This window comes from Calothrix sp. CBUCES-K 9914, from assembly GCF_059640475.1.
In genome coordinates this window covers 1-56,713 of sequence record NZ_JBXXZH010000030.1, presented here as the reverse complement: position 1 = coordinate 56,713, position 56,713 = coordinate 1, and the positions used below count along the sequence as shown (strand labels likewise).

General features: G+C 39.1%; 50 protein-coding genes. 16 read left to right on the top strand and 34 right to left on the bottom strand.

All coding sequences use genetic code 11. The features are described 5' to 3' along the window. Positions 1-98 precede the first annotated feature (98 nt). The 3 genes from AC2JBO_RS09665 to folP all read left to right on the top strand — a co-directional run bounded on the left by AC2JBO_RS09665 (position 99) and on the right by folP (position 2,126). Positions 99-437, top strand: a complete 339-nt coding sequence (locus AC2JBO_RS09665; RefSeq protein WP_496953426.1) for a hypothetical protein — start codon at positions 99-101, stop codon at positions 435-437. 99 nt (positions 438-536) lie between these two features. Then, positions 537-1,262: a triose-phosphate isomerase gene (tpiA, locus tag AC2JBO_RS09660; protein ID WP_496953425.1), complete on the top strand. Its 726-nt coding sequence runs from the start codon at positions 537-539 to the stop codon at positions 1,260-1,262. Positions 1,263-1,283: 21 nt separating this feature from the next. Beyond that, entirely contained in the window at positions 1,284-2,126 is an 843-nt protein-coding gene (gene folP / locus AC2JBO_RS09655; RefSeq protein ID WP_496953424.1) for a dihydropteroate synthase, read from the top strand. A gap of 128 nt (positions 2,127-2,254) precedes the next feature. Here folP and AC2JBO_RS09650 read toward each other — a convergent pair whose 3' ends face one another. From AC2JBO_RS09650 to AC2JBO_RS09625, 6 genes are all read right to left on the bottom strand, one after another. Beyond that, positions 2,255-3,109, bottom strand: a complete 855-nt coding sequence (locus tag AC2JBO_RS09650; RefSeq protein ID WP_496953423.1) for an SPFH domain-containing protein — start codon at positions 3,107-3,109, stop codon at positions 2,255-2,257. Positions 3,110-3,280: 171 nt separating this feature from the next. Then, positions 3,281-3,658 (bottom strand): hypothetical protein, encoded by a 378-nt coding sequence (locus AC2JBO_RS09645; RefSeq protein ID WP_496953422.1) that lies wholly within the window; start codon positions 3,656-3,658, stop codon positions 3,281-3,283. A 24-nt stretch (positions 3,659-3,682) separates the two neighbouring features. Continuing rightward, the gene (locus AC2JBO_RS09640) at positions 3,683-4,924 is read right to left on the bottom strand and encodes an alpha/beta hydrolase (protein ID WP_496953421.1); all 1,242 of its coding nucleotides are present in this window, start codon (positions 4,922-4,924) and stop codon (positions 3,683-3,685) included. A 236-nt stretch (positions 4,925-5,160) separates the two neighbouring features. Continuing rightward, entirely contained in the window at positions 5,161-6,636 is a 1,476-nt protein-coding gene (locus AC2JBO_RS09635; protein WP_496953420.1) for a polysaccharide biosynthesis/export family protein, read from the bottom strand. Between the two features lie 496 nt (positions 6,637-7,132). Next, complete coding sequence (locus tag AC2JBO_RS09630) at positions 7,133-8,098, bottom strand: ABC transporter ATP-binding protein (RefSeq protein ID WP_496953429.1); 966 nt, start codon at positions 8,096-8,098, stop codon at positions 7,133-7,135. A 147-nt stretch (positions 8,099-8,245) separates the two neighbouring features. Continuing rightward, entirely contained in the window at positions 8,246-8,743 is a 498-nt protein-coding gene (locus tag AC2JBO_RS09625; protein WP_496953419.1) for a pentapeptide repeat-containing protein, read from the bottom strand. A gap of 175 nt (positions 8,744-8,918) precedes the next feature. On the opposite strand from AC2JBO_RS09625, the gene AC2JBO_RS09620 reads away from it, so the two are divergent. Beyond that, the gene (locus AC2JBO_RS09620; protein ID WP_496953418.1) at positions 8,919-9,200 is read left to right on the top strand and encodes a lipase family protein; all 282 of its coding nucleotides are present in this window, start codon (positions 8,919-8,921) and stop codon (positions 9,198-9,200) included. Positions 9,201-9,594: 394 nt separating this feature from the next. Here AC2JBO_RS09620 and AC2JBO_RS09615 read toward each other — a convergent pair whose 3' ends face one another. After that, entirely contained in the window at positions 9,595-10,131 is a 537-nt protein-coding gene (locus AC2JBO_RS09615) for a universal stress protein (RefSeq protein ID WP_496953417.1), read from the bottom strand. A 187-nt stretch (positions 10,132-10,318) separates the two neighbouring features. Next, a complete protein-coding gene (locus tag AC2JBO_RS09610) occupies positions 10,319-10,693 on the bottom strand; it encodes an alr0857 family protein (RefSeq protein WP_496953416.1) in 375 nt (124 codons plus the stop codon). Between the two features lie 216 nt (positions 10,694-10,909). Here AC2JBO_RS09610 and AC2JBO_RS09605 point away from each other — a divergent pair, with 216 nt between their 5' ends. Further along, entirely contained in the window at positions 10,910-13,843 is a 2,934-nt protein-coding gene (locus tag AC2JBO_RS09605) for an NACHT domain-containing protein (protein ID WP_496953428.1), read from the top strand. A 446-nt stretch (positions 13,844-14,289) separates the two neighbouring features. Here AC2JBO_RS09605 and AC2JBO_RS09600 read toward each other — a convergent pair whose 3' ends face one another. Next, positions 14,290-14,748, bottom strand: a complete 459-nt coding sequence (locus AC2JBO_RS09600; RefSeq protein WP_496953415.1) for a peroxiredoxin — start codon at positions 14,746-14,748, stop codon at positions 14,290-14,292. A gap of 171 nt (positions 14,749-14,919) precedes the next feature. On the opposite strand from AC2JBO_RS09600, the gene AC2JBO_RS09595 reads away from it, so the two are divergent. Both AC2JBO_RS09595 and AC2JBO_RS09590 read left to right on the top strand, forming a co-directional pair. Next, positions 14,920-16,143, top strand: a complete 1,224-nt coding sequence (locus AC2JBO_RS09595; RefSeq protein ID WP_496953414.1) for an acyltransferase family protein — start codon at positions 14,920-14,922, stop codon at positions 16,141-16,143. A 53-nt stretch (positions 16,144-16,196) separates the two neighbouring features. Then, positions 16,197-16,550 carry a DOPA 4,5-dioxygenase family protein gene (locus AC2JBO_RS09590; RefSeq protein ID WP_496953413.1) on the top strand — a complete coding sequence of 118 codons (354 nt, stop codon included), beginning with the start codon at positions 16,197-16,199 and terminating at the stop codon, positions 16,548-16,550. On the opposite strand, the gene AC2JBO_RS09585 is transcribed toward AC2JBO_RS09590, so the two are convergent. Continuing rightward, positions 16,540-17,373: a dienelactone hydrolase family protein gene (locus AC2JBO_RS09585; protein ID WP_496953412.1), complete on the bottom strand. Its 834-nt coding sequence runs from the start codon at positions 17,371-17,373 to the stop codon at positions 16,540-16,542. The two genes, AC2JBO_RS09590 and AC2JBO_RS09585, sit on opposite strands and share 11 nt — an antisense overlap. Before the next feature lie 98 nt (positions 17,374-17,471). Here AC2JBO_RS09585 and AC2JBO_RS09580 point away from each other — a divergent pair, with 98 nt between their 5' ends. Both AC2JBO_RS09580 and pnuC read left to right on the top strand, forming a co-directional pair. Continuing rightward, on the top strand, positions 17,472-18,482 hold the full coding sequence (locus AC2JBO_RS09580; RefSeq protein WP_496953411.1) for an AAA family ATPase: 1,011 nt from the start codon (positions 17,472-17,474) through the stop codon (positions 18,480-18,482). Between the two features lie 7 nt (positions 18,483-18,489). Beyond that, on the top strand, positions 18,490-19,143 hold the full coding sequence (gene pnuC / locus AC2JBO_RS09575; protein WP_496953410.1) for a nicotinamide riboside transporter PnuC: 654 nt from the start codon (positions 18,490-18,492) through the stop codon (positions 19,141-19,143). Between the two features lie 23 nt (positions 19,144-19,166). Here the strand turns inward: pnuC and AC2JBO_RS09570 are convergent, their stop codons facing one another. The 6 genes from AC2JBO_RS09570 to AC2JBO_RS09545 form a co-directional block, all read right to left on the bottom strand. Next, complete coding sequence (locus AC2JBO_RS09570; protein WP_496953409.1) at positions 19,167-19,718, bottom strand: GNAT family N-acetyltransferase; 552 nt, start codon at positions 19,716-19,718, stop codon at positions 19,167-19,169. Between the two features lie 271 nt (positions 19,719-19,989). Beyond that, complete coding sequence (locus tag AC2JBO_RS09565) at positions 19,990-20,766, bottom strand: SDR family oxidoreductase (RefSeq protein WP_496953408.1); 777 nt, start codon at positions 20,764-20,766, stop codon at positions 19,990-19,992. 129 nt (positions 20,767-20,895) lie between these two features. After that, entirely contained in the window at positions 20,896-22,377 is a 1,482-nt protein-coding gene (locus tag AC2JBO_RS09560; RefSeq protein WP_496953407.1) for an alpha-amylase, read from the bottom strand. Positions 22,378-22,634: 257 nt separating this feature from the next. Next, positions 22,635-24,449, bottom strand: a complete 1,815-nt coding sequence (locus AC2JBO_RS09555) for an ABC transporter ATP-binding protein (protein WP_496953406.1) — start codon at positions 24,447-24,449, stop codon at positions 22,635-22,637. Positions 24,450-24,829: 380 nt separating this feature from the next. Then, complete coding sequence (locus AC2JBO_RS09550; protein WP_496953405.1) at positions 24,830-25,204, bottom strand: hypothetical protein; 375 nt, start codon at positions 25,202-25,204, stop codon at positions 24,830-24,832. A gap of 292 nt (positions 25,205-25,496) precedes the next feature. Continuing rightward, on the bottom strand, positions 25,497-27,215 hold the full coding sequence (locus tag AC2JBO_RS09545) for an ABC1 kinase family protein (RefSeq protein ID WP_496953404.1): 1,719 nt from the start codon (positions 27,213-27,215) through the stop codon (positions 25,497-25,499). A gap of 444 nt (positions 27,216-27,659) precedes the next feature. Here AC2JBO_RS09545 and AC2JBO_RS09540 point away from each other — a divergent pair, with 444 nt between their 5' ends. After that, entirely contained in the window at positions 27,660-28,277 is a 618-nt protein-coding gene (locus tag AC2JBO_RS09540; RefSeq protein ID WP_496953403.1) for an alpha-ketoglutarate-dependent dioxygenase AlkB family protein, read from the top strand. 1 nt (position 28,278) lies between these two features. Here AC2JBO_RS09540 and AC2JBO_RS09535 read toward each other — a convergent pair whose 3' ends face one another. The 5 genes from AC2JBO_RS09535 to AC2JBO_RS09515 form a co-directional block, all read right to left on the bottom strand. After that, a complete protein-coding gene (locus AC2JBO_RS09535; RefSeq protein WP_496953402.1) occupies positions 28,279-28,563 on the bottom strand; it encodes a hypothetical protein in 285 nt (94 codons plus the stop codon). A 37-nt stretch (positions 28,564-28,600) separates the two neighbouring features. Next, positions 28,601-29,758: a class I SAM-dependent methyltransferase gene (locus AC2JBO_RS09530; RefSeq protein WP_496953401.1), complete on the bottom strand. Its 1,158-nt coding sequence runs from the start codon at positions 29,756-29,758 to the stop codon at positions 28,601-28,603. Positions 29,759-29,858: 100 nt separating this feature from the next. Continuing rightward, positions 29,859-30,824 (bottom strand): ABC transporter permease, encoded by a 966-nt coding sequence (locus AC2JBO_RS09525; protein WP_496953400.1) that lies wholly within the window; start codon positions 30,822-30,824, stop codon positions 29,859-29,861. An 11-nt stretch (positions 30,825-30,835) separates the two neighbouring features. Beyond that, complete coding sequence (locus AC2JBO_RS09520; RefSeq protein WP_496953399.1) at positions 30,836-31,921, bottom strand: polyamine ABC transporter substrate-binding protein; 1,086 nt, start codon at positions 31,919-31,921, stop codon at positions 30,836-30,838. A gap of 98 nt (positions 31,922-32,019) precedes the next feature. Continuing rightward, positions 32,020-33,150, bottom strand: coding sequence for an ABC transporter ATP-binding protein (locus AC2JBO_RS09515; protein WP_496953398.1), 1,131 nt, complete (start codon positions 33,148-33,150; stop codon positions 32,020-32,022). A 205-nt stretch (positions 33,151-33,355) separates the two neighbouring features. Here AC2JBO_RS09515 and mrdA (AC2JBO_RS09510) point away from each other — a divergent pair, with 205 nt between their 5' ends. Further along, a complete protein-coding gene (gene mrdA / locus AC2JBO_RS09510; RefSeq protein WP_496953397.1) occupies positions 33,356-35,209 on the top strand; it encodes a penicillin-binding protein 2 in 1,854 nt (617 codons plus the stop codon). Between the two features lie 11 nt (positions 35,210-35,220). Here mrdA (AC2JBO_RS09510) and AC2JBO_RS09505 read toward each other — a convergent pair whose 3' ends face one another. From AC2JBO_RS09505 to AC2JBO_RS09485, 5 genes are all read right to left on the bottom strand, one after another. Further along, entirely contained in the window at positions 35,221-35,421 is a 201-nt protein-coding gene (locus AC2JBO_RS09505; RefSeq protein WP_496953396.1) for a hypothetical protein, read from the bottom strand. A 78-nt stretch (positions 35,422-35,499) separates the two neighbouring features. Then, the gene (locus tag AC2JBO_RS09500; protein ID WP_496953395.1) at positions 35,500-36,663 is read right to left on the bottom strand and encodes an MbnH family di-heme enzyme; all 1,164 of its coding nucleotides are present in this window, start codon (positions 36,661-36,663) and stop codon (positions 35,500-35,502) included. Between the two features lie 5 nt (positions 36,664-36,668). Next, positions 36,669-37,565, bottom strand: coding sequence for an MbnP family copper-binding protein (locus tag AC2JBO_RS09495; protein WP_496953394.1), 897 nt, complete (start codon positions 37,563-37,565; stop codon positions 36,669-36,671). A gap of 298 nt (positions 37,566-37,863) precedes the next feature. Further along, positions 37,864-38,199, bottom strand: coding sequence for a XisI protein (locus tag AC2JBO_RS09490; protein ID WP_496953393.1), 336 nt, complete (start codon positions 38,197-38,199; stop codon positions 37,864-37,866). Beyond that, the gene (locus AC2JBO_RS09485; protein WP_496953392.1) at positions 38,184-38,606 is read right to left on the bottom strand and encodes an element excision factor XisH family protein; all 423 of its coding nucleotides are present in this window, start codon (positions 38,604-38,606) and stop codon (positions 38,184-38,186) included. Before AC2JBO_RS09485 ends, AC2JBO_RS09490 begins: the two co-directional genes overlap by 16 nt. Positions 38,607-38,761: 155 nt before the next feature. Here AC2JBO_RS09485 and AC2JBO_RS09480 point away from each other — a divergent pair, with 155 nt between their 5' ends. Next, positions 38,762-39,073 carry a hypothetical protein gene (locus AC2JBO_RS09480; RefSeq protein WP_496953391.1) on the top strand — a complete coding sequence of 104 codons (312 nt, stop codon included), beginning with the start codon at positions 38,762-38,764 and terminating at the stop codon, positions 39,071-39,073. Positions 39,074-39,138: 65 nt separating this feature from the next. Here the strand turns inward: AC2JBO_RS09480 and feoB are convergent, their stop codons facing one another. The 4 genes from feoB to AC2JBO_RS09460 form a co-directional block, all read right to left on the bottom strand. Then, positions 39,139-41,001, bottom strand: a complete 1,863-nt coding sequence (gene feoB, locus AC2JBO_RS09475; RefSeq protein WP_496953390.1) for a ferrous iron transport protein B — start codon at positions 40,999-41,001, stop codon at positions 39,139-39,141. Continuing rightward, positions 40,998-41,246 carry a FeoA family protein gene (locus AC2JBO_RS09470; protein ID WP_496953389.1) on the bottom strand — a complete coding sequence of 83 codons (249 nt, stop codon included), beginning with the start codon at positions 41,244-41,246 and terminating at the stop codon, positions 40,998-41,000. Before AC2JBO_RS09470 ends, feoB begins: the two co-directional genes overlap by 4 nt. Positions 41,247-41,400: 154 nt before the next feature. Then, the gene (locus tag AC2JBO_RS09465) at positions 41,401-41,961 is read right to left on the bottom strand and encodes an SIMPL domain-containing protein (RefSeq protein ID WP_496953427.1); all 561 of its coding nucleotides are present in this window, start codon (positions 41,959-41,961) and stop codon (positions 41,401-41,403) included. Positions 41,962-42,479: 518 nt separating this feature from the next. Then, on the bottom strand, positions 42,480-43,385 hold the full coding sequence (locus tag AC2JBO_RS09460; RefSeq protein WP_496953388.1) for a hypothetical protein: 906 nt from the start codon (positions 43,383-43,385) through the stop codon (positions 42,480-42,482). Between the two features lie 247 nt (positions 43,386-43,632). Between AC2JBO_RS09460 and AC2JBO_RS09455 the strand changes: the two genes are divergently transcribed. The 3 genes from AC2JBO_RS09455 to AC2JBO_RS09445 all read left to right on the top strand — a co-directional run bounded on the left by AC2JBO_RS09455 (position 43,633) and on the right by AC2JBO_RS09445 (position 46,565). Further along, a complete protein-coding gene (locus AC2JBO_RS09455) occupies positions 43,633-43,926 on the top strand; it encodes a hypothetical protein (RefSeq protein ID WP_496953387.1) in 294 nt (97 codons plus the stop codon). Positions 43,927-44,550: 624 nt separating this feature from the next. Beyond that, positions 44,551-46,371, top strand: a complete 1,821-nt coding sequence (gene mrdA / locus AC2JBO_RS09450; protein ID WP_496953386.1) for a penicillin-binding protein 2 — start codon at positions 44,551-44,553, stop codon at positions 46,369-46,371. Between the two features lie 5 nt (positions 46,372-46,376). Then, entirely contained in the window at positions 46,377-46,565 is a 189-nt protein-coding gene (locus AC2JBO_RS09445) for a hypothetical protein (RefSeq protein WP_496953385.1), read from the top strand. A gap of 54 nt (positions 46,566-46,619) precedes the next feature. Here the strand turns inward: AC2JBO_RS09445 and AC2JBO_RS09440 are convergent, their stop codons facing one another. After that, positions 46,620-47,171, bottom strand: a complete 552-nt coding sequence (locus AC2JBO_RS09440) for a peroxiredoxin family protein (protein ID WP_496953384.1) — start codon at positions 47,169-47,171, stop codon at positions 46,620-46,622. Between the two features lie 214 nt (positions 47,172-47,385). Continuing rightward, positions 47,386-47,979: a peroxiredoxin gene (locus AC2JBO_RS09435; protein WP_496953383.1), complete on the bottom strand. Its 594-nt coding sequence runs from the start codon at positions 47,977-47,979 to the stop codon at positions 47,386-47,388. A 153-nt stretch (positions 47,980-48,132) separates the two neighbouring features. On the opposite strand from AC2JBO_RS09435, the gene AC2JBO_RS09430 reads away from it, so the two are divergent. Further along, the gene (locus tag AC2JBO_RS09430; RefSeq protein ID WP_496953382.1) at positions 48,133-50,148 is read left to right on the top strand and encodes an amylo-alpha-1,6-glucosidase; all 2,016 of its coding nucleotides are present in this window, start codon (positions 48,133-48,135) and stop codon (positions 50,146-50,148) included. Between the two features lie 5 nt (positions 50,149-50,153). Here the strand turns inward: AC2JBO_RS09430 and AC2JBO_RS09425 are convergent, their stop codons facing one another. Continuing rightward, positions 50,154-52,982 (bottom strand): CHAT domain-containing tetratricopeptide repeat protein, encoded by a 2,829-nt coding sequence (locus tag AC2JBO_RS09425; protein ID WP_496953381.1) that lies wholly within the window; start codon positions 52,980-52,982, stop codon positions 50,154-50,156. Between the two features lie 94 nt (positions 52,983-53,076). Continuing rightward, the gene (locus AC2JBO_RS09420; RefSeq protein WP_496953380.1) at positions 53,077-56,559 is read right to left on the bottom strand and encodes an OmpH/Skp family outer membrane protein; all 3,483 of its coding nucleotides are present in this window, start codon (positions 56,557-56,559) and stop codon (positions 53,077-53,079) included. Positions 56,560-56,713 lie beyond the last annotated feature (154 nt).

The following is a 56,713-nucleotide window of genomic DNA, read 5'->3' as shown; positions in this document are numbered from 1 at the left end:
GTTTGTAGCATAGGCGTCTCGCCTGTGCTTCGGTCAGGCAAGATGCCTAACCTACGGCTTATTTTATATACTACCAAAACTTTTGACACAGACCAAAAATGGCAGAATCGGAGTTTAAACCTTTACACGAAGCCTTAGCAGAAAAATCTGTTGCTATACATCACGGGAGTTTGACTACTGCGCTTGGTTGCTTACTTACAGGTATACCTCAATTATTATTGCCTAGGCACTTGGAAGAATATCTTAATTGCATTGCGCTTACAGGGTTAGGAGTCGCAAAGACAATAACTAAACCAACATGGGAAAGTTTAATATCAGCACAAGCTCAAGTCAGTGGGTTAGTTGTCAATGCGAAACAGCAAGCAGAAAGTCTTGCCCATTGGAACCAGAATTTTCTTGACAAAGTTATCCAAACCTGTGTCAGTTATGTAATCTGATTAAAAGCCTGTATCAAAAACGGGAGCTAGCGCGAGGTAACGTATTAGTTTACAGTAAGAGATGCATTTAATATTATTTTAATCTTGACGAAGGCGCCTGTGCGAAAGAAAGTTCTTGCTGGTAACTGGAAAATGTTCAAAACCCAGGCAGAATCCGAAGATTTTTTGAAAGGATTTCTGCCTGTGTTGGAGGAGACTCCCTCTGGACGCGAAGTAGTTCTATGCGTCCCCTTCACCGATTTGAACGTATTATCGAGAAATTTACATGGTAGTCGTGTTCAACTTGGTGCCCAAAATGTCCACTGGGCAGACAGTGGCGCCTATACAGGTGAGATTTCAGGTGAAATGCTTACAGAAGTTGGTGTACGCTATGTAATTATTGGTCATAGTGAGAGGCGCCAATTCTTTGGCGAAACCGACGAAACAGTTAATTTACGCTTGAGAGCAGCGCAAAAACACGGCTTAACCCCAATACTATGTGTGGGTGAAACAAAACAGCAGCGTGATGCTGGAGAAGCAGAAGCGTTAATTTCCAAACAACTGAAACTAGACCTTGTAGATATTGACCAAAGTAATTTGATTATTGCTTACGAACCAATTTGGGCAATTGGTACTGGAGACACTTGCGAAACAAAAGAAGCAAACCATGTTATCGGAATGATTCGTTCCCAATTAACTAATCCAAATGTTCCAATTCAGTATGGTGGTTCCGTCAAACCCAATAATATTGACGAAATTATGGCACAACCGGAAATTGATGGTGTTTTAGTTGGAGGTGCAAGTCTCGAAGCTCTTAGCTTTGCAAGAATTGTCAATTACAAATAACACCTTTTCTCTAAATATCCAATGTCCAGTCAACTACACATAGGTGACCAAATTTTTGATTGGGGAACTAAAACTTATATCATGGGCGTATTAAATATTACGCCCGATAGTTTTAGTGACGGCGGTCAATTTAACAGTGTTGATGCCGCTGTAACTCAAGCTACCGCAATGGTTCAAGCAGGTGCCGATATTCTTGATATTGGCGGACAGTCCACAAGACCTGGCGCCGAGCAAATTAGTCTTGATGAAGAACTTAGTCGGGTAATACCTGTACTGACAGCTATTCGCTCGGTTACAAATACTGTTATTTCCGTAGATACAACTAGAGCAGAAGTTGCAAAAGCAGCAATAGAAGTAGGTGGAGATATTATCAACGATATTTCAGGAGGAACATATGACCCTGAAATATTTAAAGTCGCAAGTTTTTCGCGCGTGCCAATTATAGTCATGCATATTCGCGGTACACCAGCAACGATGCAGCAGTTGACTGATTATGATAACGTAGTAGAAGACATTATTAGCTTTTTAGACAAGCAAATTCAAATTGCAGTAAACGCTGGCATCGAGCGTAATCAAATCATAATCGACCCAGGTATTGGTTTTGCCAAGAGCTACGAGCAAAACCTAGAAATATTTCATCGTTTAAGCGAACTACGTAAACTTGATTGTCCAATTTTAATAGGAGCATCGCGTAAAAGTTTCATTGGTCGTATTCTAAATCAACCCGACCCAAAAAGGCGCCTAATGGGAACAGCAGCAGCATGTTGCGCTGCTATTTTTCAAGGTGCTGATATTGTTAGAGTTCACGATGTCAAAGAAATACGCGATGTTTGTTTAGTCGCAGACGCTTTGATAAGAAGTTAAGAGTGCTGAGTGCTGAGTGCTGAGTGCTGAGTGCTGAGTGCTGAGTAACAATTCTAAACCCCTAACTTTTAACTCCTAACTCCTAACTCCAACTCAGCACTCAGCACTTTCTACTCAGCACTAAATAATTATGCTGTCGCAGAACCATTTTCAGGGCTGTTATTACTTTGTGCTACATTCTCACTACCGATGTCACCAACCATTTGGGCATAAGCGTCTGAATTAACACCAGGGTTAAGGAAAACAACTTTTGCGTTGCTGCTTGTACCCAACCTGTGACTTGCTTCTACCTGTTCTTGAGCAACTAAGTATTTCAAGATGTCTTTGCTTTCAGGGTTGGTACGCAGTGCTTCGGAAAGAATTTGAACCGAGGTTCTGGTTGCTTGCGCGCGTTTAATAGCTGCTTCTTGTTCACCCTCTGCTGCGGTTATTGCCGCGCGTTTTCTAATTACAGCAGCATTTTGATCTGCCATCGATTTTTGAACGCTTTCAGGAGGTGTAATACTTTGAATGTCTACCCGAATAATTTGTACTCCCCAGTCAGCAGCAGTTGCATTCACTGCTTTAAGTAAAGCTTGGTTAACTTCGGTACGCGATGCAATTACTTGTTCAAAAGTACGTTCGGCAAGGTTTGCTCGCAGTTCGACTTGAACTAAATTACCAAGAGCCACCTGAATATCATCAATTCGATAGAAACTCTTCTCCATATCATTTATGCGCCAAAATATCACACCGTCAACTTCGATGTAAACGTTATCAGCAGTAATGACGTTTTGAGGTTTGATATCGAGAATCTGCTCCCTCGTTGTATCTTCCATAACAATGGAATCAATAAGGGGAACGATAAAATTCATACCAGGTCTGAGCTTGCGGTGGTAGCGTCCGAGCCGTTCTACCAACGCTTCGTTTCCTTCATTAATAAGCTTGGCTGAACCTAGGGCATAGCCGATAAGCACTAACACTATAGCTACAAATGGTTCCATGTATACTCCTACTTGAGTGTTTGGGGGAATTATATCGTTTATGGGACAACACGTAGATTGTGCCCTACTTTAAGTCTAATAAGTTGACATTGTAAAGTTATTATCACAAGATGTGTATTTTGGCGAGAGGGGGAAGTAGAAAGAAAGATATTTACCCTTAAGAGTTGTTTTTTAGTTTGCTACAAACTCTGCCCATTTTTTCAAGTTACCTGGTAGTTCTGATACCAACCGTAGCGGTAATTGTGATGTGGAAAGTGATTGAGCATATGCTGGTGTTAGGAACGGCTGATAGATTTTCGCTTCGTCAGTTCGTTGTTTAATAAATGCTAAACTAACTCCAGATACTAGTGTACGCAGGTTTTTTGTTTCTGCTCCGCGTCTTTCTTTAACTATATTGGTAATGTTACTAGTTTGGTATGTGGGATCACTGACGCTTAAGTGTGTACCCCCAATTGCTGTAACTAAATATTTATTACCTCGTAGTTCTGTAAATGGTGCAAATTGATGTTTCAATGCTGGTGTCAAAGCATCTTCACTGCTGGCAAGCATTAATACTGGAGTACTGATATTTTCTCAGCCTTTTTTACCAAATAAGTTACCAACTAATGGGTTCAGAGCAATGGCACCTTTAATACGTTTGTCTTGTAGTTCAGTATTTTTAAGATTACTATTTTTTAATCCGACTGCTGCACATTGTAACCAATCTCCAGGCGCCTGACTGATGCCGAGGGAGTTTTTGCAGAATTTTTGTAAACCATCTAAGTCTAATTTACCTCCAGCCAAAGCTAACGCGGTATAACCTCCTAAAGAGTGGCCTATGATAGTAACATTTTCAGTATTGAGTTTGCCTTGAAGTTGACCTTGTTGTAAATTTAATTTTGCAAGTTCATTGAGTAAAAAGCTAACATCTTGAGGTCGGTCGATAAATTCTCTAGCACTAATAAGTTGTGATAAGTCTGAACTAGTGTTTGTAGAACGATTAACTGCGATGGCATTGCTACCAGGATGCTCTAATGCTGCTACAGTAAAACCATATGACGCTAAATGCTGCGCTAAATACTGCAAGTGGCGCCTGTTTGCTCCAAAACCATGAGATATTACAACCAGTGGCTTTTGAATTGCACCCGTAGGAGAATAAATATCAACTGGAATCGCACGATTTCTTTGACGGTCTTGGAATGTAAAACTAACTAATTGAACTTGTTGATTTCCAGGTTCACCAGGATTGATGTTTCTAGGTAATATTATAGCACTTTTAGACTCTTCGCGTTCGAGTAAAGCAGCGAACGCCTGACTTTGCAAATTATTAGCATTTAGTTCGAGTGACAAGCTAGCAGCTTTTGTTGCATCAACAGTGATATTGTCACCTGGATATGAACGAACAAACCCTAATATAGTCAAACCATTAAAGCGACGAGCAGTTAAATTGAGAGTATCCTTAAGACTTTGACTTGTGCTACCAGGAATAATTCCACCTAGAGAAGATATTAAGCGTTGACCTTGAGGAGTTTTAGCTAGTCCATCAACAAACTTATCAGCAAACTCTGGATTTAATTGTAGTCTTTGATTCAGTACATCCTTAACTTGGGGTGTTAAAAAAGACGAAAACAGATGTAACTCTTTAGGTAATTTCCCGTTCTTCGCAAAGTTTTCTAAATCATCAACATCGATTTTTTGCTCAAATGGCCCTAACTGTATAGTAATAGTCTCTGCTGCGATAGCAGGTGCCACCGCACTCCAACTGCAAACAATACTCAAGCTGCACAAAAACCCCTTGAAAAAAGATACCTTTTTCTGGCGAAGAATAGAATTCATAAATATATCCACTATAGATAACGCGCGCGTTGACACACCAGTTTTATCACTTTTTGCCAGACTCAATCGTTGGTAATTTTGTTCCAAACAGTTCCAAATAATTTATAGGCGAGTATTACTAACAAGGAAACTCAAATCAATTGTTTTTAAATTGAAAAGTTAAATTAAAAACGCGCTCTACAACTTATCATGTAAGACGCGCGTTTTATTGAGATTTGTAAGTGATTTAAATTAAATTAGAAACCGATGAGGGCGCGGAAAATACCGAGAAGACCTCCTAATGGGTTAAGAACTGTACCGAGAGTGTCTCCTGTCTTAGTTATACCGTTACGACTAACGATTACAACGTCGTTATTGGCGAGAATAGGATTAGTTTGTTCGTTTATACCTGCTGCCATGTCAACTTTAACTTCGCGCTTGGTTACAGAACCGTCGGGGTTAAGACGTACTAAGTCAACTGTTTGTCGCGAAGCACGCGCGTCATTAAACCCTCCTGCTGCGAGTAAAGCTTGGTTTAAGGAACTATTTGGTTGAATATCTACAGGGCCTGGGCGCTTAACTTCTCCAACTACACCAACTTGAATTTTCGTTGGTGATAAGGTTGTTGTTGCGAGTTGAGTTGCTTCAGAGCGGTTGACTTCGGTAGCTGTGGCAACAAAGATAGTATCACCATCTTGAAGTATTGCGTCTTGGTCGATATCGCCTTGAAGTAGTTGCCACAGGTTGATATTAATATCTTGTGGGGCGCCTGTTCTTGTTTGACGACGAATAATTACGTTACGTACATCTGCTCTTGCACCAATACCACCTGCAAGCTGTAGCGCGCGCATTACTGTTGGTTGACCAGTAACGCTGGGTAATAAAGTTTGTGTAGTACCTGCACCTGCATCAGTTGCACCAGGAGTAACTAAATAAGAACCTGGTCGCAATACCTCACCTATTACTGCGACTGTACGCGCACGTGTTGGGTCAGCAGCAAAGCTTGATGCTGCCAAATTACGCGAGGTTGCTAAGTCAAAGTTTGCAGCCCTCGGTATAAAGATAGTATCACCATCGCGTAAGGTAATATCTTGTGGAGAGCGACCTGTTTCAATTAACTGTTTTAAGTTGAGAGCAACTACTTGGTCACCGCTACGTCCTAAACGGCGCCGAACTTGAACCTGAGTAATATCAGCACTAAGTGTGTAACCTTGGGCTGTTTGAATCGCTGCTAAAATTGTTGGATATTGTACACCAGGGTTATTACCCGCACCACCCTGCAAACTCAAACTATAAGAACCAGGACGCGTAACCTCTCCCGAAACTAACACGTTAATTGGGCGTGGTGATAGTAAGTTAACGGAAACTATCGGACGCTTCAAATATCTTGCATATCGACGAGTTATTTCATCCGCTGCTTGTTCAGTTGTTAATCCTAATATCGGAACACTACCAATTAAAGGCAAGTTTATGGCGCCACCTGGTGGAACCTGGTAAGTATCTGTATATTCTGGCACTTCAAATACACTAACCTTAATTAAGTCGCCTCCACCTAATGTATAGTTGGTACTTAGAACGCCAGTTGCAACAGGAACCGAGCGTGTTGGGGCGCCGGATGGTCGTCGTCTTTGTTGTGCAAAACTAGGGTTGGGGAACGCCGCAGTAATTGCCGTTAGCACCATTAACCCTAAAATTGGCTTGGACAATAATTTCAACATTTTTGTATTAATCATATTTAGCAGCAGTTCAGATAAGTATTTTCTACTCCACACATTGTAATCTTGACTATACGTAAGTATGCAAGTTCCCTATCACTTTTGTATTCTTGAAAAATACTTCATAATCAGGAGGTTAGACCTTTACCAAGCTTGAAATTTTAATGAAGTTACATTCAAGTATGAGTGCAACATCGATTGCTTCACAGCGTAAAATCGTTAATTTGTCAATACAACAATTTACTATTTACTAATTTAACTTGCATTAATTGCTTACATATATTTAAAGCGTACATATAAATTTATGTTTTAGTTTATGTTTCAGCATTTATAACTCAGTTTGCTATCAATAGTCATCATTTCATTAAACATTTACACAATAATTTTGAAAAATTTATTTAACAATACCTGTTTAAGAACAAAAATTGGTGCCTAATTGGCAGAAAATGGCAACTCCTGAGAGCGGATGTAACGGATGAACCTTTACGTACATCCGTTACATCCGTTGCCAAAGTTATCCTTGAATTTTATGTATAAAAAAGTCTTCTAACGAAGGACGAGACAAATTCATTGAGATAACATTACCCCCCATCAAACGGAGACTAGCGAGAAAATCGTAATAATCTCCCTCTAACTCACCTTCCCAAAATGCTTCTCTTCCGAACTCAACATTTGGTATCCACTTTCTGAGAACTTCCCAGTCACCACCAGTACCTTTAACGCGGTAAGTATTTGTACTGCCAAGCAAATCATCGAGTACACCAGAACAAACTAACTTACCCTTAGCGAGAATAGCTACTCGGTTACAGATTTTTTCAACCTCACTGAGAATGTGACTATTGAAGAAAATAGTTTTACCCGCAGCTTTAAGAGTCAGGATAGTTTCACGCATTTGATAGCGTCCTAGTGGGTCAAGACCAGACATCGGTTCATCTAAAAATACCAATTCTGGGTCATTAACCAAAGCATGTGCCATTCCCACACGCTGTAACATCCCTTTAGAGTAGCGACGCATTTGTTTTTTACGCGCGTCTTTGAGGGGTAAACCAACTAACTCGAACAACTGAGGAATTCGTTCTCGCTGTACTTTCTTAGGAATTTGGAATATGGAAGCAGCAAACTCTAAGAACTCCCAACCTGTCAAAAACTCATATAAATAAGCATTTTCAGGCAGATAACCAATATGCTGCTTAACAGAACTGTCACCCAAAGGTTTACCGAGCAGCAAACCTCGTCCCGATGTTGGACGAATAATTCCGAGTAGCAACTTTAACAGCGTAGTCTTGCCGGCGCCGTTGGGTCCAAGCAGTCCAAAAGTCTCACCTTTGTAGACAGTGAGCGAGCAATTTTTGAGCGATTCAATTTTTTGATTGAGAAAAAAGCCTGTTGTATAGACTTTTCGCAACTCAGAAGTAAGGACTACTGGCGGATTCTCTTGAGCATCTAATTCAAACTGGGGGGAAGAAGCAACAGACTTCATCGTTCTTTTTGATTGTGCCTTTTGCCACACAACTATACCATTCCAATTACAAGTTACCCAGATATCCACCAATAATAACAGCCAGTGAGTAGAAAGTGCGCTCGTGCTGAGTAGAGTTACAAGTATTACTCAGCACGAGCGCACTCTTTATTTACATCCTAAAGACTCGCGCGTAGAGACTCCCGTTTTAGAGTTGGTGCCAGTTGCGTTTGCACAAAGCTTGATAATTTCAGGTTTATCGAGTACTGCGTTTGTAAAGTCAGCGTTGGTTACATCCGCACCGCTAAAGACTGAACGTAGCATCATCGCATTCGTAAATACTGCATCACTAAGATTGGCGCCTTTAAAATCAGACAAGTAGGCAATACCTTCGCTAAAATCTACACCATGCAAGTTAGCATCATGAAGCGATGCACCATTGAATACTCCACCCCGTAAATCAGCATTGTCAAAATTTGCCTTTTCTAAATTCACGCTGGTAAACTCCTCCGCGATTAAACTCTGTCCCGAAAAATCTTTACCTATAAAACTTCCTCCAACCTTTGTACTAGTTACACCCGATGAACTTGCAGCGTTTGCTTCCAGAGGGAACAGCAATACAAATACTAAAATGATAGAAGCTAAAACTCGCCAAAACTTAGTCATATCAACTTAACAAAACTCAATAATTCTTCATTAACCATTAAACATCATTTGGTAGGTGAATTCAGAAAGTCGGTAGATTTAAGCTGTTAATGAATAGTGTATGTATACTTGAATACTTTAACAATGACGTATATGATGGCGTTTGTGCTTTATTTAAAGGTTATCTCAAATATTTATGCAAAAGAATACAGTATTTTTGATACATGGTTACGCTGAGAAAGACGAGTCTTTTCAGACGTGGAAATCAAAGTTAGAAGCGCGCGGTTATAACGTCAAAGTTCTTGGATATACATCACTAAGTGACGAAGTAACGCTAAAAGATATTGCAGAAGGGTTTGAGCGCGCGTTACATCTTCCAGGTAGGACTTCCAAAAATTACATTCTCCATTTGTGCAATGGGCATCCTTGCCCGTTTCAGAAGCTAGGGCGGGCAAGGATGCCATTAGCGTCAAGTTAAGCTAAAACCTACTACGTCAATAAGGATTTATGCTTAAAATTTGCGTTTGAAAGGAACAAAAAATGAACTTGAAGAGCGGCTATTAGTACTTTTTTTATCTGCATCGCTTGCAGCTTAAGTATAAAATTTTGCAAAAAGTTCATGTTTATACCTCGTTCATCACAAAACCTATCGTTGACGTATGGGCGCCAACCTTAACTTGACACCAATGGCAAGGATGCCCACCCCACAAGAAAAACATTTTGAAGATTTTTTTATTTGGAAGTCCCTAATATAATTTTGTCATGCTGAACGTAGTGAAGCATCTAAGTATATAGTTCAAAATTTAGATTCTAGCCTGCGGCAAATGCTCCGCATTACGCTGCACTCAGAATGACAATTTATAATTCAACTATCAAACAGATACTTCTGCTTTTTGAGATGATTGTGCAAAGGTTTCTTCTTTCTTTTTTAACGTTCCTTGAACTGTTAAAACTGAGCAGTGAGCATGATGCAATACATAATTACTGACGCTACCTAGGAAAAATTCGCTTAGTCCGACACGTCCACGGCGCCCGACAATAATTAAATCAGCTTGCCAGTTTTGAGCCATATCGCAAATAACTCGTCCAGGGTCGCCGATATTTTGTGTAAATTCAACTGTAATACCATAGTCGGCAGCGCGTTTTGAGAGTCTCATTAAAAAGTCGGTGCATTCTTGTTTCAGAGTATCCCACTTTTTCAAAGTTTGTAGTATCGCTTCTGAATGCATCGCTGGATACAAGCTGTAGGGATCCATTGAAATGGGGTTTACATAATGCTCATCAAACGGTGACATTACGTGTAATAACATTAAATGGGCGCCATTAGTTTTTGCCATTGATAGCGCTTCGTTAAAAACGGCATCACCAATTTGATTATTTTCAACTGCAACCAATATTTTACTATACATACTAAGTCCCCCTAACGAGAAAAAGTATATTCTCTTGCTTTCAATCTAACTCTATTTACCTGGTGCCAAGCGATTATATTCATAAAAATATAGAATTCGTACAACATTCGTTACAAATAAAATTTTTACCATAGTAGAGACGTTACATGTAACGTCTCTACATTTTACATTTTTCATCATGTCAATGTTATATCGAATAACAAGAATGTTGGTTTTGTTTTATTGCAAGTAAGTGTAACTCGGTAAGGCTGTTCAGTGCGGTAATAAATACACCTTCTTCACTGTCAACATTCGAGCTTATCCACATACCTTTAAGGGTAATTTCAACAGAATCAATATCACAGCGATAGATATCAATTCTATTGTCATTTGTAGTCAATTTAGCTAATTCAGCAAATTCAAACGAATCTGACTGAACTGTAAAGGAAGCTGTAGTATTTTGTATATGAATGTTACAACCGCTTCTCAAAGCTAAAACGACTCTAGTATTGACCCAAGCTTCGCAAGGCTGGTCTATATATTCAAGGTTGAAGCTGTTTTCAGTGTAGGTAAGTTTTAACATAGTTATTACTCTCTAATATATATTGGTTATGTTTTGAGTGTAAGCGCACGCTTTTCCCCCTAGCCAACTTCTACATACAGCATTAAAACGTTGGTTTTATTCAAGGTTTTACACCTGGGGGAGTCAACAACCCAAGGGAATCCCCTAACTATATTGTTCCCAAAAAAGTTGTTAAACTTGGTTAAATCCCTTATTGGCGCCGACAAGTGTTGTGTAATGGCAAGAGTTAGCTTAGGACCAGAAGCGAAAAAACGCGCGTGTCGTTTGTTTGAAGTATTGTTAGCTTACGCAAACGATACGTTGGACTGCGATGAAATGGCACTTAATGCGCTGCAACCCAATATTCAAATTCGCTGGTTATCTGAGACTCGCTTAGTTATACGTACTAAAGTTAGGTATTTACAAGCGTTAACTGGGCTGCAAGAAAGTCAAAAACCATTTAATCCTGAGCAAATCAAAGAAAGTTTGAGACGTTTGGCTGATTTTGTTGAAATATTAGAAGATAACCGCTCAACTCGTGGTGGTTCTGAAAATTGGCATTTTACTTTAAATTTATGGCACCATCGTCACGATACCGAAGCTAATTTACAACGCTTTGAGCTTGAATGGGAACGGCGCCGCAATAGAAAAGTCTTGGAAAGTTCCGAAACTTCGAGCGTAATAGAGGAAAAAAATCCTTGGCATGATATATGTAAAGGAATGTTACAGAATCAGTTACGGTTAACTACTAACCCACTGACAAGTATAGATGGAATGAATTTTGAGTTAGATGCTGTTTATGTACCGTTAGGTTTGGTTGAACGTAAACAACGGGATAGGCGCCGGGAGGATATACTACCTACACAAGGTTCACGTTTGTATGAGTCTGAAGAAACAGAAGTCATGCATTTCACGCTTGACTCGTTTTTGCAACAATTAGCTTTAAGTAATAGTCAGGAGTTACATCGCATTGCGATAGTTGGAGAACCAGGTGCGGGTAAAACGACGCTTTTACAGAAAGTTGCTTGTTGGATACTGGAAAACAGTGAAGATTTACCTATATGGGTAACATTAGCAGATTTACAAGCGGAATGTTTAGAAGATTATTTGATACAAGATTGGTTACGCGCGGCTATTCGTAAGCGTCATGTTCCTGTAGAAATTGAAGAAGAGTTTTGCGAACAATTTTATCAAGGACGTGTGTGGTTATTACTGGATGCAGTTGATGAAATGGCGATGGAATCAAGCTATGCTTTGAGTAAGATAGCTAGTTTTTTAACAGGATGGGTAGGTACTGCGAATGTTATATTAACTTGTCGTTTGAATGTTTGGGACGCGGGAAAAAATGCGCTCTCATCTTTTCAAACTTATCGTAACCTGAATTTTACTTACAAATCTAATCAATCTCCAAATTTAGTAGGGCAATTTATTCAGCGCTGGTTTCAAGATAATCCTATATTAGGGGAAAGACTGCAAACCGAATTAGAACAACCTGGGCGCCAGCGTATCAAAGACGCAGTAAAAAATCCTTTGCGTTTAGCGTTAATGTGTCGAACCTGGGCACTGAGTCAAGGAGAGTTTCCTTCGACGAAAGCAACGTTATATAAACAGTTTGTAGAAGCAATTTATGAATGGAAGCAAGATAGGTTTCCCACAACATCCACGCAGCGACAGCAGTTAAACCAAGCTTTGGGAGAGTTGGCACTACAAGCAATATCTACTGCTGAAACAAAATTTCGTCTTAGCCATAGTTTTGTATGTCAAGTATTAGGGGCGCCGGATGAAGGATTATTTCAGCTAGCCTTATTATTAGGTTGGCTGAACCAAGTAGGTATTTCCGAAACTCAAGGAGAAAAAGTCTATGCCTTCTATCATCCAACATTCCAAGAATACTTCGCAGCCCTAGCGATTAATGACTGGCAATTTTTCTTTAACTGTGAATCACCCGTTTCATATAGAATACTTGAACCACAATGGCGTGAAGTCATACTACTATGGTTAGGAAGGGAAGATATATCTGGACAAACTAAAGACGAATTTATTAATGCTTTAATTAAATTTGACGATGGTGTTGGTAAATACTACAGCTATCAAGCATACTTCTTAGCTGCTGCGGGAGTTGCCGAGTTTCCCAGTACTTTATCATCAGAAATAATAAATTCTTTAATCAAATGGCGGTTTGGTTATCCAGCAGCACAAAATAAATGGTGTCGTTTTCCGGCGCCAGTACAAGAAGGTGCGAGAGTCGCATTACTAAAAACCGACCGAAAATCTGCCATTACACTATTATCCGAATTTATTCAAAACTGTTCAAACGAGTTTGAGACTTGGAGCGCAGCATATAGCCTAGGTAGAACGTTTGACCCAGGAAATACAATAGCTATTGCTGCCCTCGAAAAATTAGTAAAATTAATTCATCAGGAACCATTACGTTTACAAGCTGCTGACAGTTTAGGAAAAGTCGATCCGGGGAATAAAACAGCCATTAATGCGCTAACTGAAATTATCGAGTCCACCAAAACAGACTCAGTACGTCGTAAAGGTGCCTACTTACTCGCAAAAATAGACCCAGAAAACAAAACAGCATTTTCCACATTTGAAACACTTGCTAAAAGTCAAAATTTAGTAATGCGCGCATTCGTTGCCGAGAATATACGCGCACTAATTACAGAATGTCCCAATATATTATCTCATATTCAAGCTATTCCCACCTTAGCCAACTTATTAAATTCTGATGTAAACGAAGAAACAACAAATAAAAAACACTTACAAAAATCAAGACAAGCAAGAAAACCTCGTAAACAAATCGATACAACTCGATTAATTGCCGCACTAGAAAACGGAGTCAAATATGCTCAAAATGAAGACATTAAAGGGTACAGAGCATCGAGACTAGCACTTTTTGATTTGGACAATGAAGTAGCATTTAACACTCTAGTTGAACTAGTAAAGTATGGGAAAAGCGATAATATCCGCAAACATGCAGCAGATAACTTTAAAAAAGTCCTACGCGACGAGCAAATACCCAAATTAATTGTATCAATAAAAGATTGTTTTTATAACCTAGAGAGTGAGGAAAAAATAGAACAACATCGTCATTGCTATAAATTAATTTGGTATTGCGCGGAAAAAATGACCTACCTTGATTTTTATCAAACTTGGCATGGGTAAACTTGCAACGGATGTAACGGATGTAACGGATGATTAATTATTCCGTAGGGTGCGTGACGCAACGAAAATATTTCAATTTAATTACCATACTTGTAGCGTCACGCACCAACTTCTGGTTATAACTTTAAGAAATAGAAAAATTCCAAGCAACAAAACAACAAATGTTTCTCCAAAATTCTTTTTTTTATTCCCCCCTTATCAAGCTATGGTGTACACACAAGTCTTAATAAGGGTGCTTCGGGGGCTTTGGGGGCTTCGGGGGTAGGGCGAGGAGGATGATTATGAAGCAATATTGATTCATATCGGATGCAAATATTGATGAAAATAGTTCCTCAATTTCTCCACTCCTTCCGTTTCTAGCCTCCCCCTGCATCCAATACCTCCCTGCTCCCGATGCCAAAAAGTTATGTGTACACGGTAGCCTTATCAAGGGGGGTTAGGGGGGATTAAACTGTTTGAAGTGTTTGAATAGTTTTCAAAGCTTCTTCCACGTGTCCCTTAAAATTAAGCATCGAGTCAAACACAAGTTGAACCTTACCCGAAGCATCAATTATATAAGTAATGCGACCGGGAAACAGTCCAAACAAAGCTTTGGCGCCATATAAACTACGCACTTTGTCACCCTTATCACTCAGTAACTTAAAAGGCAACTGGTACTTAGCAGCAAACTTTTGGTGTGACTCATTAGAGTCTGCACTTACACCAATAACTTCGGCCCCTGCTGTTTTAAAGACTTCATACTGGTCGCGAAAAGCACATGATTCTGCGGTGCATCCGGGAGTATCGTCTTTGGGGTAAAAGTACAGAACAACGGGTTTACCGCGATAGCTGCTGAGAGAGAAAGAGGTGCCATTTTGGTCGGTCAGGGTAAAATCGGGAGCTGTATCTCCAACTTTGATAGCCATAGGTTATTTTAAACTCGTTAAGGAATGGATATATTTCTTTACAAAATTTTAACTTAGATTTGGCTCTGTAAGTAATGCGCGCGAGTCTAGGTAGATGGTTGTAGTATTTTACAGTTGAGTAATAAATTACTTCCTCATAAAATAACTTACTTAATTTGAACGCTGATTATTATGCGACTTACTTCACTTGATGTCTTTCGTGGCATCACGATAGCTGGGATGATTCTTGTTAATATGGCCAGTATTGCGGAACCGGATGTGTATTCTCCCTTGGTTCATGCTAGTTGGAATGGATGTACATTTGCTGACTTGGTGTTTCCGTTCTTTTTATTCATCGTCGGTGTAGCGATGGCTTTTTCGTTTGCTAAGTATACTGATGCGAAAATCCAAGTGGCAAGAGAACGTGATGCAAATGTAGCATATCAAGGTTCCGGCGCCAGTGTATTAATGTCATCAAAAGCGCAACTACAACAAAAGTCGCTGACTCCACCTTATGGAAAAATATTTCGCCGTGCGTTAATATTATTTGTCTTGGGATTATTTCTGAACGGGTTTTGGAACAAAGGACTGTGGACATTCAATTTTGATAGTCTTCGTTATATGGGAGTGTTGCAGCGCATAAGTTTATCGTACTTGTTTGCATCGCTTATTGTATTGACATTACCTCGTAAAGCAACATGGGTAGTTGCGGGTTTACTACTTGTTGGTTATTGGTTAGCGATGATATATATACCTGTTCCGGGTTTTGGAGCGGGTGTTTTAGATGAAAGTAACCCAGCAGCAAACCTTGCAGCATTTATCGACCGCTCTATTATTCCTACGGCGCATTTACATGGGAGCTTTAAAAATTTAGGCGACCCCGAAGGTTTATTTAGTACCATTCCTGCTATTGTTAGTGTTTTGCTTGGTTTTTTCACGGGTCAATGGATACGTACACAACCTGTTCAAACACGTACAAGTATTGGGCTAGCATTATTTGGAATAGGTTGTTTAATAATTGGTTTAGCCTGGAGTTTTGTGTTCCCAATAAACAAAAAACTCTGGACAAGCTCATACGTAGTATACACAACAGGAACAGCTTTATTATTACTCTCAGCTTGTTATGAACTAGTTGAAGTACAAGGTATAAAAAAATGGGGAGAGAGTTTTAAGATATTAGGGATGAATGCGATAGCCATTTTCGTTGCCTCAGTATTACTAATTAAAGTCCTAGTAAAAAGTATATTAGGTACAGGAGAAACGGCGCCTAACGCTTACAATTTTATCTACAAAAACTACTTCGCATCTTGGGCAGGAGCAGTAAACGGTTCATTTTTATTTGCTTTTGCTACATTATTACTATGGTTTGGCGTAGCTTGGATAATGTATCGTCAACGCTGGTTCATCAAAGTTTAACCAACGTAACGTGGGCACTGCCCACCTTACTATAAGTATACAAAGCAAAAATTATGAAAAAAGAAGTTTCAGAAATAACTAGTTTCCATGCCCATGTTTACTTTGATACAGAAACACATGAAGCAGCCGCGCGCGTCCGTGAAGGGTTAGGCGCCACTTTTAAGGTAACATTAGGTCGTTGGCATGAAAAACCTATTGGTCCACATCCAAAGTCAATGTATCAAGTTGCATTTGGATGTGAACAGTTTGCTCAAGTTGTTCCTTGGTTAATGTTGAACCGAGAAGAGTTAGATATACTCGTTCATCCCAACACAGGTGATGATGTGGCAGACCATACAAAACACGCTTCATGGTTGGGAAATAAGTTAGAGTTGAATATCGAGTTTCTTCGACGAATTAGTTTATAACCCCTGAATGTTTAAACCATTTTTGAAGTTGTTTCCAGCCATCTAAAGCTTCTTTCTCACGGTATGATGGACGATAATCAGCAAAAAAGGCGTGTGGTGCGTCAGGATAGACAATTATTTGGGATTTACTATTTTTATTCAATTGCGCGCGCATTTGCTCAACTGTATTTAAAGGAATACCTGTGTCTTTACCACCGTATAATCCTAAAACAGGAACGGTTAGTTTAGATGCAATATCAAGAGGATGCTGTGGTGTAATTTCTGTTTTGTCACCAACAAGGCGCCCATACCATGCGACTCCAGCTTTTACCTTGGGATTATGTGCAGCGTATAGCCATGTAATTCTACCACCCCAACAGAAACCTGTAATACCTACTTTTGAAGCATTTCCATTAGAAGATTTTACTGCCCAGTTCACAGTAGCATCCAGGTCAGATAATACTTGAGCATCTGGAACTTTAGCAACAATTGGACGAATTTCTTCAACACTGCTTAACTTGGATACGTCACCTTGACGCACGAATAATTCTGGAGCTATTGCTAAATACCCTAGTTTAGCAAAACGGCGAGTAACATCTTGAATATGTTCGTGAACACCAAAGATTTCTTGAATGACTAAAACTATGGGAAAATTTGTACCTTTACTGGGTTGCGCGCGGTAAGCTGGTATTTCTCCATCTGCAACAGGAATTTTCACGGCACCTGCTGTTAGTCCTTTTGTATTAGTAGTGATAACTTTGGCTGAAATAGGTTGTACTGCAAGCGCAAAACCTGTTGCGAGGGTAGCAGTTGCAATAAATTCCCGGCGCGTGATTTCTGGCATGATGTGTAGGGTGCGTGACGCTATAACTCGCTTTCAATGTAATTATAAGACCTGCAGCGTCACGCACCAGCTTTTAATTGTAACTTAATAATATGTCTATGAATAATCAATATGGATTAACCCTAGGTAAATATGCTCCTCTTCACAAGGGACATCAGTTTGTAATTGAGGCTGCCATTTCTGAAATGGATAAGGTAGTTGTAATGATTTATGATTCTCCAGAAGTTACTAATATTCCTCTTGCTGTTCGCGCGAATTGGTTGCGTTCAATTTATCCTAGTGTTGAGGTTATTGAAGCTTGGGATGGGCCAAGTGAAGTTGGACTCACACCTGAAATTAAGAAAATGCATGAGGATTATATTCTCAAGCAGTTAGCGGGTAGAAAAATTACACATTTTTATAGTAGCGAATTTTACGGTGAGCATGTTAGTGAAGCACTTGGCGCCATCAATAGACTTGTAGACTGTGACCGTAATTATGTGCCTATTTCAGCTACTCAAATCAGAAAGAATACTGATGCGTGTCGTTCGTATTTACATCCATTAGTATACCGTGACTTAATTACTAATGTAGTTTTTCTTGGCGCCCCTTCTACTGGTAAAACAACAATTGCATCACAGTTAGCGCAAGAATATAATACTGTGTGGATGCCAGAGTATGGACGCGAGTACTGGGAACAGCATCAAGTTGATAGAAGACTTTCGTTAATGCAATTAGTGGAAATTGCACAAGGACATTTAGAACGCGAAGAAGCTTTATTACACGAAGCTAATCAATACTTGTTTACAGATACTAATGCACTAACTACTTATCACTTTTCGTTATACTACCACAATGCAGCGGCGCCGGAGTTAGTTCAACTTGCTCATCAATCCGCATCACGTTATGATTTAGTGTTTGTGTGTTCGGATGATATTCCGTATGAAGATACTTATGACCGTTCGGGAGAGGTAAACCGCAGAATATTTACTAGACAAATTGAGGGTGAGTTAATTATCAGGAAAATTCCATTCTTTCGTTTGCAAGGGAGTCTTGACGCGCGCATCCAATATGTTAAAAAAGTTTTAGCTAAATATCATAAGTACAGTAACTTACTTGACTATATATAATAAATAAATGCTGGATTTTTGGAGTGTAAACAATATTGCTTTTAAAATAATTGGGTATCCGATGAGCTATATTGAGTTTATTGGAACAATTTTTTATTTATGGGCAACTTGGCTTGTTACTAAACAAAAAATGCTTAATTGGTTTGTTGGTATAGTCAGTTCCCTTTTATACATGGCTCTCTTCTATCAAATCCGTTTGTATTCGGATATGTTGGAGCAGTTGTATTTTATCATTGTTAGTATATATGGGTGGTGGCGATGGAGTACGCCGTTGAAAGATACGGGTAAAATTTTGACCATTCGGTACAGTTCACCACGTAGAATTATTTTAGTTGCTGCTGTAACAATGGCACTTGCGTTTGTGATGGGAGCTTTGATGAGTCGAATACATTTGCTAGTTCCTGCATTGTTTCCAGAAAAAGCTTCTTTTCCTTATTTGGATGCGCTAACTACTATTATGAGTTTTACCGCAATGTGGTTAATGGCACTCATGAAGCTGGAAAATTGGTATTACTGGATAATTGTAGATGCTATTGGTGTTTGTCTCTACTATGTTAAGGGTGTTAAGTTTATCGCTTTGCTCTATGTAATTTTACTGTTTATGGCTATATATGGGTTTATGAGCTGGCGAAACATTTCTAGACTTCAAGAGAAGCACTAAAGTGCTTACTACGAAAAAATTTTTCATCCTAACATCATTGGAATGATGGGCGCCCCTTGTGTAGTTCCTAAGACTAGTTGCAAACCATCTGGCAAAGCGTCAGGATGGATGACTACGAAACCAAAGCGGGTGTAAAAGGGGATTAGTTCTCTAAAACAAGATAGATAAATAGGTTCTCTTGCTTCATTAATTAGGTGTTCAATCATACATGAAGCTAGTTTTTGGCGCCGAAATTCCTTTTTAACGCAAAGATTAAATATTAATGAATACTTGGAAAAAACACGCAGTTCTGCACAACCGACGACGATACCATTATAATCGATAACCCAAAAATCTGAATAATTTTTTAATCTAACTTCATATAATAGATATAAAGCGATGATAATCGCAAAAAGGATAGCATTGAACAACAAGAATACAAAACACAGCAAAACCAGTGCCAGCGAATAAACATTGATGGGCAAGATGTTGCTGACCTCATTCCACGTCAGCAGTAACTGTTTAATTTTCCATTTATCCCTCGAACGCGCGCGTCGAATAAAAAAATCAGGTGGTAGGCGATAACGATTTTGCATCTTCACGCAAAAAGTGTGACAGTTCTCCCAATATAGCAGAAGGCTTCAGGATGTGGTGTGTATGAATAGCAGTTCATTTATGGCACGGAACCCTGAATGGAAACCAATATTGCCTGCACAAGTTAATGGTACGTTTACAATGGCTGATATGCTGAAGTTTGTAAATGATGTAAATCCTATTGGGTAGTTTTAATTAGGAGGGCGCTCCGGGATGCCCGCTCCACAAGAGGGTTTTTTACAAAAATATTAAAATAAAAATATTAAATATATATTAAGATAAAGAACCTCCACCATCAATCCAAACTTCAGTACCTGTAATATATCTAGATGCGTCTGATGCTAGGAATAATACGAGTTCTGCTACATCTTCACTACCTAGGGCTGTATTTTTTGTTAGAGGAATATTATCTTTAATAAAATCTCCTAATCCTGGAATCCAATCTAAGTGACGCTTGGTAACACTTTCTTCAATACCTGTTAGTACTCCACCTGGACAGATAACATTGACACGAATTTGATTTGCAGCTAGTTCGAGTGCTAACATTTTTGCTAAAGTTACTTGAGCAGATTTTGTACATGCATATGCGGTGGCACCGACTTTTCGGAAACTGCGTGTACCATTAATGGATGATGTAATTATAATTGAGCCACCTTGCTTTTTGAGATGAGGCACTGCGTATTTTAAAGTTAAAAATGTGCCGTTCAAATTAATATCGATTGTTTGTTGCCACTCATCGATTTCAATATCTTCTATTGGCGCCCATACTCCATTAATACCCGCATTAACAAATAGTATATCAATTCTTTCAAATTCATCAATAATTTTTTGAAATGCGTGGTGCATTTGATTAGCATCAGCAATATCAGCGGTAATCGCTATAGCTATACCTTGAGCATGTTGAATTTTACTAATTGTTTCATTAGCTGCTTCGATGTTACGGTCAATAATCGCAATTTTTGCTCCTTCTGAAGCTAATAAAACTGCTGTAGCACGCCCAATTCCAGAACCACCGCCAGTTATAACTGCAACTTTATTTAAGAGCTTCATATATTAAGTGATAGTATTTATCATCAATTTTTAATTAAATATTTGAGCATCAGCATATACCCTGCGATATAAAAAAGAGACGTGGTATATCACGTCTCAAGGATTGGCTTAAATTTGAACTCGATGATTCTATGCTTCTTCAGGAACCCATACAGAGACAGAACCCGCAGGACAACTGAATTCTGCCCAACCTTCTTCGTTAGTTGTAACAGGTTCGCTGATGTGTTCGGTAATGTCTATATAGGTACGGTTTGGTTGTCCGACTTCCATGTACTTAGTACCTTCACTACCGTTACTAAGTACAACAGCCATTCCACCTGGATGTTCTTCGTCACCTAATCTTGTCCAACCAATTGTGTTTGAATGGTCAAAATAGTCATATTGGTCGCCATATGCGTATGTTTGACGCGCGAATAAGTATTTATCAATTAGCCATTTATGACTATCTATCCAAATTTCGTACTCATTGCCATCCTTCGCATAGTCTTTGTAGTGGGCGCCGTAGTAATCAGGATAAAATATGCATGGATACCCATCGCGTCGTAGTAGAATTAGCGCATAAGCCAAGGGTTTAAACCAACCTTCAACAACTGACTCTAAAGATTGCAAAGGCTGAGAATCATGATTATCTACGAGCGTTACAGCTAAAGTCGGTTGATGCTGTACTAAGGTATTATCAAAAATTGTTCGTAAATCGTAGTTATTACCTGACTGACTAGCAACGTGGAAGTTGTAATGAAGAGGCGCGTCAAATAATGTTACTTTACCATTGGTGACAGAAATAAAGTGATGTAAAGCCTCTACATTGTAAGACCAATACTCACCAACTGCAAAAACTTCACGTTTTACATAATCGCGGACATGTTCTAACCATTCTAAGAAGAAATGTGATGACACATGTTTGACAGCATCAAAGCGGAAACCATCGACTCCAGTAGTATCTAAATACCACTCACCCCAATATTTTAACTCTCCTTTGACTTCCGGGTTGTCCATATCTAAGTCACAACCCATTAAATAATCAAAATTGCCTTTTTCTAAATCAACGTTGTTATCAAATTGTTTATCTCTAAGTAAATAAATTGCGTTTGCTTCGTTATTGTAAACATTATGGTCAATTGCATCGAAGTGCCACCAATGCCACTCCATTGTGGAATACTTACCATTGCGACCTGGGAAGTTAAAATGTGTCCAAGCTTTTATTTTTTGATATTCCCCTACTACATCACTACGGTTATCAGGGTTGAAAGGTGTTGCTTCTGCTTCTTCTTCATTGTCGGCGCCCATTTTATGATTGAATACTGCATCAGCATATATTCTAATGCCTGCCTTTTGTGCGGTTTTAATCGCGTGCAAATACTCTTCTTTAGTTCCGTATTTTGTCCGCACAGACCCTTTCTGGTCAAACTCACCTAAGTCAAACAAATCATAAACACCATAACCAACATCGTATCCGCCACCTGTACCTTTATAAGCAGGGGGTAGCCAAAGCGATGTAACACCAATTTTTGCCAATTCTTCAGCATTCTCAGCTACTTGTTTCCATAAACTTCCATCTTCTGGATTGTACCAGTGGAAGTATTGCATCATTACACCATTTACTGCGGTCATAATTTTAAAGTGTTTGATAAATAAAGTAGTACTCAAGCAGGATGCGCTAAAAATGCCGCTTAATTACTGCGATTAAGCTAAATTATGTACTTTTTTTAAGCATACGGTAATCAGTCTTTGGTTAATTTGAAGTACTATCTTTGGAAGAGTTAAGTAATTATGCTCACTATCTTGGGACTTATTTGTTTTTTAAATTATATGTCTGGAGATATAAAACGCTATGGGATGCCCCTTCCACGAACAATTCTGAGTTGATTTTACCTATACCCAGATGCTTGTAGTGTAAATAACTCAGCATATCTGGCACCTTTTTTGAGAAGTTGTTCGTGGGTTCCCTCTTCGATCAGCTCTCCACCTTCGATGACGATGATTTTGTTTGCCATCCGCACGGTGGAAAAGCGGTGTGATATTAAAAATACCATTTGGTGTTTAGTTAAAGTTCGCAGTCGTTCAAAAATTTCAAATTCGGCTTGGGCATCGATAGCAGAAGTCGGTTCGTCTAAAACTAAAATATCTGCATCGGTTCGCATGAACGCACGCGCGAGAGCTATTTTCTGCCATTGTCCACCCGATAGTTCCTGTCCGTCTTTAAACCATTTACCTAACTGGGTAGAAAAATTATCGGGCAATTTTTCAATAAAGGGTGTTGCCATACCCTTTGATGCAGCCATTTCCCATAGCTCTTTATCATCGATACGCTGCACATCTCCAACACCAATATTCTCACCAACTGTGAACTGGTAGCGGACAAAGTTTTGGAAAATAACGCCGATACGTTGACGCAGTACATCTATATCCCACTCTTGTAAATCCAAGCCATCGAGTAAAATCCTTCCAGAGTTAGGATTATATAGTCGAGTTAGAAGTTTGATTAAAGTTGTCTTACCTGAACCATTTTCTCCAACAATTGCCAGTTTTTCTCCTGGTTTGAGGTCAAAAGATATGTTTTTTAGCGCTGGTTGGTAACTGCCTGGATAGGTGAAGCTGACGTTTTCAAATCTAATTCCATCGTTTAGCTTCTCTCCTTCAGTCGCTTTACCTATTTGCGTTGGAACTTTCGCTTCTAGAAACTCATACAAGTTGGATAGATATAAATTATCTTCGTACATTCCGCCAATCGAAGTTAAGGCGCCTGAGAAAGTTGCTTGTCCTTGACGAAAGACGGTGATATACATCGTCATGTCTCCAAGAGATATCCTTCCTGCAACTGTCTCAATAATTATCCATCCATAAGTAACATAGAAAGTAACGTTACTAAGCAAACCTAACAAATATCCCCACAACCCTCGTCGTAACGTTAAATCTTTGTCTTCGTGGAAAAGTTGATGGAAGTTATTACGGTAGCGTCGCAACAGCATTTCTCCCAACTGGTATAACTTTACTTCTTTAGCAAAATCTTCGCGCGCTACTAGGGTTTCTAAATAAGACTGTTGTCGAGCTTCCGGTGCCCTCCAGCTAAAAAGGCGAAAAGCTTGAGCAGCGAATTTGGTTTCGCCAATAAATGAAGGAATAGCCGCAATGACTAGTACTATTACAGCCCATATCGAAAACTTGACCAATAAGGCGCCGAAGGTTACGAGTGAAAGAGCATTCTGAACTAACCCAAAAGTCCGAGTTACCAAAGATAACGGACGTGATGAAGCTTCACGACGCGCGTTAGTCATCTTGTCATAAAATTCTGAATCTTCAAACTGAGGTAACTCTAGAGTTAAAGCTTTGCTCAATATAAGTTCATTGACCCTTTGTCCAAGCATTGCCCGCAACAAAGATTGACAAATATTCTGTCCCCGTTGACTTGCTGCCAGCAATATAACAGCTATTGCTTCCAACCCAACAAACATCAACGGACGATAGATATTATGATTCGATTGAGCAGATGCAATCACAGCATCTACTATCAACTTACCGATATAAGCCATCGCAGCGGGTAGTATACCTGCGGCTAGTGTCAACACTCCAAAAATAACAGTAAGATTCTTGCTCGTCGTCCATACCAAATTTACAGCACGCCCACTATAGCGGAAAACTCCAAGAGACTGCCGCAGCACGTTCCCGATTTTACTATTTCTCATATATCTAATATTAGTACAAAACCGTGTACTTTGAGCATTAGTGACGTTTTTACCCCTAAACGCCCAAACGACAACAAAGTAGGGTGTGTGACGCTAAAAAAAACTTCAACGCAGTTATACAACTTGTAGCGTCACGCACCGAATCAGAATTGTGACTCGCGCGCAGATATTTAGAACAGATGAGTTTTTTGAGTGAAGATGGGATGCATAAGAGTTAATATGTTGGAAGATTTGCTAGGCGCCTCATTATAACTCTTACCTCTGTGGTAAATAAATAATAAATGGTGCGTGAAAGCTACTCGTTTTGCGTTTTATTTCGTGTTTGTAATAGCTTTCACACACCCTACATAATAAAAATCAAAATTATTGAAATTTCAAATCTAGCGCATCGAATCTAAATCTAAAGAACTTATTCCGTGCGTTTCAACAAAAGTCATCATGCTGCCAAGCTGTACCCATATTAGTAAACAAGTTAGCAGTGAAATAGGTAGACCGATAGCTAAAGCGAGAAATGGGGGAAAGCCAAAAATCTCTAAACCTGAGACTAAAAAAGAGACTATCCCAATGGTTACACCCAAAAATGGAAACGATAAAGCTTTTTTTGATAAGACAGCACCGGAATTTTCGGCACCATCGCTTTGCCATTTAGTGACAACTGTTTTAAGGGTTCCGGCGAGTGCTGCACCCGATGTTACAGCTGCAAATAAACCAAATGCAAGTACAAAATAAGGCGGGTAGACAGGAAAATAATACACGCAGGACTCCTATTAAAAGCTAAACGTGAAAAAAATCAAAGGTTTTTATTTTTGGACACAATGATGCCACTGTAACAATAGTTTACTATCAATCGGTATAGCAATCGGACTTTTGTAAATAAGACAACAGTCAAGAGTCAGGAGTTAATCAATAAATTAGGTAAGGGCTATCTTTCTTACGTCGAACTCAGAAGTAACTTCTCTTCTTCTCTTCTCTAAAGTCTCTGTGTCTCCGTGGTAAAAAAATAAAACCCCCTAAAAAAGAGGGTTTATTATAATTCTTGATAGTACGTTATTTAGATTTCGGTTTATCAAACACGGCAAACATCGGCGACTTTGGTAAAATAGCAGCAACACCTTCGCGTGAAAACTCTGTTAATACACCAATAGCTGCACTCAATATTTTGTCAGGTTGTAAATCATCCTTGACTAAATTCCACAAACGTTGTACTTCTTCGGTGTGTAAACGGTCGTCTTCAGTTAACGCTAACACCAACTGGCGCCGTAAAAACTTTCCTTCATCCGACATTAAATATCGGATACCAAGTTTTGCTGTGGGTAATACGTCAAAGCTGTTATCGGTACGCGCGATACTAATTAAGTTTTCCAACCGCTCCCACTGGAATTTACCATTCTTAAATAGTATATTCAACAGACGGCGCCGTAGTTGAGGTGATTCACCCGTTAATAATCTGCGCGCGACATATGGATACGCGACCTCAACTATTTTAAAATTACGATTGAGACTAAGAGCTATACCTTCCTGCGTTACTAACGAACGAATAATTAAGGCAAACTTAGCAGGGACTCGGAAGGGATACTCATACATCAACTCTGAAAACTGGTCGGTAATAGTTTTAAAGTTAAACTCCCCAACGTTTTTACCTATCGCGTCTCCCAATACTGCTTCGAGTGCAGGAATAATTGGACGAATATCAGTATCAGGTGTCAAGAAACCTAAATTGACAAAATCAATAGCTAAATCCGAGTATTCTTTATTAGTTAAATGTACCAGCGAATCCACCAGCGTTTCTTTTGTGGTTTCATCGAGTTGATCCATCATCCCAAAGTCAATATAAGCCATGCGACCATCGAGAGTTGCAAACAAATTACCTGGGTGAGGGTCTGCATGGAAGAAACCATGTTCGAGTAATTGTTGTAACCCAGCAGTTACACCTATTTGAACTATTGCCTCTGGGTCTAAACCAGCTTCACGAATAGATTTTGTATCGTTTAATTTAAACCCGTTTATCCACTCTAGAGTTAAAACGCGGTTAGTTGTTTGGCGCCAGTAAATTTTTGGAACCTTGACAGTTGCTTCGTTACGGAAGTTAGCAGCAAACTTCTCAGCGTTGCGCGCTTCATTAAGATAGTCGATTTCTTCAAATAGCTTTGTTCCAAATTCGTCTACTATCAAAGTTAAATCGTGCCCAAGGTTGAGAGGCAACCACGGAGATAGCCAACTCGCTGCCCAACGCATCAAATATAAGTCAAGCGTTAGTGTTGGACGAAGGTTGGGACGCTGCACTTTTACCGCTACTTCTTCTCCCGTAGCAGCTAGGCGCCCACGATATACTTGACCTAAAGATGCTGCCGCAACAGGAGTAGGGGACAACTCGCTATAAACTTCAGATATAGACTCACTCAGTTGAGCCTCAATAATACGATAAGCGAGATTACTATCAAACGGCGGTAACTGGTCTTGCAGTTTAACCAACTCTTCTAGAAAATCCTTACGTATCAAGTCAGGACGTGTTGAAAGCGCTTGACCAACCTTGATAAAAGTTGGACCCAACTTTGTCAACATCATCCTTAACTGAGTTGCCCGCTTCAACTTATTTTGTTCAACACGGTCAAACCACTCATCGGACTTTAAACCAAGAATAAACCCAAGCATATACCATATTATCTTGATTGCCCTTGCCCAAACGCGCCAAGGACGAAACCGATAATAACTAGCTACAGCATCCGGACTGTAGCGAATAAGCTGAGTAGGTTGATACTGACCCACGCCGAACTTTGCCTCTCAAACCGATAAATTTACAATTAACAAAACTAACTTGCACCCAAAGGATACTCGTTGCCTTTTTTTAAAACAACTTGAATATGTACATTTCCAGGTAATATACAAGCTTGTAGTAACAAAAATTAACTACCTACGTATATATATCTTCAATCTTAATTATACTTCATAAAAGTACAACTAATGCAGTATTGACTCTTCCTTTAAGTACAATTAGAAATGCCTTCAAATTAGCATCATCAAAAAGCCCAAATGTAATCACTGAAGCATTTTGGAGCTAAAATGCACAATTCCTTCTCAAGAAGTAGAGGTGCCGTATCTTAACATTGAGTAATTATATGTAAAGAAATATTTTTAACATTTCTTAATATTTGTGTGAAATTAAAACTACCAAGATAGAAAATAATTTACTGTCAGCATAGATTTTATCTTATGGTCGTATCATCAACCAACACAAACCCACCTATCGAATACACACCAAACTTTCTAACACCAACTCAAGCTAACGAACTATACAACCACTGCCAAACCCTAGCATGGCGCCAAAACACCATTAAAATCATAGGTAAAACAATGCCCGTACCGCGACTAGAATGCATGTACGGGGATGAAGGATGCGATTATCTCTACTCAAAATCTGTTTTGTTACAGCCAATTCCCTGGACACCACAACTTCAAGAACTGCGCTTTGTCATCGAATCAACCACAGGCTACCCATTTAATATAGTATTATGCAACCGTTACCGAGATGGTCGCGACTCCAATGGATGGCACGCAGATAATGAAAAAAGTTTGGGTAAATCTCCAGCTATCGCATCAGTAACGCTTGGGCAAAAGCGTAAATTCCAAATGCGACAAGGAAAAAAAGGCAAACCAGTAGATATTTGGTTAGAACACGGCAGTTTATTATTGATGCATCCTGGGTGTCAAGAAACCTGGGTTCATCAGTTGCCCAAAACTACTCAATCCGTAGGAGAACGTATTAACTTGACTTTTCGACCACATGTTAAGGGGATTGGCAACGTTAGCACAGCATTGCTGATTGTTTGAATCAGCTTTCAGATTTTTGATTAAAATCTTGTAATACCCGGAGTATACGTCCCAAGTATGCCTCACGCCAAAAGTCCCGCTGTTGAATTGTTTTTTCGTCTGCTTGGTATGTTTCAATTTCTGTAATTGATACAATACCTTTTGACTCAAGTAAATGTTCGATAGTATCGAGACGTTCCCGCAAAACTGAAATTTCACCTGCCATCGCCATTATTATCGCTAATAATTTATCGGTTTGGGGGTCATCAAAATAAATAGGCCGTTTTCCCTTGGCTATTTTTTTCATTTTACAATTCTCCAGCTATAAATAAGTTTTGATATAATTATTTGGTTGCTGCAATGGTAAACCAAGTACCCCTACTTCCTAACTCTCCTTGTTTAGAATTAGAATTCGCTGTTGTTGCTTTCCAGGCGCCATTACGAATAAATGTTTGGGTAATTTTATCAACATCAAAACCCGCAAGAGCTACTACTTGCCCTAAGTCCAAATCGCGCATTGCACTCCAGAAAGGTTCGTTATTATTAGAAGTTTGCCAATCATATATGAACTCGCTAAACAAATCCATGTGCTGGTACAAGGGTGCTTCGACATGAATCATCATCCCACCAGGTGCAAGCAAACGGTGGCATTCACGCATAACGTTACGGATGGCTGGTGTGGGTATCTCATGTAGCAAAATATGAGAAACTATAAGGTCAAAGGATTCTGAAGCAAAGTTAGTGTGTTCGGCATTTTGCTGTGAGAAGTGTACTTGTTTATTCATAGCTTCTGCTCGTGCGTGGGCATAACGTAACATTGGCGCCGACACATCTACGGCAAATACTTCCGCTTCTGGGTAAGCATCTGCATAAGGCAAAGTGCTATGACCTACAGAACATCCTATATCAAGAATTTTTTGGGGTTGAAAATCAGGAAAATTTGGCTTTAAATAGTTTTTAACTACAGACAATCCCATATCATCATTTAGCGGTCCAAACCAACCCGAACCATAAATATAAGTTCCGCGATCGTAAATAGCACCAGCCGCAACATCATTTTCAGTAGATTCGCTGTGATAACTACCAGGCATACAATGAATATCTACCGCAGTTTGATAAACAGGAATTTTAAAATTGGGGTCAAGAGTTAAAGTTCCTAGTTCACCTCCCTTATCTTTTGCCTGCTCAATCAAAGACGGCAATTGTCGTTCGACTGCGATACCTACCGCATCCCACAACATTTCCTGGTTAATTCGCATTAGTGCCCCCCACCACCTATAATTAGGCTCCTGCTGCATAACTTGCTGAATTTCAAAACGATTCTGTGGAGAACGCTTATGTTCAAGCTCAAACTTTGGCTTCACTACTTTTTCATAGACTAACTTATTGGCAGGAGCTATATTATTGAAAATATACTTTTTCATGCTCTCTACAAATTTTTGCCGTGCCAATTCATCGTGAGTGGCTTCGGGAAGCATTTTGTGTTGGAATTGCATTGTCATAAAAACAACCTCGTACAATTAATTTCTACTATAGCAATCCTAGATCATTCATAAAAACTGTGCTTTGGTAGAGACAAGGTTTGATGGGGCTAAATTTTCGTTAACGTTTCGGCGCCGCTTCCCCAAATTTTATCAGTAATGCGATAGCGATGCTTACTATCATTATTAAGGCCATACTCAAAGCTGACCCAAAACCCCAGTTTTGCGTTGCTCCCAAAAATTGATTGTATATTAAACGCGCGCCTGTCATACTTGAGGCGCCACCAAGCAATTCAGGGTTAACAAAATCTCCGAATGTGGTAATAAATACTAGAAATGAACTTGCTGCTACCCCGGTTATTACTTGTGGTAGTGTTGCTTTGTAGAACACTTGTATGGGATTGGCACCGAGGTCTGCTGCTGCTTCAAGTTGACGTTTGTCTAATTTTTCGAGTGAAGCATATAAAATTAGTACCATATAAGGTAATGCACTATAAGTCATACCAATATACACTGCTGCATTTTGGTTAAGTATATTAAGTGTGGGTAATTTGAAGTAAGTTAATATAGTGTTGAGTAAACCTGTAGGACGCAAAATAGTTATCCAAGCATAAGACCGGAGTAACGAAGAAGTCCATAAGGGTAGTACAAATCCAATTAAGATAAAATTACGCCATCTTTGCGGCACTAGTTGAGCTATCCAGTAAGCAACGGGGAAGGCTAGAATTAAACATATTGCCGTAGTACCAAGGGCAAATGAGAATGAACGTCTAATTACTTGTAGATAAATAGGGTCAAGTATACGAGTATAGTTTGTAACCAATGCTTTCCAGATTTTATTCCAGTTTTGAAAGTCTAGAAACTGGTTGTAGTCTGTGATTCCACCTGGGTTGACTATATCTCCCGGTCGTATACCTGGTACTAAACTTAACTCGAATATGATTAATGTTGGTAGCACTAATAGTAGTATGAGCCAGATACCTGATGGCGCCAGTAGTAATAATGGTTCTAACCATTTGATTTTTGGTTTCGCGCGCTGGGGTTCTTTAACTTCGACGGTTTGAGGTAATGGATATTGTGTTGACATAGATTTTATTTTTAAGCGCTAGTTAATTGAGTCCAATATCGTTCGTACATTTCTTCTGCAGCACCAATGGCAGAGAGACGTTCGCATTTTGCGAGAATTTCTTTTTTGGGGAAGAGGGTTGGTTTGGTTTGTATTTGTTTTGGTAATTGTTCAAATGCTGCACGGTTGGGGGTTGCTAGACCTTGACGTTTGGTTAACTGCGCTGATACTTCTGGTTGTAGTAAGTAGTTTATCCAAGCATAGGCGCCTGTTGGGTTTGGTGCGCTTTTTAAAATGGCCAGTGTGTCAGTTGACAAAGATGTTCCGCTTTTGGGTATTACGTATTGCAATTTGGGGTTTTCTTTGGTGAGTTTGATGGCATCGCTGGAGTAACACATGGCAAGAAATAAATCTCCGGCTAACATTTTATTGCGCCAAGCGTCGGTGTCAAAGCCAGCAAGTGATGGTTTGAGTTCTTTGAGTTTTTCGTATGCTTGTTTGATTTCACTTTCTTTGGTTGAGTTGTAGGAATAACCCAACATTTTTAAGGTTCCTCCGAAAACTTCGCGCATGTCGTTGAGTAATGTCATTTTTTGATTGAGTGATTCACGATTTTTCCACAAATATTCCCAGTCATCCGGAGGAGTTTTGAGGATAGCTGAATTGTACATAAAACCCGTTGTTCCCCAAGCAAAGGGTATACTGTGGCGGTTGAACGGGTCGTAAGGAGGATTTTGAAACTGTGGAAATAAATTATCTACACCAACTAATAAGTTGTGTTTGATTTCGCTTAGTAAATCTTTTTCTACCATCTTTTGTACTGCATAGTCAGATGGATAGATTACACTATAGGCACCTCCACCTCCAGCTTGGATTTTTGCCTGCATAATTTCATTAGATTCGTACAGGTCTGCAAATAATCTAATCCCTGTTTGAGCCGTAAAAGTTTTGAGTAATTCTTTATCGTCGGCGTATTGTGTCCATGTATATAAATATAGTTGGTCGCGCTGTTGGGATGTGCTGGCACTCGCGCGTACATCGCCAAGTTTCCAACCACATCCAGCTAATGATAAACTCGATAAACTTAACAAAGATTTGATAAAATTTCTTCTACTCATTTTTCTATTCCTAACTCCTAACTCCGCTCCTCGTAAGTAAGGTGCGTGACGCTACTAGATTATTATTTTGTTTCACAATTTTTATGGCATCACGCACCCTACGATTCACTAATTGCGATACAGTCAGTTTCTGACCACCAAGCGTATATAGGTGTATTGTGGTCGGGGATCAAGCCTGCTGTATTTGGTTGCATAACAGTAATGCGAATTGTGGGTGTAATTTCGACTACGTAGTTGACGTGCGTTCCTAGATACATAACGTTGATAAGCCTCCCTTCAAAGCAATTGGCTTTTACACTGGGTTTATAAAGCGATAGCTGAATTTTCTCTGGACGCACGCTAACTATTACTGGTTGTGATTTTTGTGTGGGTGAAAATTCTTTGCGGCTAACGATTATTTCTAACTGCTGTTTTGTTAAAACTTGTAAATTATTAGCGTCAACATCAACGATTTGAGCATCGAATAGGTTAGTATCACCGATAAAATCTGCAACAAACGCTGTCCGGGGTTGTTCGTAAATCTGACTTGGGGTGCCAATCTGCTCGACTTTTCCTTTATTCATTACAGCAATACGATTGCTGAGTGACAGCGCTTCTTCTTGGTCATGTGTCACCATGATAAAGGTCAACCCCAAGTCTTGGTGCAGGTTCGATAATTCTACCTGCATTTCCTTGCGTAATTTTAAATCGAGGGCGCCAAGGGGTTCGTCAAGTAATATAACAGCTGGACGATTCACTAATGCGCGCGCTAAAGCAACTCGTTGCTGCTGTCCACCCGAAAGCTGGGCAGGAAAGCGAGCTTGAAAACCCTCCATTTTGACTTGCGCTAATGCGTCTTTAACACGGGTTTGAATATCTGACTTTGGTATCTTTTTTAACTTTAAGCCAAATGCGATATTATCCCAAACGTTTAAATGGTTGAATAAGGCATAACTTTGAAATACCGTGTTAACGGGTCTTTTATAGGGTGGAACGTTGGTCATCGACTCACCACGTATAAATAATTTACCTGCATCAACAGTTTCAAAACCTGCTATCATCCGCAAGGTAGTCGTTTTCCCACAACCGGAGGGACCCAAAATACTAAAAAACTCGCCCTGTTTAACATCCAAGTCTATACCATGTACTGCTGGTTCTTGGTTAAAGAACTTAAAAACACCTTGCAGTTCCACATCAACTGGCTTAGTTGTTGTCATATTACCCTGATTATCCCTAACAGCTTGCCACATAACCCGAAAATAAGCGTATTTATACGTAAATAAAAATCTGTTTGTGTAGCCTATAAGGCAGACAAAAAAAGACTCTTTGGTTTATTGTACCCATCAATCTTAAAAACACTCATTCCTAATTTTTGATTAAGTACCCGATAAAACCATCGCGCAATCGTATATAGATATCACTATTAGCACTACTATATAAATTACAGTTAGTCTTATGGCTTTAATAGAACAAAATCAACTAGGCAAGAAAAAAGAAACACGGACTGTTGGGCGTGGAGTCCAGTCTATAGCTTTAATAGTATTTACATTGGCTGCTTCTATTGGTATCGAGGCACGTTTGGCATATTTACAGGTTATGGAAGGACATTCATTCCGCGACCAAGCCAAAGCCAACAGAGTTCGCATTTTGGCGAAACAGCCAGAACGCGGCAATATTTTTGATAGAAATGGAAAATTATTAGCAACAACACGCTATCCACGTTCAGTATATTTGTGGCCAATGGCACATACAAAGGCGGGATGGGATGAAAAAATTGGTCCACGTTTATCTAAAATTTTAGGTCTTACCCAAGACGAAATTGAGCAGAAGCTTGAAGAAGCAGGTCCAAATTCGAGTTCGTTGGTGCGGATAGCGCGCGACCTCAACGAAGCACAGGTAACAGCACTCAAGGAGTATGAGAGCGAACTTCAAGGAGTAGAAATTCATACAGAGGCAGTTCGCTATTATCCACATGGTGCAGCAATGGCTCATGTGATTGGTTATACTCGTGAGTTAACACCTGACCAGTTGAAAAAGCGGAAAGCTGAAGGTTATCGTTTGGGCGATGTCATTGGGCAGATGGGCGTGGAAAAAGCTTACGAGCAGACGCTACGTGGTGAATGGGGTGGTCAGGAAGTACAGGTAGATAGTGCTGGACGACCACAAAAAGTTTTAGGTGAAAAGCAAGCAAAGGCAGGTACGGATTTACACTTAACAATAGATTTAGATGTGCAGATGGCAGCAGCGAAGGTATTGGCTGCAACAGGAAAAAGAGGCGCCATAGTAGCGCTTGACCCAAATAACGGGGCAGTATTAGCAATGGTGTCAAATCCAAGTTTTGACCCAAATATATTCTCGAAGCAGAAAGTCAGTCAAAGAGACTGGGAAGTATTACAAGGTAAAGAACATCCTTTAGTTAATAGGGCTTTAAGTGCGTTTCCACCAGCAAGTACATTTAAGATTATTACAACGACAGCGGGGTTAGAGTCGGGTAAATATAATCCAAATACAGTACTACAGACCTTTGGTTCTTTAACTGTGGGTGGGGTAACATTTGGAGAATGGAACCATTCGGGATTTGGACCATTAGGATTCCCTGGTGCGATGGCAAATAGTAGCGATACATTCTTTTATCAAATTGGACGTGGGGTTGGTGGACCGACGCTAATTGAATGGACACGGAAATACGGGTTTGGTCAAAGAACAGGGTTTGAATTTTCTGATGAAGAGTCCAAAGGGTTAGTACCTGATGAAACTTGGAAGCAAAAAGTGTTTAGAATACCCTGGACTGTGGGAGATACTATTAATATGTCGATTGGTCAAGGCGCCCTACAAGTAACGCCCTTACAGTCAGCTATCATGTTCTCGATACCAGCCAACGGTGGTTATCGTATTAAACCGCATTTATTAAAAGACCACGAAGAAGCCAAAAATTGGCGGACATCGATTGGTATGAAAGATTCTACCGTTAAAGTGTTGCGTGATGGTTTACGCAAAGTAATCACCGAAGGAACTGGTAAACGTTTGAATTTACCTTCAATTGCTCCCGCAGCCGGAAAAAGCGGTACAGCAGAAGCAGGTGTTGGGCGCCCAAACCACACTTGGTTCGGCGCCTATGCACCCTACGATAAACCAGAAATAGCCGTTGTTGCCTTCGGTGAAAACTCAGGTCAACACGGTGGAGACTTCTGCGGACCAATGGCATTAAAAGTACTCGAAGAATACTTCCAGAAAAAATACCCAGGTAAGTACGCAAAACCTGAAGTCGAAGGCGCCGACAAATCAGCCGCAGGAGACTCCAGCAGATAAACCAAAAAACTCTAAATATTATATCTTGTGTCTTGTATCTTGTGGAACGGGCATCCTTGCCCGTTTAAAATTTCTAATGTCTCAAGCACAAAATCATCAGCATCAATATCCCAATTAACCCAACGTATAGCAACGCGCGCCTTCCCAATATTTGGCGGAACACGAATAGTATTATCAAACACAACAAAAAAATTAATATTATCTAATAGCAAAAAATCAACTTTCAACAGTCTGAATTATAAAACCAATAACAGGCGCCCTCAATAACCGAGAGCGCTTTATACTATTTACTATGAGTTATGTGGGTCACTGAAGGCAGGGTTTTTAATAAATAATTCATCGGTTAGGGTTTTTAGAAACTCTACCAAGTCCTGTTTTTCTTGTGGAGTTATTTGGAAACCTGAGACGAAGTTACTTTTTAAAGGGTTTTTACTTCCTATTCCTGCGTACTCACCTGTTTTTATAGTTCGACCTCCTGCTGCGTAGTGGTCGATGACTTCTTCTAGTGTGGGTATACTACCGTCGTGCATGTAAGGTGCTGTTAAAGCGATGTTTCTCAAGGTCGGCGCCTTGAAACGTCCCATGTCTGAAGGTTTACGGGTGATTTCATGCACTCCTGTATTATTGGGTGGATACGCTCCTTTGGCATCGATGTTGTAAAGTCCTGTATTATGAAAAGCTATTTCTTCAAACGCTAAACGTTCGTGTTTGATGGAGTCGCTGAAGTTAAAGCCTCCATGACAATGAAAACATTCTAAACGTTCGCTGTTAAATAATGCTTCCCCTCGTTTTGCTGCGGTTGATATGGCGCCAAAGTCTCCACCGTAGCGGTAACGGTCGTAAGGAGAATTTACTGATATTAAACTGCGTTCAAACGATGCTATCGCTTTAGTAATATTTTTAAGATTTACGCTGTCTTTTTCATTAAATGCAGCAGCAAATAATTTTTGGTAATTAGGGTCAGAGCGCAACTTGTTTAATACTTCTTTGTCTTTACCTGATAAACCTAGTTCTACTGGACGCTCACCAAACATTGGTACTAATGCCTGTACTTCGAGCTTTTTCATACCTGGATGTGCCCAAGTAAGTACAGAGTTGTAAGCAATATTAGCTAAACTCATTGAACTACGAGGATGTTTTTCTCCAGTTGCTCCCACTGCTACAGGTTTTGGGTCAGAGAATGCAAACCCTTGGATATGGCATGAAGCACAGGAAAATTCCCCCGTTACAGAAAGGCGCCTTTCGTAGAATAAATGTCTACCTAATTCTACTTTTTCTTTTGTCATTGGGTTATCAGCAGGTACAACTGGCTTTGGCATCCAGGCTGGAATATCCCACACATAATTATTACTGGGGATAGGCACCGATATTGCTTGACTTAAACCATTTGATAAACAGAAAGTCAGCGCGAAAATCACTGTTAGACCAAAGCAGCGTTTCCACTTATAAAGCATGTGTATTACTTAACGCTAAAAAATGTTTGTGATTGAGTTTGATTACTAGAGGTTATTCCAAGATTTGTAAATATGCCAGTGCAGTCAGAGTCATTTGGTTCGGACATACATCCCGGCACCGTTCCAGGTTGGTTACGGCTTAAATCTGTATTCTCTAGCAATTTAGCAATATCAGCAACAATTATATTTTGACTTGGGTCAAAGTTATTTAATGTAATAGTTGCTCTGTTCGGATTGCTACATTGGGTTTTAGGCTTTTGACTCGTTGTTTCAGCTTGACAAGCTGTACTGCCCAAGTGAATGAGAAAACCTTTAGATTGACCTTCATCACCATGCGAGTGTTGTTTTTGACCAGTAGAAGGGATTTGAGAAGTAAAATCAATACAAGCAAACTTGTAACCAAATTGCCAATTCCACCATAATGATGTCAGGTTTAGCGGTGAAGGCGCCAGAGTCGAATCTTCGTGATTAAGATTTTCTGGAACACCTAGGGTGAATTTTACAGCTTTGTATTTTCCCTTGGGAACCGTGCCAACAACGATATCGCGCGTCTCAACTGTACCATTAACGCAGGCGCCTGTTTTGTTCTCAAAGTCGATTAATGCCACGTTTTGATACTGCCATTTGCCATCTTGGGTAAGAGTCAGAGGAACGACTTTACCTTGTGTATCAATTAAAGAAACATCAGAAACGTAAAAGCGGAAGTCTAAGGGAGTCACAGTTGTAGAAGCTTTGCCCAGCTTGTAATAACGACCACAAGCGAAAGGTTGATTATTAACTCTACCAGCAAATTTAATTGTAACCTGTTGAGTGGTATTCGCCCCTTGAGAGTAAGCTGTACCTGAGAATGGAAGGTTTCCTAAAGTCAAAGCAAGCGCTAAATATTTTAATGATAATTTCATAATTGAAATGTCATCCTCACTATGTGAAGCATCTTAAATATTACTCAAACTTTATATCATACCCTACCATAAGGGTAAATACTCTGCATTAAAGATTACAACAAAAGCTGTGCTTTACGTTCTAATTATATATAGTGTGAGTACTATAATATTCCGCGTTCACTCGTATGATTTCTAATTAAGTAACGAACCGCAAAGGACACAAAGGACGCAAAGGAAGAAAATAAGAAGCTCAAGGAATTTTTTTTTACTATAAATTGTGATGTTTTCTTAAAATCATAAAAGCTCTATTTTAAAACTAACTTACAGCGTATTTCGTGAACTTTCGTACAGAAGGAGGATGAAATCCTATTACAATATCTTCCTTACTTACTCCTTGCTCAACAAAATCTGCGGCAATATCATCTTCAGTTCCATTCCATTGAATCCAAATCTTACCATTCTTAATATCAATGTGGAGAATACAACTATGTATCCAATTTTGACCTTCCCACCCTACATAAACAATTTGATAATGGTCACGTTCAACATCGAAAATTGTTTGTATTTCAACATCCCCATAACCATATTTTTGCCTACCATATACAAGTAGTGCATCTTGTACAAGCTGGCGATATTTTAGTAATTTATCCATTCAACGATAACCTCCTCCGCAATATCATAAATAAGCATTTTTACTCGATGTTCTTCTATCATTTCTTTAGGAAACTCTAACTGAAAAAATGTATTGTAAGCGTTTTGTGGCACCGCCAAGTATAAAACACGGTCTGGTTCTTTTTTCCGTAGTGCGGCTCTATAATTAATAAACTGTCCCAATGCTGTATGAAATTCTGAAATAGCAGACGATTGCTCTAAGAAGCTTTTAATTTCAACAGCTATTTTCTGGTCTTCCCTTTCTGCCACAATCATTTTTTCCGCCGTCAAATCAATAGACATTTTGACACCACCTATAGAAAACGTGAACTGGTCACTTGTAATATGCCAGCCATCCTTCTCTAAAGCTACGCGGACAACTTCATGAAAGGCATCTTTAGCAGACATTTGTACTGATAAGAATGTATTCTATCTCTATACTACTTGTTGTTTGCCAGATCAGCGACACATGGATACCAACACTAAAATTAGCGCTTTACAAGACTTTACAAAAATTGTACCCTACTACTAAAGGTTACAGAAAAAACACTTTATTTATTGCCATGACACAACTATCTCAACCACCACGCACTTTACCGCGTAAATTTATACTGCCAGAAGAATTAGCTCGTATTCAGGAACAACGCTCTACACTTGCAGCGCGGTGTCGTATTATATTTGAACGTGTTCGACCCAGCTTGATAGAAACACACTATAATTGGCACATTGCCATTGACCCCGATACCGAAAAGTATTTAATTGATCCAACTTTAAAAGGAATAACAGAAAAAATTGTAGAAACATACGGTTACAGCAATGAACCAAAGCTGACAATCTTCCGGCTCAATGATACAGGTAGCTGCGGTCGAATATAGTAAAAGGAAGATTTAGTAATTATAATACCACCATCCGTTACATCCGTTATATCCGTTGCCAATTATTACACTACTCCAAAAGCTCTAGCGCTTTGATAGAAAATGAAACTAGTTACCCATGCTAAACTTACTGACCAAGCAACAGACATCCATGTAAACTTAGTACTCTTAGATTCGGCTTTAATCGCTGCTACTGTAGAAAGGCACGGAACATACAGTAAAGTAAAAAGCATAAAGCTATATGCTTGTACCCAATTAATTTGTTGAGCAATAACTGTTCCTAAACTGTCTTCTTGCGTTGCGTATATTACAGCTAAACCACCTAATACTATTTCTTTGGCGATAAAACCAAATATCAATGCTACTGCAAGTTGTGGGTTAATTCCTAAAGGCGCCAATATAGGTTGTGTAATTTGACCTATCATACCAGAAATAGTTTGCGCGCTGGCTGGTGGTACGTTAGTAGGAAAATTATTACAAAACCATATAGCTATAACTCCAAAGATAATAAACCGTCGCGACCAGAATAAAAAGTGCATTGCTTCACGCCACGCGCGCAGTATCATTTGTTTGAAGGTGGGAAAACGATATGGTGGTAGTTCTAACACTAACGGTTCGGTATTCGGAAATTGACCTTTAAATACTGCCGCTGTAAAAATTGCTGCTAAGAAGCTAAATAAGTATAAACTAAATAAAACAATAGGCGCCTGTTTTTGAGTAAACAGTGCAGTTGTCATAAACACAAATACATTCAAACGCGCGGAACACAAAGAAAAAGGAATTACAAGCATTGATAGCATTCGCAAAGCAGGAGAACGCATTACCCGTAACCCCATAATTGCAGGAACGTTACACCCAAACCCCATCAGCGACATAACAAAAGAACGACCATCTAACCCTAAACGTTCCATAAACGCATCCATTAGATATGCGGAACGAGATAAATAACCACTATCTTCAATAACTGCCATGCAAATAAAAAATAAGAATATAACAGGTATGAAAGCTGCTACTGTTCCTATACCTTCATAAAGACCATCTATCAAAAAGTCATGGAGAAATTTGCCCCACGTACCTAAATTAATTAATCCAGCAAGTAACGGCTCAATTGCTGTATCCTTGACCCAAGCTAATAATTCAGCTAATTTATCCTGCATGGGTATACCCAAAGCATAAATAAACTGAAACATTAAATACATGGTGCCGAAGAATATAGGCAACCCCAGCACTGGATGCAGCAGAATACTATCTAAGCGAGTTGTGAGGTTTTCTTTGATGTCCTCAACATTACTAACTGCTTCTTGTAATAACTTCTCCATTTCGGCAGTTATTTCACTTTCCAAGGGGAGTTTAGCTTCAATATCCCCAACTATTATTGATTTGTTTTGTTTTGCTAATTCATCTCGAACTGTTTTGTACGCTTGCCCATAACCTTGCCCAAACTTCGCACTGAACGGTACAACAGGCATTTTTAAATGGTCAGATATCTTCTCATGATTTACTTCTACACCAAAAGCAGGCGCCTCATCTGCCATATTCAACAGTAACACTGCTGGCACTCCTAAGCTTTTGATTTGTAAAGCTAAACTAATTTGACGGTCGAGTTGAACGGTATTAAGAATGATTACTATTAGATGAAGTGGTGTAGTGGCTAAAAATTTCCTTACGACCTCTTCGTCTTCTGAAAACCCTCGTAAATCATATATACCAGGCAAATCGACAACTTGGGTTTCTTTCCCTCCCATTTTAATGTTTGCCGTCATTAGGTCAACAGTAATACCTGGCCAGTTACCGACACTCGCATTGGCGCCTGTAAGTCGATTAAAAAAGGTAGACTTACCTGTGTTAGGCATTCCCAAAACAGCTATTTGCTTGACTCCCTCAATAATTTCGTTGTCAGATGGGTTACAGGTATTGCAATGAGTCATTTTGACGCCTCTGATATTAGAACTAGTTGAATTGATTTTGCATCACGACGACGTAACATTACTTCTGTTGTCCCCACACGAACATGAACTGGACCACCTAAAGGCGCCTGTCGCAGCATCTTTATTTGCCGACCCGCACGAAACCCAAGTGCCAATAAGCGTTGTTCTAAAGCAGCTTCTGCCGAAATTCCCGCAATAATAGCAGTCTCAAAAGGTTCCAAAGAGGTAAGCTCAATTTTGGACATGTTAGTATATATAGATATTATAATCAAAGTATAATTAATGATTATAACAAATAATTACTTGATAAATTTTATGCATCAATGAACTTTATAGACAACCTTATATTTGAGTTTAATAATTTGATTTGCTGAGTCTAAATTTGAATAATCATCATTATCATTGTAACTTCCGTTTATAGCCTCCAGCAGCCATCATACCCCACGATTCATCACCATATACACCAGAAGATTGTGTTTCTGCTCTCATTTCTTGGATTTGAACAGTGAGTATTATTTGTAAATTAGATTCTTCTGCTAAAATCATTGCATGTGCATATACATTTTTGATTGCTTCTCGTCTCGCTCTATCTCTGTTCTCTTCATTGCTTCCAAATATAGGGCGCCGCATGTTGAGAGTAAATTTATAGCGTTGGTTATCAAATAATTGTTCCATAGCAGAAAGCGCTTTTGTTAAACGTGACATATTTTGAGACGAAATAATAATTTTTTGATATGCTTCCTGTCCTGGTTTATTCCTTTGATTCCAAGATTGCCAAGCTTCAGCACCTCCCTCTTGTAGCTCTGAATGCTCTAAACCTGAAGATAAAAGAGTTTCTATACAACGATTACGAAGACTTATAACTTCATCAAACGCTGTCTCAGACTTGACTGCACGAACACTAAGATTTATATCTGCTACGTATTCTTTGACTGTTTTTGTATAGCTTGATTCGCCAATAACCTCAATTTACTGCTCCATTTTTTACAGTCCTCTCAACTATTGACTTTCATTTTACGTTCCTCCGTGAGCTAAGAAAAAGCTTATTTTTTAGATTTACCCCACGGAAAAAAACAAAGAAAGCTCTAGTATTTATTTATACTAGAGCCTAAAAATGGATCATCTACCAAAAAAATAAGCGGAGGTGCTCTTTTTCTACAGTTATTTTATATTATTAAGTACATTTTTTCTATATTTTAAATAAATTTTTAACTTATTCCAGACTGTGGTGCCTGATATTTTATAGTACAGTAAATAATACACGCAGTGTGATAATCTACATATTATTCGTTGCAAGAAGTGTTTGCGTTGATTGTAATAAGGTTGTTAGAGGTTCATTCACTGATTGCTGTTGATTTAAATTACTGGGGCTATTTTACTGGTGGTTATGATTTTTATCTGAATTTTACTGGGGTTATTTTACCGTATCCCCCAGTAATTAGGAACGGCGCCTGTAAGACAGAAAGAAGTTGCTCACCTTATATAAAAACACCCAGTAATTCTAATATCCGTTTCACTGGAACTTTATCGGCATCTAGTTGAATAACTTGATTTAGTAGACGCTTGGGAATATAGCGTGATGACTTGATAGCACGCTCTCTAGAGTTCCAAAACTCATAGTGATACCAGGGTTGTGAGTACTTTTTCCCGTTAATGATGATAGTTTTCCATTGAATACAACCACTTCCATCACCTTTGTGTCTTCTTGTCTGACTATGACCTGGAAGAGTGCAAATAAAATCCGAGTCATTTTTACTGGTGGTTGTGTGTGTACTGGCGCCGTTGTGAATATCCACTCCATAATTCTGGTCGCTTGAACTTGATATAACACCCAGCAAATCCAGTATCTCTCTGACTGGACGCTTCTGTTTATCAGCTTCTGTTATTAACCCCAGTAATTTTTTAGGAATATACCTGCTGTACTTGTTCCCATTCACTTTCCAGTGATAGTAAGCCTGATTGTACTCCCTACCATTTTTGGTAATCGTGCGCCACTCTATGTAACCGTTCCCCTCTCCCCATCTGCGCTTTTTACTATATTTTTTACTATATGTAGTTGGATCACTTGAGTTTACTTCTTGCTGTTTGTCTGAATTACTGGGGCTGTTTTCTATATCCCCCAGTAATTGCTCTTTAGTACTAGAATCAAAACTCTCCCCTGTTCCACCCTTATCTTTCTCAGGTGAGGCATGACAGGTGCCGTTATCAGAATCGTCTTTTTTTGAGTTTGAGTACTCGCCACCATTTTCTCTAACTCGATTGTTGACTTGATACGCAGAAGCAGGATATGTTTCAACGATTACAGAATAACTTGGCTTTGATACTGGTGCGTCATGCTTGGGCGCCTCGGTAGATAACTGGCTATAAATTGGAGTTAGTTCCATAATTAATAAACACCCTCACCAATAACTACAATTGCCAAATGCCAACAATTCTTCGTTTTCAGATGCGATACTAAAAAGTAAGCTCTATAAACAATTTACTTCACTAATAGTGAATCTTAGTTAATTATCAGTGAATTAAGTCACCATGTCAACAATGCTGATACATAAATGTTTCGACGAAACTCTAAGAAAATATAGTATTACTGGGGCGGTATTGTCCCGGCATGTTGGTGTCAGCCCTTCTCATGTGTCACAATTTAGAAACGGTAAGGGTGGCGCCGTGTCGCATACGACTTTAGAACAGATGCTGGAAGCTTTGGAGCAACTGGCGCCTGGGTCAAGGTTATACTTCTGCCTATTGCTTGCTGGAAAAAATCCGGTTGATTTTCTGGCTAGCTCTCAAAACCCAGACTTGCGCGAGCTTGTTGTCTCTGCTACACCTGCTGAAAAAGCCGAGATACTAAATACAATTGCAAACTGGGTTGTAACTAGTAAAGAAGAACCTCTTAACAAAAAAATTGAACTAGAGTTAGCTGGTTAATATTCAAAATAATTAATTATTATGCCATGTTGCACAGGTGCCCTCATTTTCTCTACAACAATCTATTTTTTGCAGGCGCTGTGATGCTCGTGCTAAGATTCCCGACAACCCAGAGCGTGCGTCGGGAATCTTAAAGGTACGTAAAGAGTAGTTTTAACGCTCATCAATATTATTTGCTATTAATTAATGGTATTCTTATTATGTTTAAAGCTTGATTTTATAATAAAAACGCGCCAATTGTAGTTGATAGCAGAAATTACTGCCTTATCTATACAGGTAAAATAAAGCTAATTATTCACTATTACTATAAACGCTGCTGACACAATATTCTTATGCGGCTTTTGGCTTCAACTGGAATGATTTACACGAGCGAAGTTTCCTAGACATATAACTAAACATATAAATAAATAAATACTATAGTTATGATTAGAAAAATCTATTAAAAATACAGCTTATTGTAATTGTCCCTAATAGACCAGATATAAAAATTACTTTATCTTAAGATTGTTTGTAATTTATTATTCAAATAGGTAGCTCTCAAGAGTATATCGGTTCCGATAAGTTCTCGGTTGGCAGTATATAGATACAGATAATACAAATAGTCTTAGTTGACATTATATTTTTATGGCACTATTAGATTCTGGATTTGGCAAGAAGAAGGAGACACGCACCGTAGGCAATGGTCTCCAGTCACTGTGTCTAATTATATTTACACTTGCCTCAATCACTGCAATGGGCGCCCGTTTGGCTCATTTACAGGTTGTGCAAGGCAAAAAATACTCCGAACGCGCGCAGTCAAACCGAGTACGAGTTATTCCCAAACAACCCGAACGGGGAAATGTTTTTGACCGCAACGGGAAACTTCTTGCTACAACTCGTTTCCCACGTTCGGTGTATTTATGGCCAATGACACATACAAAGTCAGGATGGGATGAGAAAATTGGTCCGCGTCTATCTCAAATTTTAGGTATCCCAGTTGAGGAAATTGAGCAAAAACTCGAAGAAGCAGGTCCTAATTCCTCTACGCTTGTACGTATCGCTCGCGATTTAAGCATGGAAGAAGTTACTGCACTCAAAGAATATCACCACGAACTTCCTAACGTTGAAATTCATACCGAGGCAGTACGCTCTTACCCGCATAAACACGAGTTAGCACATGTGCTAGGATATACTCGTGAATTAACAGCCGAACAACTCAAAATGAGGGAAGACGAAGGTTATCGTCTTGGTGATGTTATCGGACAAATGGGTGTAGAAAAAGCTTTTGAAAAACACCTGCGCGGTGAATGGGGTGGACAAGAAGTCGAAGTTGATGGTCGCGGGCGCCCACTCAAAACACTAGGTGAAGTACAAGCAAAGCAAGGTAAAGATTTACACTTAACAATTGATTTAGATATTCAAAAAACAGCAGAAAAAGCTCTGAATGGAAAAAATGGTTCAATTGTCGTGATGAACCCAAACAACGGGTCTATTTTAGCAATGGTTTCTCATCCGACTTTTGACCCGAATATTTTCTCTAAACAGAAACCAAGCGCGAAGGAACTACAAAATGTTTTGCAGGGTGAGGGATATCCGCTAGTAAATCGAGCTTTAAGCGCTTTTCCTCCTGCGAGTACTTTTAAAATCGTTACTACCACTGCTGGGTTAGAGTCCGGTAAATTCAAAGCTAATACAATCTTACCTACTTTCGGCTCGCTGAATATTGGTGGTGTAACTTTTGGTGAGTGGAACCACGCTGGGTTTGGTCCACTAGGATTCACTGGTGCAATGGCAATGAGTAGCGACACTTTCTTCTACCAAATTGGTAGAGGTGTGGGTGGTGAAACGATGATTGAGTGGACACGTAAATTTGGGTTTGGTCAAAAAACCGGGTTTGAATTTACAACTGAAGAATCCAAAGGTTTAGTACCAGACGAAGAATGGACGCAAAGAGCTTTAAAAATGCCTTGGACTATTGGTCACACTATTAACATGTCTATCGGTCAAGGCGCCTTGTTAACAACTCCTTTACAAGTAGCACTAATGTTTGCTGCACCTGCTAACGGTGGTTATCTCGTGCAACCGCATTTGTTTAAAGACAACGAAGATGCTAAAAACTGGCGTAAACCAATCGGGATGAAGCCAGAAACAGTGAAAATTCTACGCGATGGCTTACGCAAAGTCATCACTGAGGGTACAGCAAAAGCCTTAAATTCGCCAACAGTGGCGCCTATTGCTGGTAAAACTGGTACTGCTGAAGCTTGGAGAAAAGGAGTTAAAGAAAACCACGCTTGGTTCGGTGGTTATGCTCCTGCTGATAAACCAGAAATCCTAGTAGTCGTCTTTGCCGAACACTCCGGTGGTGGTGGTGGTAGCGTTGCGGCGCCTTTAGCTCTACAAATTATGGAAGACTATTTCCAAAGAAAGCACCCCGGCAAATACCAAAAACCTGAAGTGAAAAAGTAGGGTGTGTGACGCTACCAATAATCTTTAAACGAAGCGCAAGTCTGGTAGAGTCACGCACCAAAGCTCAAATCCCAAACAAATCAGTATTAATGGTGCGTGAAAGCACTGTATTTGGCGTTACATTGCTTGATAGTAATAGCTTGAAAGCACCCTACCCAATGCGCGTTGGCGCCTCAAAATGCTTAAGTCAGTGACATTCATCAGTAGGGTGCGTGACGCTACTAGATGATTGCTTCGTTTCAGAATTGTTATGGCATCACGCACCCTACAAATTGTTCTAATAATTTATCTACACTGGCATTATGGTCTAAAAATGAGAACAAATGTCTATAACGCAATCTACCTTCCTTGTCTAACACAAATTGTGCAGGTAACGGGGCGCCTAATGCTTGCCCAGTTTGATACGTCCGAAATACTCTACAACTAGGGTCACTCAGTAATGGCATTTTCAAACCCAAATCTTTTACTACTATTTGGCTTTGTCTTTCATCTGTACTTGTTACCATTAATACTTCAATCCCACGATTGGTAAACTGCTCGTAGTTTTCGTTCAAAGCTTTAATATGGGGGAAGCAAAACGGACAATACTGCTTTTCTGTGAAAATCCGAGTCAATGCCAGTAAAACAGGCTGTTTATTGCGATAGTCTGATAATTTGACAATTTTACCATTTGTTATATCAGGTAGTTGAAAGTCAGGAGTGAAAAACCCCATCAACAGCTTGTCGTATGCAGGAATAGGCAAAAAGTTGCGCGCGAAACGCTCGTTAAACAATCCTCTAAAATCTGTAGAAATAGCCATCTCTATATACCTGTTGATTTATACCGAATCTTAGATTTATTCTATTAAAAACCACAGCTAAACACGGTTTTAAGCAGTTTGTATTCCTTTACCTGTTAATTCTGACCAACTTGGGTGAGAATAAAGTAAGAAACTATACGTGTTTATCTGTGGTTATTTCTATTATGATTCGTGCCTCCAACATCAACTGTTAGAGTTTTCTTGCAATCGGCGCCTAAACGCTCGCAAAGTAAACTTTAGACTTAATTGGGTCAGGGTTCATTGTCTTGTCACCTGGTTGCCAACCAGCAGGACAAACTTCATCGGGGTGAGACTGTACGTATTGAATTGCTTGCAATGTTCGTAATGTTTCATCAACGCTACGACCAAATGCTAAGTTGTTAATAGTCGCGTGTTGGATTGTCCCATCTTTATCAATGATGAACAAACCACGCAATGCTACACCTGCCGCTGGGTCGAGAACGTTGTAAGCGGTGCTGATTTCTTTCTTAATGTCAGAAACAAGCGGGTAGTTTAGGTCACCTACACCACCAGATTTACGATCTGTTTGTATCCAAGCAAGGTGCGAAAATTCACTGTCAACTGAAACACCTAGTACCTCAGTATTGACTTTTTTGAATTCTTCGTAACGGTCGCTAAATGCTGTAATCTCAGTTGGACAAACGAAGGTAAAGTCTAGGGGGTAAAAGAATAGTACGACATACTTACCGCGATAATCGGAAAGTTTTACTGTCTTAAATTCTTGGTCTAGCACAGCTGTTGCTGTAAAGTCAGGAGCTGTTTGACCTACACGAATGCTTTCTGTCATATATTATTCTCCCTCATTGCTTATACTGCTTATACATCTATAATCGGCACCAATAACTTTGATTGCTTTTGCACCAATGTTACGTTCTGCGCTTTACTATTTAATTACGAACTGTTACGACTATATCATACTCATAACGATTTTGAGTAAATAATGTTAGATGATTTAGATAAGCGGGAATGGTTGTTAACTAATGGTTTAGGGAGTTTTGCAAGTGGAACAGTTACGGATATCCGCACCCGGACTTACCACGGGTGGTTTTTTGCTGCTTTAAAACCACCAGAAGAGCGTACTCTACTGTTATCACATATCGAAGCAAGTTTGGAGTTATCCGACTGCGCTATACCACTAGGAACAAACTATTGGGGAACAGGTGAGATTGAGCCATCTGGGTATAAGCTACTGCGTAACTTTAATAATAATCTAGTGCCGACGTGGGAATGGGGTGATGACCAGTGGCGCCTTGAGCGACGTTTAGTAATGCCGTATGCAGCCCAGGATAAGGGAGAAGAATCTTGTAATACAGACAATACAAATGTAATTAGTGTTGGCAGTCATCGTTTACTGATTCAATATCGTTATGAAGGGGTAAAACCAGCATTATTAAGGCTAAGGTTATTAATTGCTGACCGAGATTTCCATCACCAACAAATCATGACACCATCTTTAAAGTTCTCTGAAATGTTGGGAGTACAACAACTTTGCTTGCAAGCAGATAATAATGGTGTTGGTACACCTTGGCATTTACGTTGGACACGAGGTGAGTATAAGCAGGATGCTGTATGGTATTGGAATTATAGTTTGCCAGAAGAAACTGGACGAGTACTAAGTGATAAAGAAGACTTGTATAGTCCAGGGTATCTAAGTGTAATAATGGAACCAGGGGATACTATTACTTTGGAAGCACGAGTTGGTTTTCCTGAAAGTTATCAAGATTACTTAACAGACGAAACTTTTAATCAAGCTGTTAAAGTCGAACAGCATCGGTTTTTAGGGATAGGAGACAAGCAATTATTAAAAGCTTGTGACCAATTTATTGTTTATCATCAGTATACAAATAGTCCTACAATTATTGCTGGATATCATTGGTTTGATGATTGGGGGCGAGACGCTTTAATCGCTTTACCAGGTATACTATTAGCTACTAAGCGCTATCAGATTGCCAGAGATATCTTAAATACTTTCGGTAAATATTGTCGCTATGGTTTGATTGCAAGTTATTTACCAGTTACAAACGATGAACCTATATATAACAGTGTAGATATAGCTTTATGGTGGATTGAAACACTTGGACTATATCTTGAAGCAACACAGGATTGGGAATTTCTGGCTTTACAATACCCCGTTGTACAGCAAATTTATAAAGCTTACATTGGTGGTACTCGCTATAATATCCATGTGGATTCTACTGATGGGCTAGTAAGTTGGGATAATCAAAGTGTAGCATTAACATGGATGGACGCTATTGTTAATGGGCGCCCAGTTACTCCTCGGCGAGGTAAACCTGTGGAAGTGAATGCACTGTGGTACTCTGCTTTATGTTGGGCTTCACGATGGTCAGAAATTCTTAGCGAGTTACCTAATCTACCAAATATAGACTGTAAAGAACAAAGGCGCCTAGCTAAACAATCTCGACGTTTTGCAATGCAAGCAGAGTCAGTAAAAGTGTCACTGCAAAAGTATTGGAATTCCAATTTAGGTTACCTTTACGATACAATTGAACCTGATGACCGTCGTAATTGCCAGATACGTCCAAATGCTGTACTCGCACTATCATTTGCTCACTGTGGATTTACACAATTGCAAGGACAACAAATACTTGAAGTCGCACGCGAGCGGTTATTAACACCATACGGTCTTCGTAGTCTTGACCCACTTGACCCTGACTACATCGGTAAATACGTAGGCAATCAACAACAGCGTGATTATGCATATCATCAAGGTACAGTCTGGTGCTGGTTAATTGGTGCATTTATTCGAGGTTGGCAAAGATTTAATCCAGATAAACCACTACCATTTTCCTTCTCACCTTTACTTCATCATTTTGCATTTACAGGATGTATTAACTCAATTTCCGAAATCTTTGACGGTGACGAACCACACACACCAAGAGGAGCAATAGCACAAGCAAAATCTGTTGCCGAAGCCTTCCGATGTTTGGTATCATAAGTTTGTTAATAATAAATATTGAATCCTGCCCAAAATATCGGCTTTGCTGTATTCACATTACAATTAGGCAGGCGCCCAAATAAACAGTCAAGTTGAGTGCGACGTAGTGCTTCATCGCACGGGAGTCTATCTAAGTAGTGATAAAAACTGGTCATAAAAGATACAGCGATTCTATCATCAACTTCCCATAAGCAACCTAAAATGCTTTGAGTACCTGAACGCCAAAGTGTTTCTGGTAAACTAATAATCCAGCGTCCTGGAAGAATAAAATTATTCGCTGACCAGCAACTAGAAAGGGTAACATGACACAGTTTGCTTAAATCTATTTGAGATAATTCTCGCAGTGTCAAAATTTCTTGTTTTCCGTCAGAGTCTATTAACACCAGTCCTGACTGGTCGGGTTGACTTGGATTAAAGGCGCCGTGACAAGCGATATGCAGTAAACTGACTTTACTAATGCTTTCGATAATTACGTCTTTTTGTGCAGAACTGTTACGCAAAGTTAAACAATTTATATTATGACGGTTTAACCAGTGATTAATATGTTCAAGTTCTTTGTTAACACCTGGTAATGGATTATACTGACTATTCCCTTTAGATATGCCAACAACTAGTGCTTTTGCTTTGTTTAAGAATGAAGATGATTTGATGTGTTTCGCTTTTGACTCATAAGAAATGGATAATTTATAATGTTCTATTAAATACTTAGTTTTATAAACTATTGTCGCAAAAGGAAAACCATGTAGTATATCATCTGGCACTATATTTAATGCTTGGATATGTTTAGGTATACGCTCCAGAATTTGTGGTATTTGTAGTATGCCAGCGAGATTATAAGTTAATTCTTGCTCTAATGGTTGATTATCTTGGTTGCTATTGAAATTTATGTCACGACTACGATTTATATTTTCAATGTTTTTATACCAATTTTGTACAAGATTACGTACAGCAAGACGAGTAGTAGGGATAATGTGAAAGTCAAATAAAAGCCATCCGGTAACTATAACTAATGCCCGGTCTGGTAGAATTAGGAATGTCAATGTTACTCTGTCACGAGGATGAGTAAGAAGACGGCGCCAAGCTGGTGTTATTTTATTAGATGTTGGTACTTTTACGTTGGCGCCTGTTGTTGTACGTTTTGCGATGGTATCTTTATATTTGTCAATATGTCCGAGCAAAGCATTCAAAGAATGTATTAAGTTTAATTTCAGCCAAGCACGTAGTAAAATATTAGGTGTCTTTATTTTGTGTTGTAATTGCTGTAAGTGCTGAATTTGTGTTGCAATATATTCTTCATCTGCTGTCCATTTATTCAGCAAGTACATTGTCTGTTCTTCTTGCTTTAATGTATTAGTAATTTGCTCAAGTAATTGACTTGTTGATGCTGTTAATGGTTCGATTTGGGAAAGTGGGTAATTTAAACGATTTCGACACCATATTATAATTCTTTGAACTTGCCAAAGCTCAGGTTTGAGATTGAGTACTTCTAATTGCGAAGACACTTCCATCAGTATCTCATGCGCGCGGTGAATTTTATCTAAGCTGTCTTGTTCTTTACCTTGATAGTAACAAAACATCCCTTCTAACACACGTATTTGAACTTTAATTAAATCTGAATCGGTATTGAATACTTTTTTGATATGCTGAAGTAAACTATTGGCTTTGTCTAAATTTAACTGGCTTAAATGCCACTGGAAAGCTAATGCACGGTCTTCAAACCAAGCTAAATAATTGGGGGACTGACTTGATAAATCTAATTTTCCTTGAATTTCAATAGTTGCTTGAGTCGGTTCTGATGGTTTACGCATGTCCCACACAGAAGCAATTGGACTAATACCGCGACTACGAGCATGAGATAATTGTAGTAATAATTGCGCGCGTGCGGCTAGATGTGTGTTTCCAATTTCTGAAGCTTTAACTTGAGTTGTTTTCAAATAATGCTGTGCAGCACTAGTTTGGTTGATCAGAATGAGAATATAGGCAAGGTTGAGGTTTGCACGTAGTACAGCTTGTTGCAAACGTAGTGTACTACATAGTTTTTGCGTTTGTTGAAGTTGAGATAATGCAGCACCAAAGTTTCCTGTTAAGTAACTTAGTTTAGCAGAAAGCTCTAAGTGATGGAGACGATGTTGTATGTGTTCTGGTTGCTCAACAACAAAACGCACCCTAGCTAGATAAACTTTTGCTTCTTCCAAATGACCTTTTTCAAGTAGCGCGCTTATATATGTTAACTCAATAGGGAGTAAACTACTTTTAGCTAAGTCAGGCGCCGTTTCTGAGTTAGCGTGAAACAAACCTCGTTGTAATGCGGTTATTGCTTCCCCATATTGTCCTAAAGCAGCTAATAACCGTCCCATTACAAGATATAATTCTGTAAATATAATAACTTTCTCTTCATTATTGACATTTGACCAAATACACCCTTCTTCCCACTGTAATAATCCTGACGAAAACTCAATACTATTAATATCACCAATATTGGGTGCCATTTCTTGAAGTAAATCTTCTGAAGAGTGAAGATTACCTCTGTCTAAAGATAATAGTACTCTACGTAAACGCGCGTAATTTGCCCAAAATTCTCTTTTCGCTTCTTCATATAAATATATGGCACCACAAAGTAGTTTGTCTGCAGTTTCAAATTCTCCTAATATACTACATACATCAGCTAGTGTTTGAATTATCTTGGCATCAGATTCATTTAATTTTGAATGTAAAAGCCTGTATCTGAAGATATCACACAAATCATCATAGGCGCCAATAATGTTACCTTGGTGCCATTTTATTTGCACTTGTTCGTATGCTTGATTAAGTTCTGTAAATGTATCGTATGGCATAAAGGTATATTAAGTATTATCTCTGTTAACTCTATGCCTAATAAGGTAATATATATTTTTTACCACGGAGACGCAGAGAAAGCAGAGAGAGATTTTATTTGGTTACAACATAAGTGGGTTTTTCAGTTGGACAGTTTTCTTTTTCTTTGTCATTTTCTTTCTGACATTCGTCCTCTTTTGTTGTAGATGGTGGAATGTTAAAATTATGATTTCTAGCTACGTTGGCAGGATTTTGAGAGTTACCTGCATTTCCAGAATTTTCATTCCTTCCACCATTATTACCACCGTTATTTGTTACAGTGATTTCTGTAGGTTCAAGCTTATGAAATTTGACTCCCGAATTTGAACTAACAGTTTGCGTTACTGTTGCTTTAAAATCTAAGTTGTCTAGAGAAGGAGAATCTTGGACATAAAAATTACCTTGCTCTTCTTTGACTACCCGGAAATCACGATTACTGATTTCATTTGAGAAGCTATTATCTACAGGTTTTACTCCTTCGGGTGTAAGTTGCTCTACTTTTATCCTACCCTCATGAATATCTATTAATGCTTGACGCATTTTGATGGTTGGATGTGAAGCATATAATGCTGGTAATTCATCAATCAACTTTGTTGCTTGGGAATAATTACCGCTTTTAAGTGCTACATCTATGTTATTAATATGCTGTTTTAAGCTTTTTTGTTCAAATGCAATAAATGCAACTGGGTCTTTAGCTAGTTTTTGCGCTTTGCTGCGGTAATCAATAAATTTTGAATCACTATAATCTCCCCCTTTTCCTGCTACTTGCTTAAATCCTTGTGTCTTGTCTGGTACTTCTGTTTTAGTTAATGCTTTGATAAAGAAACTACGGGCGCCATCTGGCTCTCCAACGTCTATTATAGATTTACTAGGTGGTTTGGGGCCTCCTCCTCCACCACTGCTACTAAGCTGTAACCAGTTACCGTTCGCTAATTCAACATAATAGTTGTCTGGTTTAGATAGTGAGTATTTAAAAGATTTAACTCCACTCGCATTTGCTAGTACCTCAGCACCATTACCCTTAGATGTGCTTAAATCTAAAGCTAAAGCATAAGCGGTATCTATATCTCGACTTTGGAAACTTGTTCTAAAACCATTAGCTGTTTTGGAAACGTTTAAATCACCGAAATTAACACCACCAACTGCAGTACTATATTCTGTTCTACCAGCATTTTGTACAAAATTACTAGTAAATGTTTGGTTACTTAACTCCGCATTCAAGCTTCGTAGTTTTGTGTCAACCTTTGGTATAACCGTGGTTTCACTGACTGTGTTGCTAATTTTTTGAACTTGATATTGAGTACCTTCAAACGTATCAAATTTTAATTTACCGTTTTCGACTAGTATAGATTTGTAGTCAATATTTGACCTACGCGCGGGTGAGCTAAAATTTGTATCTATAGGTAAAGAAGTACGATTTTTGAAAGTACTCTTACTTGCAAGTGAGACACCACCCATAATGTATCTATTTTTAGAGCCAAATCGCTCGTAAGGTTGAGAAACAAGTAAGGGTAACGCTTCTGTTGTAACACCTTTATAGTTAGGTGGGAAGAATTTGACTTTTTCCCAAGTTTGGAATTTTAAGTTATTTTGCTTTCTTGCCCAGTTGGGGAACCAATTATCGCGTTTGACTGGTATAGTTTGTAAGAAGCTTAGTTTTTCTCCTTGGTCTGATTGGTTGAGCCAGTTTACAACCAAGCTCCACTTCATAATTTGGTTAAGACGCACGTATTGCGGTTCAAAACGCGCGACTTCTTCGTAATGGTCGTTCCACCAACTTAAAAAAGCTTCACTATCTGCGGTTGCAGTAGTTTCTTCGTCCGGTTTTGAAAGACTTGATGATGCTGCATAAACACGGGTTGCATTACGAGCAAAAACTAGCTCATTACCAGAATTAGTAATTTGAAAACCTTTATCTTGCTGTCCAAACCATAACCTTGTATAGTCTAATTTCTCTATTTCTTCTTTATATATAGGAGAAACTTTTGATTTGGTTTTAGCAATAAAGTCAGGAATTTGCTGAGTAGGTGTGCTATCATTATAGTTGAATGACCATATTTTTGCTAGTAAATCTGTATAAAACAGAACCATTCCTACTTCCGTTCCTTTTAAATCCCCATCATAGCGCGCGTGTTGAAAAGCATGATTTTCACGACTTTTAAGAAGTTTTAATAGTTTGCCATTATTTTGAGCAGCTTGGTCAAATTGTTTACGGTATTGAGAGTAAATATCTGAAAAGTTTTTTTGAAGTTGAGCAATTTCTTGTTGCTTCTGGTTAATTTTGGTATCAGATTCAGCAGTGCGTACACCAAGTAATCGTTCAGACTCAACTAGTGATTGGAGTTCATTTCGTTTTTGAGTTATTTGTGCTTGTAGTGGTTGCGATTGTTTATCATACTCCAAATTAAGCTGTTGAGTTTTAGGAATTTGATTTCTAGCTTTGAGCGATTTGTAGTAATTTTCCAGTTTATCAACTAGCTGAAGATATGGAGTAATATTCCTATTTGCCAAACTTTGCGAAACTTCTGATATTTCTGCTGCACTAGCTACAGGTTTACCATCTAGCTGTAGCGATAATAGCTGTGGTTTAACATCATTTAATATTGTTTGGATACTAGGATAATCATATTCCCAGTCAAGGGAAAAACCGCTACCACCAACTAATCCATTTTTCTTTTCTTTTGCAATAGCTGTTTTAACTGCTTTTTCTTGTTCAGAATCTGGTAGATTTTTGATTTTTGTCTCTTGTTCCTGCTGAAAATTCTGCCATCGAGTTTCGATATTTTTTTCAGACTGCCAAAGTGCAGCAATATCTTCTACACGCAGTCCTTGATTTTTAGAACTATATATTTTACGTCCACCAATAGTTAAACTGGCGCCGTTAACTTCGCTAAAAGTGATATCATCGGTTTGAGCTAGAAACTGTTGTAGGTTATTAGCACTATTAACAGTAGTTTCAAAATAACCATATTCTGAAGTAAACACTTTATCAGCATCGATATTTTGGCGCCTAGTAATAGAAGCAGATTGTTTATCAGAATTAATAGTATATTCGTACACTTCAACAACTTTAGGCTTTTGACCTTGTTCTTTACGATGCTTATCAACAATATGGGCAATATCATCTTTACGCTGTTGGGGTGTTGAAGCTTTTGGTACTAACGCAATAACCCTATCTTTATCAATAGAACGTGAACGAGTGGCGCCATATTCAAAGTTTGCCACAGGATTCATAAAATTGTACCGCACAATCGGCAAATCATAGGCGCCTTGGCTAAGTTGTTCACTCTTAAGACCCTTACCAGAAAGTGCAGTAAGTAACAACCAGTCCCTTAACTGGTCATCTTGTTGACGTGGAGTTAGCTTCTTAAAATTACTATTTAGGTCAAAGCTGATAGCTTGAGGTTTATTAAAAGGAAAATTTTTCTGAGTCGTCACCTCTACAGTATCAGCAACCGCAGGACGAACATTTGTTTGCGAATAAACAAATCCTAATGCGATAGGAGACGCAATAATACCAATAATGCTAGTAACATCGACAAATCTTCTTATACTCATAACTCCCCTTTCTTTCTTTCCTTTGTGTCCTTTGTGCCTTTGTGGTTAAATAAACTTATGTTGCAGGTAAATTTTTCTCTAACTGCTTATACAGGTCTATATATTCCTGCTTATCTTGATTAATGTCCGCTTTATTCTGTTGTGAAAACCAACG

Bases quoted from the DNA above. Each gene is read 5' to 3' on its own strand.
- AC2JBO_RS09665 (WP_496953426.1), top strand. From the start codon at position 99: ATGGCAGAATCGGAGTTTAAACCTTTACACGAAGCCTTAGCAGAAAAA.
- folP (WP_496953424.1), top strand. From the start codon at position 1,284: ATGTCCAGTCAACTACACATAGGTGACCAAATTTTTGATTGGGGAACT.
- AC2JBO_RS09650 (WP_496953423.1), bottom strand. From the start codon at position 3,109: ATGGAACCATTTGTAGCTATAGTGTTAGTGCTTATCGGCTATGCCCTA.
- AC2JBO_RS09645 (WP_496953422.1), bottom strand. From the start codon at position 3,658: ATGCTTGCCAGCAGTGAAGATGCTTTGACACCAGCATTGAAACATCAA.
- AC2JBO_RS09640 (WP_496953421.1), bottom strand. From the start codon at position 4,924: ATGAATTCTATTCTTCGCCAGAAAAAGGTATCTTTTTTCAAGGGGTTT.
- AC2JBO_RS09635 (WP_496953420.1), bottom strand. From the start codon at position 6,636: ATGATTAATACAAAAATGTTGAAATTATTGTCCAAGCCAATTTTAGGG.
- AC2JBO_RS09630 (WP_496953429.1), bottom strand. From the start codon at position 8,098: ATGAAGTCTGTTGCTTCTTCCCCCCAGTTTGAATTAGATGCTCAAGAG.
- AC2JBO_RS09625 (WP_496953419.1), bottom strand. From the start codon at position 8,743: ATGACTAAGTTTTGGCGAGTTTTAGCTTCTATCATTTTAGTATTTGTA.
- AC2JBO_RS09620 (WP_496953418.1), top strand. From the start codon at position 8,919: ATGCAAAAGAATACAGTATTTTTGATACATGGTTACGCTGAGAAAGAC.
- AC2JBO_RS09615 (WP_496953417.1), bottom strand. From the start codon at position 10,131: ATGTATAGTAAAATATTGGTTGCAGTTGAAAATAATCAAATTGGTGAT.
- AC2JBO_RS09610 (WP_496953416.1), bottom strand. From the start codon at position 10,693: ATGTTAAAACTTACCTACACTGAAAACAGCTTCAACCTTGAATATATA.
- AC2JBO_RS09605 (WP_496953428.1), top strand. From the start codon at position 10,910: ATGGCAAGAGTTAGCTTAGGACCAGAAGCGAAAAAACGCGCGTGTCGT.
- AC2JBO_RS09600 (WP_496953415.1), bottom strand. From the start codon at position 14,748: ATGGCTATCAAAGTTGGAGATACAGCTCCCGATTTTACCCTGACCGAC.
- AC2JBO_RS09595 (WP_496953414.1), top strand. From the start codon at position 14,920: ATGCGACTTACTTCACTTGATGTCTTTCGTGGCATCACGATAGCTGGG.
- AC2JBO_RS09590 (WP_496953413.1), top strand. From the start codon at position 16,197: ATGAAAAAAGAAGTTTCAGAAATAACTAGTTTCCATGCCCATGTTTAC.
- AC2JBO_RS09585 (WP_496953412.1), bottom strand. From the start codon at position 17,373: ATGCCAGAAATCACGCGCCGGGAATTTATTGCAACTGCTACCCTCGCA.
- AC2JBO_RS09580 (WP_496953411.1), top strand. From the start codon at position 17,472: ATGAATAATCAATATGGATTAACCCTAGGTAAATATGCTCCTCTTCAC.
- pnuC (WP_496953410.1), top strand. From the start codon at position 18,490: ATGCTGGATTTTTGGAGTGTAAACAATATTGCTTTTAAAATAATTGGG.
- AC2JBO_RS09570 (WP_496953409.1), bottom strand. From the start codon at position 19,718: ATGCAAAATCGTTATCGCCTACCACCTGATTTTTTTATTCGACGCGCG.
- AC2JBO_RS09565 (WP_496953408.1), bottom strand. From the start codon at position 20,766: ATGAAGCTCTTAAATAAAGTTGCAGTTATAACTGGCGGTGGTTCTGGA.
- AC2JBO_RS09560 (WP_496953407.1), bottom strand. From the start codon at position 22,377: ATGACCGCAGTAAATGGTGTAATGATGCAATACTTCCACTGGTACAAT.
- AC2JBO_RS09555 (WP_496953406.1), bottom strand. From the start codon at position 24,449: ATGAGAAATAGTAAAATCGGGAACGTGCTGCGGCAGTCTCTTGGAGTT.
- AC2JBO_RS09540 (WP_496953403.1), top strand. From the start codon at position 27,660: ATGGTCGTATCATCAACCAACACAAACCCACCTATCGAATACACACCA.
- AC2JBO_RS09535 (WP_496953402.1), bottom strand. From the start codon at position 28,563: ATGAAAAAAATAGCCAAGGGAAAACGGCCTATTTATTTTGATGACCCC.
- AC2JBO_RS09530 (WP_496953401.1), bottom strand. From the start codon at position 29,758: ATGACAATGCAATTCCAACACAAAATGCTTCCCGAAGCCACTCACGAT.
- AC2JBO_RS09525 (WP_496953400.1), bottom strand. From the start codon at position 30,824: ATGTCAACACAATATCCATTACCTCAAACCGTCGAAGTTAAAGAACCC.
- AC2JBO_RS09520 (WP_496953399.1), bottom strand. From the start codon at position 31,921: ATGAGTAGAAGAAATTTTATCAAATCTTTGTTAAGTTTATCGAGTTTA.
- AC2JBO_RS09515 (WP_496953398.1), bottom strand. From the start codon at position 33,150: ATGTGGCAAGCTGTTAGGGATAATCAGGGTAATATGACAACAACTAAG.
- mrdA (WP_496953397.1), top strand. From the start codon at position 33,356: ATGGCTTTAATAGAACAAAATCAACTAGGCAAGAAAAAAGAAACACGG.
- AC2JBO_RS09500 (WP_496953395.1), bottom strand. From the start codon at position 36,663: ATGCTTTATAAGTGGAAACGCTGCTTTGGTCTAACAGTGATTTTCGCG.
- AC2JBO_RS09495 (WP_496953394.1), bottom strand. From the start codon at position 37,565: ATGAAATTATCATTAAAATATTTAGCGCTTGCTTTGACTTTAGGAAAC.
- AC2JBO_RS09490 (WP_496953393.1), bottom strand. From the start codon at position 38,199: ATGGATAAATTACTAAAATATCGCCAGCTTGTACAAGATGCACTACTT.
- AC2JBO_RS09485 (WP_496953392.1), bottom strand. From the start codon at position 38,606: ATGTCTGCTAAAGATGCCTTTCATGAAGTTGTCCGCGTAGCTTTAGAG.
- AC2JBO_RS09480 (WP_496953391.1), top strand. From the start codon at position 38,762: ATGACACAACTATCTCAACCACCACGCACTTTACCGCGTAAATTTATA.
- feoB (WP_496953390.1), bottom strand. From the start codon at position 41,001: ATGACTCATTGCAATACCTGTAACCCATCTGACAACGAAATTATTGAG.
- AC2JBO_RS09470 (WP_496953389.1), bottom strand. From the start codon at position 41,246: ATGTCCAAAATTGAGCTTACCTCTTTGGAACCTTTTGAGACTGCTATT.
- AC2JBO_RS09460 (WP_496953388.1), bottom strand. From the start codon at position 43,385: ATGGAACTAACTCCAATTTATAGCCAGTTATCTACCGAGGCGCCCAAG.
- mrdA (WP_496953386.1), top strand. From the start codon at position 44,551: ATGGCACTATTAGATTCTGGATTTGGCAAGAAGAAGGAGACACGCACC.
- AC2JBO_RS09440 (WP_496953384.1), bottom strand. From the start codon at position 47,171: ATGGCTATTTCTACAGATTTTAGAGGATTGTTTAACGAGCGTTTCGCG.
- AC2JBO_RS09435 (WP_496953383.1), bottom strand. From the start codon at position 47,979: ATGACAGAAAGCATTCGTGTAGGTCAAACAGCTCCTGACTTTACAGCA.
- AC2JBO_RS09430 (WP_496953382.1), top strand. From the start codon at position 48,133: ATGTTAGATGATTTAGATAAGCGGGAATGGTTGTTAACTAATGGTTTA.
- AC2JBO_RS09425 (WP_496953381.1), bottom strand. From the start codon at position 52,982: ATGCCATACGATACATTTACAGAACTTAATCAAGCATACGAACAAGTG.
- AC2JBO_RS09420 (WP_496953380.1), bottom strand. From the start codon at position 56,559: ATGAGTATAAGAAGATTTGTCGATGTTACTAGCATTATTGGTATTATT.